The sequence below is a fragment of the Pseudomonas sp. 22189 genome (genome assembly GCF_052045635.1).
Lineage (GTDB): Bacteria > Pseudomonadota > Gammaproteobacteria > Pseudomonadales > Pseudomonadaceae > Aquipseudomonas > Aquipseudomonas parakoreensis.
Genome location: NZ_JBQEPG010000003.1, coordinates 1 through 55,283, shown reverse-complemented (window position 1 = coordinate 55,283; position 55,283 = coordinate 1). Strand labels below are relative to the sequence as shown.

Sequence of the window (55,283 nt, the reverse complement as noted above, 5' to 3'; positions counted from 1 at the left end):
CATGATGATCCCCTCGCGCTCCAGCCTTCGCACCCGCTCAGTGCACGGCGTGGTGGACAGGCCGACCTTCTCCCCGAGTTCGGTAAACGATATGCGCCCGTCTGCCTGCAGGATCCGCAAGATGTTGCGGTCGATCTTGTCCAGCTCACGTTTGGTCTGAGTGTTGGTACGCATAGGGGATGCGCCTCCGTGAAAAGGGTTTTTGCCGAGAATTGTCGCCAAATATAGGCGCTTATATAGTGAAATGCACTGGCCATTCTTTTTTACACTGCGCGCATCATTGCTCTAACAACAGACGTACGCGGCCCCGCCGCGATGAGGGATACAAAAATGCGCGTAATGGTCTTGGGTAGCGGCGTCATCGGTACCGCCAGTGCTTACTATCTGGCCCGTGCCGGGTTTGAAGTGGTGGTGGTCGACCGGCAGCCAGCCGTGGCCATGGAGACCAGTTTCGCCAATGCCGGCCAGGTGTCGCCGGGTTACGCTTCGCCGTGGGCCGCGCCGGGCGTGCCGCTCAAGGCCATCAAATGGCTGCTGCAGCGCCACGCGCCGCTGGCGATCAAGGCCACTGCCGACATCGACCAGTACCTGTGGATGGCGCAGATGCTGCGTAACTGCACCGCCAGCCGTTACGCGGTGAACAAGGAGCGCATGGTGCGTCTGTCCGAGTACAGCCGCGACTGCCTCGACGAACTGCGTGCCGAAACCGGCATCGCCTACGAAGGCCGTAGCCTGGGCACCACGCAACTGTTCCGCACCCAGGCGCAGCTGGATGGCGCCGCCAAAGACATCGCCGTGCTTAAAGAATCCGGCGTGCCGTTTGAAGTCCTCGACCGCGCCGGCATTGCCCGCGTCGAGCCGGCGCTGGCCAATGTCACCGATATCCTCGCCGGCGCCTTGCGTCTGCCGAACGACCAGACGGGCGACTGCCAGATGTTCACCACGCGTCTGGCGGAAATGGCCGTGAAACTCGGTGTGGAATTCCGCTTCGGTCAGGACATCCAGCGCCTCGACTACGCTGGCGACCGCATCAACGGCGTGTGGATCGACGGCAAGCTGGAAACCGCCGACCGCTACGTGCTGGCCCTCGGCAGCTACTCGCCGCAACTGCTCAAGCCGCTGGGCATCAAGGCCCCGGTGTATCCGCTCAAGGGCTACTCGCTGACCGTGCCGATCACCAACCCGGACATGGCCCCGACTTCGACCATTCTCGACGAGACCTACAAGGTCGCGATCACCCGTTTCGACAACCGCATCCGCGTCGGCGGCATGGCGGAAATCGCCGGTTTTGACCTGTCGCTCAACCCGCGTCGGCGCGAAACCCTGGAGATGATCGTCAACGACCTTTATCCTCAGGGCGGCAATCTGACCGAGGCGAGCTTCTGGACCGGTTTGCGTCCGACCACGCCGGACGGCACACCAATCGTGGGTGCCACACCGTTCAAGAACCTGTTCCTCAACACCGGTCACGGCACCCTGGGTTGGACCATGGCGTGCGGTTCCGGTCGTTTGCTCGCCGATCTGATGGCGAAGAAAAAGCCGCAGATCAGCGCCGAAGGCCTCGATATTTCCCGTTACGGCAACAAGCCTCAGGAGTCCGCAAAACATGGCAATCCAGCGCCAGCTCACCAATGAGCGCATGAGTCAGATCGTCACCCACAACGGCACCGTGTATCTGGCCGGTCAGGTCGGTGATGACTTCAACGCCGGGGTCGAACAGCAGACCCGCGACGTGCTCGCCAACATCGAGCGTTTGCTGGATCTGGCCGGGACTGACAAGCAGCATCTGCTGTCAGCGACGATCTACCTGAACGACATCGAGGCGCACTTTGCCGGGATGAACTCGGTATGGGATCAGTGGCTGCCCAAAGGCGCCGCCCCGGCCCGCGCCACTGTCGAAGCGAAGATGGCCAAGCCGAGCATCCTCGTCGAGATTTCCATCGTCGCCGCGTTGCCGTAACCGTTTCAAAGATCCCTCTCCCGGCGCTGTTGGCGGTTCACGCCGTCAGCCAGCGCCGGTTTTTATTCCCATGACCGCCTAGAAGTCTGCCGCCATGCGTCCTGCCCGTGCCCTGATCGACCTAGAAGCCCTGCGCCACAACTACCGAATTGCCCGCGAAGTCACCGGCGCCAAGGCGCTGGCGGTGATCAAGGCTGATGCCTACGGGCACGGCGCGGTGCGTTGCGCCCAGGCGCTGGAAGCCGAGGCCGACGGGTTCGCCGTCGCCTGCGTCGAAGAAGCGCTGGAGCTGCGCGCGGCGGGCATCAAGGCCCCGACGTTGTTGCTCGAGGGCATTTTCGAAGCCGATGAACTGGCGCTGATCGTCGAGCATGATTTCTGGTGCGTGGTGCATTCGTTGTGGCAGCTCGAAGCCATCGAGCAGGCGGCATTGAGCAAACCGATCACCGTGTGGTTGAAGCTCGATTCCGGGATGCACCGTGTGGGCCTGCATCCGAAGGATTACGCGGCGGCCTATCAACGCCTGCTGGCCAGCGGCAAAGTGGCGAAGATCGTGCTGATGAGTCACTTCGCCCGTGCCGATGAGTTGCACGAGCAGAGCAGCGCCGATCAAGTGGCGGTGTTCGAGGCGGCGCGTCAGGGCCTGGCGGCCGAAGTCAGCCTGCGCAATTCGCCGGCGGTGCTCGGTTGGCCGCAGATCCCCAGCGACTGGGTACGCCCGGGCATCATGCTCTATGGCGCAACGCCGTTCGAAGAAGCCAACGCCGTGGCCGAGCGCCTGCAACCGGTGATGACGCTCGAATCGAAAGTCATCTGCGTGCGTGAATTGCCCGCCGGCGAGCCGATCGGCTACGGCGCCAAATTCATTACTGACAAACCGATGCGCATCGGCGTGGTCGCCATGGGCTATGCCGACGGCTACCCGCGTCAGGCACCGACCGGCACGCCAGTGCTGGTGGCCGGTAAACGCAGCCGGATTCTCGGTCGCGTGTCGATGGACATGCTGTGCATCGACCTCACTGAGGTGCCGGAAGCCGACCTCGGTTCGACCGTCGAGCTGTGGGGCAAAAACATCCTCGCCAGCGAAGTGGCGCAGTGGGCGGACACCATTCCGTACCAGATCTTCTGCAACCTGCGTCGGGTGCCAAGGCTCTATTCCGAGGGTTGACGCCGCTGCGGGGGCCAAGTGTTGTAAATACTGAACGCTGTCGCCATGATAACGCTCAATATTCTTACAACATCAGGAGGCTCCCGCCTTGGACGTCGGTGAACGACTGCAATCGATCCGCAAGCTCAAAGGGCTTTCCCAGCGTGAACTCGCCAAACGCGCGGGCGTCACCAACAGCACCATTTCGATGATCGAAAAGAACAGCGTCAGCCCTTCGATCAGTTCGCTGAGGAAGGTACTGGGCGGGATTCCCATGTCCATGGTCGAGTTCTTTTCCGAAGAAATCCTGCAGGAAGTCCCGACCCAGATCGTCTACAAGGCCAACGAGCTGATCGACATCTCCGACGGCGCGGTGACCATGAAACTGGTCGGCCGCGCGCACCCGAGTCGGGCCATCGCATTCCTCAACGAAATCTACCCGCCCGGCGCCGATACCGGCGAAGAAATGCTCACCCATGAAGGCGAGGAAACCGGGATTCTGGTGGAAGGTCGTCTGGAACTGGTGGTGGGGCTGGAAACTTTTATTCTCGAAGCCGGCGACAGCTACTATTTTGAAAGTACCAAGCCGCATCGTTTCCGTAATCCGTTCGACGCGCCTGCGCGACTAATCAGCGCAGCCACGCCGGCGAATTTTTAAACACAGAGGCGCCAGGCCATGACGTCGAAGGCATCCGAAGAGTTTTTCCACTGCGCGGTATAACCCCTTCGACTATGGGGTTGTTTCAGTGTGGCGGGCTACCCGCTATACTTGCGCCCGCCTGCGAACCGTGGCCGCAGGCGTGAATAGCCACCATTGAGGGTGAACGCGTGAACCTAATTATGAAAATGCTGGCCGCACCAGCAACCGTACTGGCCCTCTGGGCTGTCAGCGCTCAAGCTGCGACGAATGACGACATTGCCAAGCGCCTCGAGCCAGTGGGCCAGGTGTGCGTTCAGGGGCAGGAATGCAAAGGAATGGAAGTCGCTGCCTCTGCGGGCGGCGGCGGTGGTGCGAAGACCCCGGATGAAGTGATTGCAAAACATTGCAACGCTTGCCACGGCACTGGCCTGTTGGGCGCACCGAAAATCGGTGACACCGCCGCCTGGAAAGACCGCGCCGATCATCAGGGCGGCCTCGACGGCATCCTGGCCAAGGCCATCACCGGCATCAACTCCATGCCGCCGAAAGGCACTTGCGCCGATTGCTCGGATGACGAGTTGAAAGGCGCGATCCAGAAGATGTCCGGCCTGAAATAAGCCGCGCTTCTGACGAAAAAGACCGTCTTCGGACGGTTTTTTTGTGCCTGCGATTCGCGACGTGGGCTGTCCTTTGCAGCAAAGTCGAGGCAAGCTCGGTCTACCTCTATTCACGGAACGGGCAGGAGGCTTCAGATGGTGCAGTTGTGTTCGATCGAACAGGCAGTGGACGAGGTGCTCGTACGCTTGCCGGCGCATATCCACATGGGCATGCCGCTGGGGCTGGGCAAGCCCAATCATTTCGTCAACGCGCTGTACCGGCGCATCAAGAGCCTGCCCGAACGGCGACTGACGATGTACACCGCGCTGTGCCTGGGGCGCCCGACACTGGGCGACGGTCTGCAGAAGCGCTTTATCGAACCCTTCGTTGAGCGCGTGTTCGGCGACTACCCCGAATTCGATTTCCTCGCCGATCTGCAGCGTGACAGCCTGCCCGCCAACATCCGTATCGAACAGTTCTTCATGCAGCCCGGCAGCCTGCTCAACAGCGCACCGGCCCAGCAGGATTACGTCAGCAGCAACTACAGCCACGCCGCCCGCGACATCAATGCCGCCGGCCTCAATCTGGTGGCGCAGTTACTTGCCAGCAGCAGCGAACATCCCGATCGGTTGAGCCTGAGTTGCAACCCGGACATCACCCTTGACCTGCTGCCGATGATCGCCAAGCGCCGCGATGCCGGGGAGACCATTTTGCTGGTGGGTCAGGTGCACACCGACCTGCCGTACATGCCCGGCGATGCCGAAGTCGATATCGACACCTTCGACCTGCTGATCGACGCAAAGGACAGCAGCACGCTGTTTTCCACGCCGAACATGCCGGTGGGCTTTCAGGATCATTTCATCGGTTTGCATGCCAGCACGCTGGTGCGCGACGGCGGTACGTTGCAGATCGGCATCGGCTCGATGGGCGATGCACTGACCGCCGCACTGCTGGCGCGGCAGGCAGATAACGCCGGTTACCAAGCGTTGCTCGATGACATCAATCTCAGCCAGTGGGCGCAGTTGATCGAGCGCGAGGGCGGTACCGCGCCATTCGCCAAGGGCCTGTATGGCTGCAGTGAAATGTTCGTCAACGGTCTGCTGGTACTGGCCGATGCCGGAATCATCCGGCGCAAGGTCTACCCCGACGTTCAGACGCAAGAGCAGGCCAACGCCGGCACCCTTGATGAGTCGGCGCAGACCGATGGCATCTCGGTGCACGGCGGCTTTTTCCTCGGCCCGCGCAGTTTCTATGAGCGCCTGCGCGAGTTACCGCAGAGCAAGCGCCTCGAGTTCAACATGACCCGCATCAGCTACATCAACGAGCTGTACGGTCAGGAAGAGCTCAAGCGCTTGCAGCGCCTCGATGCCCGGTTCATCAACACCGTGTTCACCATGACCCTGATGGGCGCGGGCGTGGCCGATCAACTGGAGGACGGGCGGGTGCTCAGCGGGGTTGGCGGGCAATACAACTTCGTCGCCCAAGGCCACGCGCTGCACGATGCACGCTCGATTCTGATCCTGCGCAGCTGGCGCGAGTCCGGCGGCGAGGTCAGTTCGAACATTGTCTGGGAGTACGGCCACTGCACGATTCCACGGCACCTGCGTGACATCGTGGTCACCGAGTACGGCATCGCCGACCTGCGCGGCAAGGCCGATGCGGTGGTGATCGAGTCGTTGCTCAATATCAGCGATTCGCGCTTCCAGCCGGGGTTGATCGAGCAGGCACAGAAGGTCGGCAAGCTGCCGAAGGACTTCCGCCTCGATCCGCGATTTGCCGACAACACCCCGCAACGCTTGCAGGCCATTGCCGCAAAGCATCCGAACCTGTTTCCGGAGTATCCGCTGGGTTGTGATTTCACCGCGATCGAGCGCGATCTGCTGCGAGCGCTGAACTGGCTGAAGAGCAAGTTCAAGCTGAGCGAGATTCTGGAATTGGGCAAGGCTGCGCTGGATGCGCCGGAGGCTTCGACGTTCCCCGAACACCTTGAACGTATGCAGCTGACCAACCCGGAAGGCTTGAAGGAAGACCTGTTCCAGCGCCTGCTGCTCACCGGGCTGAAGGCCACCGCGCAATAAAAAACGACAAAAAAACTGTGGGAGCGGGCTTGCCCGCGATGGCGGTGTATCAGTCAACGTGGATGTTGAAGGATAGGTCGCCATCGCTGGCAAGCCAGCTCCCACAGGAATTGCGGTGTACTTGCGTCTTTCAGCCGTTATTCGATGAAGGTCACGACGCCATCCTTCAGCGACTTCACGCGAGCCAGCGATTCAACGCGATAGCCCTGCGAGTCCAACTCGGCACGCCCACCCTGGAATGACTTCTCGATCACGATGCCCAGACCGGCAACCGTGGCGCCAGCCTGTTTGATGATCGAGATCAGCGCCTGCGAAGCCTTACCGTTGGCCAGGAAGTCGTCGATGATCAGCACGCGATCGCTGCTGGTCAGGTGACGCGGCGAGATGGCCACGGTGCTTTCGGTCTTCTTGGTGAACGAGTAAACGGTCGCCGACAGCAGGTTTTCGGTCAGGGTCAGGGACTGTTGCTTGCGGGCGAAGATCACCGGCACGCCGAGGTTCAGACCGGTCATGATCGCCGGGGCAATGCCCGAGGCTTCGATGGTGACGATCTTGGTGATGCCCGAATCCTTGAACAGCGTGGCGAATTCGTCGCCGATCAGCTTCATCAGGGCCGGGTCGATCTGGTGGTTCAGGAAGGCGTCGACCTTCAGGACCTGGTCGGAAAGCACGATGCCTTGTTCGCGGATTTTCTGGTGCAATGCTTCCATGAAGCTGTCCTCATTTGGCGCTTTGTGCGCCGAAGGTCTAGTAAAAAGTGGTCAATTCTAGCGCTTTAACATCGCGCGTATATCAGCCAGTGCGCTGTTGCCCCGCACGGCTTTGACTTCGGTCGGTGTGTCGTCGTTGCCTTCCCACGCCAGATCGTCCGGCGGCAGTTCATCGAGGAAGCGGCTGGGCGCGCAATCGATGATCTCGCCGTACTGTTTGCGTTTGGCAGCGAAGGTGAAGGCCAGGGTCTGACGCGCGCGGGTGATGCCCACGTAGGCCAGGCGGCGCTCCTCTTCGATGGTGTCGGCTTCGATGCTGGAGCGGTGCGGGAGGATTTCCTCTTCCATGCCCATGATGAACACGTAAGGGAATTCCAGGCCCTTGGACGCATGCAGGGTCATCATTTGCACGCCTTCGGCGCCGTCCTCTTCTTCCTGCTGACGTTCGAGCATGTCGCGCAGGACCAGTTTGCCGATGGCGTCTTCGATGGTCATCTCGCCGTCTTCGTCTTTTTCCAGAGTGTTCTTCAAGGCCTCGATCAGGAACCAGACGTTGCTCATCCGGTAGTCCGCAGCCTTGTCGCTGGAGCTGTTGGTGCGCAGCCAGTTCTCGTAGTCGATGTCCATGACCATGCTGCGCAGGGCCGAGATCGGGTCTTCGCCGGCGCACTGTTCACGGACCTTGTCCATGAAGCGCTTGAAGCGCGACAGGCGATCGGTGAAGCGGCTGTCCAGATGCTCGCCCAGACCGATTTCGTCGGTGGCGGCGTACATCGAGATCTTGCGTTCGGTGGCGTAGTTGCCGAGTTTTTCCAGCGTCGTGGAGCCGATTTCCCGGCGCGGCACGTTGATCACCCGCAGGAAGGCGTTGTCGTCATCCGGGTTCACGATCAGGCGGAAGTAGGCCATCAGGTCCTTCACTTCCTGACGCCCGAAGAAACTGTTGCCGCCGCTCAGGCGATACGGCACCTGGTGGTGCTGCAACTTCAGTTCGATCAGCTTGGCCTGGTAGTTGCCGCGATAGAGAATCGCGAAATCGCTGTACGGGCGGTCGGTACGCAAGTGCAGGCTGAGGATTTCCATGGCCACGCGCTCGGCTTCGGCGTCCTCGTTGCGGCAGCGGATCACGCGGATCTCGTCGCCGTGGCCCATCTCACTCCACAGCTGCTTTTCGAATTCGTGCGGGTTGTTCGAGATCAGCACGTTGGCGCAGCGCAGGATGCGGCTGGTGGAGCGGTAGTTCTGCTCCAGCATCACCACTTTCAGCGACGGATAGTCGTCCTTGAGCAGCATCAGGTTTTCCGGCCGCGCGCCGCGCCAGGCGTAGATCGACTGGTCGTCGTCGCCCACCACGGTGAACTGGTTGCGCTTGCCGATCAGCATCTTCACCAGCAGGTACTGGCTGGCGTTGGTGTCCTGGTATTCGTCGACCAGCAGGTAACGCACCTTGTTCTGCCACTTTTCGAGAATATCGGCGTGCTCTTCGAAGAGCTTTACCGGCAGCAGGATCAGGTCATCGAAGTCCACCGCGTTGAACGCCTTGAGCGTGCGCTGGTAGTGGGTGTAAACGATGGCAGCGGTCTGTTCCTTGGGATTGCGCGCGTTTTCCAGCGCCTGGGCCGGCAGGATCAGGTCGTTTTTCCAGGCGCCGATCATGTTCTTGATCTCGTCGACGCCGTCGTCGCCTGCGTATTCCTTCTGCATGATGTCGGTCATCAGGGCTTTGACGTCGGTCTCGTCGAAGATCGAGAAACCGGGTTTGTAGCCCAGCCGCGCATGCTCCTTGCGGATGATGTTCAGGCCCAGGTTGTGGAAGGTGCAGACCGTCAGGCCGCGACCTTCACCGGCGCGCAGCAGGGTGCCAACCCGCTCCTTCATCTCGCGCGCAGCCTTGTTGGTAAAGGTCATGGCGACGATGTACTGGGCGCGGATGCCGCAGTTCTGGATCAGGTGCGCGATCTTGCGCGTGATCACGCTGGTCTTGCCGGAGCCAGCGCCGGCGAGCACCAATAGAGGGCCGCCGACGTAGTTCACGGCTTCTTGCTGCCGGGGATTGAGTCGGGACATACGAAAATTCGGGAGTCGTTGACGAAATGGGCCGGTATTTTAACAGGCTCAGCGATTTGTGCTGCTCTCTCCGACTTGTGACGCACCACGCGATTCAAATTTGCCGGTTTTGTTACTTTCGCGGAGGATACACGGTGATTTTGCGGCTAATGTTCTCATTCGTGACACAAAATAACGTTCTGATAATCGTTGTCATTGAACATCGCAACGGCATAATGCCCCGCCCACATCATTGCAGAGTCTAGGGAGCTAGCTTGTCTACGCCTGTCGAACCCTTGCGTTTGCTGCTACTGGCCGAAGAGCCAGCGTGGACAGCGTTATTGCGCGAGTGTCTGGCTCCGATGGGGAGCGCGGCGGTGCTGATCTGCGCGCCGAGCTGGGAGTCGGTCAGCAGTCTGTTCGAAGACAATCGCCATGCGGTGTTATTGACCGTTCCCGCGTTGCAGCCGGCCCCGGGCCGTTGCAGCCTGCCGACGGTGTTGCTGCTGGAGCACGAACCCGCCACCGCGCCGGTGGGTGTCAGTGACTGGCTGGTGTTCGACGCGCTTGACGCCGGCATGCTGCGTCGTTGTTTGCGCCATGTGCGTGAGCGCGGCGTGCTGGAAAACACCCTGCAACGCCTCGCCGAACAGGATCCGCTGACCGGCATCGCCAACCGCCAGGGCTTCCAGACCCTGCTCGCGGCGCGCCTGGCGGAAAACGACGGTCGCGGTCTGGCCCTGGGGCATCTGGATCTCGACAACTTCCGTCACGCCAACGACGCCCTCGGCCATCAGGCCGGCGACCGGCTGATCCTGCAGGTCGTTGCGCGGCTGAAAAGTCAGCTCGAGGCCGGTGATCAACTGGCCCGCCTGGGCAGCGATGAGTTTGCCCTGCTGATCGACACCCGCCGTGCGCCACAACGCGCCGAGTGGATGGCCGAACGCATCACTGAAGCCTTGTCCGAACCGTATTGGGTCGATGGCGAAAGCCTGTTGATCGGCTCCAGCCTCGGCATCGCCCACGCCCGCGCACAAGGTGGCGCCGATCCGCTGATGTGGCACGCGCACATTGCCATGCAGCAGGCCAAGAGCACCCAGGGTTGCACCTTCCATATCTTCAACGAACGCATCAATCGCAACGCGCGGAGCATGGCCGACCTCGAAAGCGAACTGCGCCGGGCCTTGCGTCGTGATGAGCTGGAGTTGCACTACCAGCCACGCCTGAATCTGGCGGACGGGCAAATCGTCGGCCTTGAAGCGCTGGTGCGCTGGCGTCATGGCGAGCGTGGTCTGCTGCCGCCGAGCGAATTCGTGCCGCTCGCTGAACAAAGCGGTTTGATCGTGCCGCTGGGTTACTGGGTGATTTCCCGCGCCCTGCGTGACATGCAGGCGCTGCGCGAGCGCGGGCTGCCTGCGCTGCACATGGCAATCAACCTGTCGTTCCGCCAGTTTCAGGACAGTCAGTTGCTGCCGACGCTCAGTCGGCTGATTGCCGAGCGTGGGGTCGAGGCGCAGTGGCTGGAATTCGAACTCACCGAAACCGCCGTGATGCGCCGCAGCGATCTGGTCAAACAGACCATGGACGCCCTCGGCCGTCTCGGCGTGCGTTTCTCGCTGGATGACTTCGGCACCGGGTTCTCGTCGTTCGTGCACCTCAACAGCCTGCCGATCACCTTGCTGAAGATCGACAAGAGCTTCGTCGGCGGCATGGAACAGCGCGAAGAGAACCGCAAACTGGTGCACGCGATGATCAACCTCGCGCACAACCTGCATCTGGAAGTGGTGGCCGAAGGGGTTGAAACACCGGAACAGCTGGAGTTGTTGCGCGGCTTTGGCTGCGACCAGGTGCAGGGGTATCTGATCAGCCGGCCGTTGCCGTTGGCGGAGTTGGTTGAGTACCTGACGTTTGGCTCAAGCCAGCAGGTTTCTGTGGAGGCCGTTTAAAAGATCGCAGCCTGCGGCAGCTCCTACACAATTCCCTGTAGGAGCTGCCGAAGGCTGCGATCTTTTGATCCTAATCTGCGCGAACGGCCTCAAACCTCTGTGACACAGGCTCCAGCCGGATCATCCGCTTCATCTTCCATTCAAACGCCAGCGTCAGGCTCACCGCCGCACACGCCAGACCCAGCGCCAGACCCCACCAGACGCCCGTCGGCCCCCAATGCAGGTGGAACGCCATCCACCACGCCGCTGGCGCGCCGATCAGCCAATAACAGCCGAGGCCGACCAGAAACGTGGTTTTTGCGTCCTTGAGTCCACGGATACAGCCCATGGCAATCGTCTGCGTACCGTCAAATAGTTCAAACCATGCCGCCACCGCCAGCAAGCTCACTGCCAGGCGAATGACTTCGGCAAACGCCGGGTCGTGGTGATCGAGGAACAACCCGACCAGTTGATTCGGCAACAGCCAGAACACCATGGCGAAACCGAGCATTACCACTGCACCGAAGACGATCCCGACCCGGCCGGACAGGCGTGCATCGCTCAATTGCCCGGCGCCGTAGTGCTGGCCGACGCGCATGGTGATCGCGTAGGACATCCCCGCCGGCACCATGAACGCTACCGAAACGATCTGCAGGGCAATCTGGTGTGCGCCCAGTTGCGTGCTGCCCATGGTACCCATGCACAGCGCGGCGAAGGCGAACAAACCGACCTCCACGGCATAGGTGCCGCCAATCGGCAGGCCGAGTCGCCACAGTTCTTTCAGATACTGACGATTTGGCCGCGACAGGCCGGCGCGCAACGGGTAAGCGTCGTAGGCCGGGTGCCGGCGGATGTGCCAGGCCAGCGCGAGCGCCATGCAGTTGGCAACGATTGCCGTGACCAGGCCGATGCCGGTCAGCCCCAGTTTCGGCAGGCCGAACATCCCGGTGATCAATGCGTAATTGAGCAGGAAGTTGGCCACGGTGCCGCCGAGGCTGATGACCATCACCGGCGTCGCCCGCCCAATCGCACTGGTAAAGCCGCGCAGGGCCATGAAGCTCAGATAGCCGGGCAGGGCAAAGGGCAGAGCGATCAAAAATTGTCCAGCGGCGTTGACGTTGGTTTCGGTCTGGCCGAACAGCAGCAACACCGGTTTCAGATTCCACAACAGCAACCCGGCGCCGAGCGCCATCAGCCACGCCAGCCACAGCCCGGCCTGAGTCAGGCGGGCCGCACCGATGATGTCACCGGCGCCCTGACGGATCGCCACCAGGGTGCCGACCGCCGCGATCACGCCGATGCAGAAAATCGACACGAACGAATAACTTGCCGCGCCCAGTCCGCCACCGGCCAGCGCCTCGGGACTCAGGCGCGCCATCATCAGCGTGTCGGTCAGCACCATCAGCATGTGCGCCAACTGTGAAGCAATCAACGGCCCCGCCAGCCGCAGGATGGCCCAGAGTTCGGTACGCACAGGATGCTGCATGGTCATCACCACCCATCAATCAAAGGGAACAAGAGACCGTCGATTCTCGGCGCTTGGAAAGGTTTGCACAAAAGGATAAAAAGGATGGGTGGCATGATTAAAACTCATCATGAGTAAACCTCGCCGGGGTGGCCGGATGCCGCCAAAGGAGCTTTGTGTATGTCCCGTCGTCTTCCACCCTTGTATGCCCTGCGCGCATTCGAAGCGGCGGCGCGGCACAGCTCGTTCACCCGGGCGGCCGAGGAGTTGTCGATCACCCAGAGTGCCGTCAGCCGGCACATCAAGACGCTGGAAGAGCATTTCGCCTGCAAGCTGTTTCACCGCAGCGGACGCAACCTGCAACTGACGGAATCGGCGCGGATGTTGTTGCCCGGCATTCGCGAGGGCTTTGCAGCCCTTGAACGCGCCTGCAACACCTTGCGCGCCGAGGACGACATCCTGCGCATGAAAGCGCCATCGACCCTGACCATGCGCTGGCTGCTGGCGCGACTCAGTCGTTTCCGCCACCTGCAACCGGGCAACGAAGTGCAACTGACCAGTGCGTGGATGGACGTGGATTCGGTGGATTTCAACAATGAGCCATTCGATTGCGCGGTACTGCTCAGTGACGGGCACTTCCCGCCGGACTGGGAGGCCAGCCTGCTGTTTCCCGAAGAACTGATCCCGGTCGGCGCGCCAAACCTGCTGAACGATCAACCCTGGGACGTGGCGCGGCTGGCCTCCACCGAGTTGCTGCACCCGACCCCGGACCGGCGTGACTGGCGCAGTTGGCTGGAGCACATGGGGCTGTCCGATCAGGTCTCGCTCAAGGGCGGGCAGGTGTTCGATACCCTCGAACTGGGCATGATCGCTGCCGCCCGAGGCTATGGGGTGTCGATGGGGGATCTGCTGATGGTCGCCGAGGATGTGGCGCAGGGCCGCTTGAGCCTGCCGTGGCCGACTGCCGTCGCCAGTGGCCTGAATTACTACCTGGTGTGGCCGAAAACCCGTCCGGGAGGTGAACGTTTGCGCCGCCTCAGTGATTTTCTGCAAGGCGAAGTGCGCGCCATGTCGCTGCCGCAGGTCAAGCGCTTGAGCTGAAACGTTAGAGCCGCCACAATGCCGGCCTTGCGCCATAACCCCGCTATTTACTCAAGTATTCGGTTTGACCGCCGAAAATGAGCATGTGGGACCGTCGTGCCGGTCTCCACGATTCCACCCCCATTATTAGAATTTTCCGAGCAGGTGCTGCGATCAAGGAGGATCCGGTGGCTCGGCCAGGAGCTGTTCATGTCTCAACCTCGCGCTCGGATCGCTTCGCAGCTGGGCCTCGCGCTCGCTGTGATACTGGCGATCGTCATCAGCGGCAGTACGGTATTCGCCCTGCGTTCGCTGGATTCCGCCAATCTCGCCACCCGTGAGGAACACCTCGCCAGTGAGGCGCGGCTGCTGGCTGACCAGTTGAGCACCTTCCACGGCACGCTGCGCGAGAGCACGCAGCGCCTGAGCGGGTTGTTCGAGAAGCGCTTCAGCGCGGGCCTGAGCATTCATCCGGATGAACCGGTGAACGTCGCCGGCACCCAGACCCCGGGCCTGCACTTGGGCAGTGAAGTGCTGAACAACAACTTCAAGGAAGTCGACGAGTTCAAGCAGATGACCGCTGGTGTCGCCACGCTGTTCGTGCGCAGCGGCGAAGATTTCGTGCGCGTCAGCACCTCGCTGACCAAACAGGACGGCACGCGCGCCATCGGCACTTTGCTCGATCATGCGCACCCCGCCTATGCCAGGTTGATGGCGGGGCAGGGCTACGTCGGCCGTGCCTTGTTGTTCGATCGTTCCTACATGACCCAATACACCCCGGTGCGCGACGGCAGCGGCAAGGTGATTGCGGTGTTGTTCGTTGGTTTTGACTACACCGATGCGCAGAACGCCCAGTTTGCCAATCTCAAGCGTTTCCGCATCGGCCAGACTGGTTCGTTGGCGCTGCTGGATGAGCAGAATAAATGGCTGGTGGCGCCGGCCGGCGTGCAAGCGCTGGATCAGGCCGTTCCGGTGATCAAGGGGCTGGCGGCGAAACCGGGCAAGGGTGAGTTCTGGAGCGACACCTCTGAAGACTTTTACAGCATTGCTGTTCCGTTCGAGGGCGGGCCGTGGTCGGTGGTGGCGAGCATGCCGAAAACCGAGATCCGCGCGGTGACCTGGAGCGTCGGTACGCAACTGGCTATCGGCAGTCTGTTGGCGATGTTGTTGGCGGTCGGTTCGGTGGTCTGGCTGCTGCGCAGCAAACTGGCGCCATTGAGCGATCTGGTACGTCAGGCCGAAGCCTTGGGCGCCGGTGATCTGAGCGTGCGCCTGAACGTATCGAGCAATGACGAGATCGGCCAGCTGTCCCGCGCGTTCAACCAGATGAGCCAGGCGCTGTCGACCATGGTCGAGCACATCCGCCGCGCTTCGCAAGAGGTCAACAGCCGCGCCCAGGCGCTGTCCGGTTTGTCCGGTGGTGCGTATGAAGGCATGGAACAGCAGTCCGGCGAAATCACCAGCATGGCCGGCGCGGTGGAAGAGTTCAGCGCCACTTCGCTGAACATTGCCGACAACATGGGCGCGACTCAGCGTCTGGCGCAGGAAAATGCCCAGCAAACGCAGATCGGTCGCAGCTCGATGGAAGAAGCCTCGTCCTCGCTGGAGCAAATCGCTGGCGCGCTGAACACCACGGCGTCCGTGATCAACACGCTGGGTCAGCGCTCTCAGGAGATTGGCGGTATCGTCAGTGTGATCACTTCGATTGCCGAACAGACCAACCTGCTGGCGCTCAACGCGGCGATTGAAGCGGCGCGGGCCGGTGAACAGGGCCGTGGTTTTGCTGTGGTGGCCGATGAAGTGCGTAACCTGGCGTCGCGCACCCGTCAGGCGACCGATGAAATTTCCGGGATGATCCACAGCATCCAGCAGGAAACCGGCAACGCCATCAGCACCATGGAGCAGGGCAATGTGCTGATGCAGGAAGGCCTGTCGCGCAACGCCAATGTGGCGTCGGCGCTGGCGCGGATCGATGAACAGAGCCGTTCGGCAGGGCAGCAGTTTGCGGCGATTACCACGGCGACGCAGGAGCAGAGCAGCACGGCGACGTTGCTCAGCAGCAATCTGCAGAGTATTGCGCTGGCCAACAGCGAGCAGCGTGAGGTTGTGTCGAACCTGGCTGTTACGGCTAAAGAGCTGGAGAAACTGGCGGCGGACTTGCGTTCCGAGGTTGATCGCTTTCGTTGATACAGCCTTGATATAGCTTTCGCGAGCAAGCTCGTTCCCACAGTTTCCGGCGTGAATCACAGATTCTGTGAACACCCGAGATCCCTGTGGGAGCGAGCTTGCTCGCGAATGGATCCCCGCCAATTCTTGGGAAATCACACGATCGCAAGCTCCATTGCACTTGCTGAAACGTTTCCGCAGCGCTATAAAAATGGCACAACTCCAATAAAGGCTGCTGCCATGACCCTGCTCAAACTCGCCGTTGCCCTCGGCGCACTCTCTGCTGCTTCCCACGCCATGGCTTGGGATTACGTACTCCTCGATACCAACAAGCCCGCGCAAAACTGGACGATCACCAGTGAGCAGCTCGGCGTGAAAACCGGCAAACCTTTCTCCATAAGCCTGCGCACCCTGCACGCTGGGCGACAGGAAGGTGTCAGCATCGTCGATATCGATAACGGCACGATGAAACTCTCGGTGGTGCCAACCCGTGGCATGAATGTCCTGCAGGCCTCCGTCGGCAATGTACGCATGGGTTGGGATTCGCCGGTCAAGGACGTGGTCAACCCGGCCTTCATCGAACTCAATGGGCGCGGTGGTCTGGGCTGGCTGGAAGGCTTCAATGAACTGGTGACCCGCTGCGGTTACGAATGGGTCGGCCATCCCGGTATGGACAATGGCGAGTTGCTGACCCTGCACGGCCGCGCTGCCAATATCCCGGCCAGCAGCGTCACGCTGCACATCGATGAAAAACCACCCTATGCCATCAGCCTGCGCGGCGAACTCAAAGAGCAGGCGTTCAAGAAAGTCGACTTTTCGGTGATGACGGAGCTTGTCACTGAGCCCGGCAGCACCCGTTTTGCCCTTAACGATACGCTGACCAACAACGGCGATTATCCAAAGGAATACCAGGCGCTGTATCACAGTAACTTCAGTACACCGTTCCTTGAGCAGGGCGCGCGGTTTGCGGCGCCGGTGAAACAGGTCTCGCCGTTCAACGACAAGGCCAAAGCCGAGTTGGCGGACTGGCAGACTTATCGCGGTCCAACCAAGGACTACGACGAAACCGTCTATAACGTCGTGCCCTACGCCGACGCCAAAGGCGAAACCCTGACTGTTTTGCACAACAAGGCTGGCAGCCTCGGTGTCTCCGTTGGCTTCAATACACAACAGCTGCCAGTGTTTTCCCTGTGGAAAAATACCGACACCCAAGGGCAGGGCTATGTCACGGGCCTTGAGCCAGGCACCAGCTTTTCCTACAACCGCCGCTATCAGCGTCCGCTGAATCTGGTGCCGACCATTGCGCCAAAGGCCAGCCAACAGTTTCAGATCAGCTACAGCCTGCTGGCAGACAAAGGCGCTGTGGATAACGCGCTGAAGCGCGTGAGCGAAATCCAGGCCGGGCGTGAAACCGAAGTACGGCAGGCGCCGCTGGTGGATTTGACCGAGCATTAAGGCGTTGCCGGGCGGTATTGCAGCGCCTCGGCCAAGTGCTCACGCTTGATCGCATCCACTTGCTCAAGGTCCGCCAGTGTGCGAGCGACCTTGAGCAAGCGATGTGCCGAACGCAGTGAGAGTGTCAGCCGTTCACAGGCTGACTCGAGCCATTTCTCATCGGCTGTGGATAACTGGCAGTGCCGCTTGAGCGCCGGTAGATCAAGAAAGGCGTTGGCACAACGCTGGCGCTTTTGCTGGCGTTCTCGTGCCTCGGCCACCACGGCTGCCGCACTGGCACTGTCCTCGCCCGGTTTGACCAATGGATTCAACGCCGTTGCCTCCCGCGCCACCGTCAGGTGCAGATCGATCCGATCCAGCAACGGCCCCGAGAGCTTGTTACGGTAGCGCTGCACCATGTCTGGTGTGCACGAGCACTTGCCGCTCGGCTCGCCCAGATATCCACAGGGGCAGGGGTTCATCGCTGCTACCAGCTGGAAACGCGCGGGGAATCGCACGCGATCCTTGGCTCTGGCGATCACGATATATCCGGATTCCAGAGGTTCGCGCAGTACCTCCAACACCTTGCGATCAAATTCCGGAAGCTCGTCGAGAAACAGCACGCCGTGGTGAGCGAGGGTGATTTCGCCAGGTTGTGGTTTCGAGCTGCCACCGACCAGCGCCGGCCCCGATGCAGAATGGTGCGGTTGACGGAATGGACGCTGCGGCCAATGAGTCAGCGGCACACCGCTGGCGACCGATTGAATCGCCGCCACTTCCAGCGCTTCGGATTCGGACAGGGGCGGCAGCAGGCCTGGCAAGCGACTCGCCAACAATGTTTTGCCAGTGCCCGGCGGCCCGCTGAACAGCAGGTTGTGCGCGCCTGCCGCCGCAATCAGCAGCGCCCGTTTGGCGGCCATCTGTCCTTGCACTTCGTTGAGGTCGGGATAAGGTTTCGCCGCGTGGATCAGCCCGTCCGAGACATATGGCTCGACCGGCGTATGCCCGTTGAAATGCGCCACGGCTTCCAGCAGATGATCCACCGCAAACACTTTCAGGCCCGAAGCCAGACAGGCCTCCTCGGCATTCGCCCGCGGCACCACCAGGGCCCGCCCGGCCTTGCGCGCCGCCAGCGCCGCTGGCAACACCCCGCGCACCGGCCGCACCGCGCCGGACAGCGCCAGTTCACCGAGGCATTCCACCTCATCCAGCGTGAGACACGGCACCTGCACACTTGCCGACAGAATCCCCAAGGCAATCGCCAGATCAAACCGCCCGCCGTCCTTGGGCAAATCCGCCGGCGCCAGATTCAGGGTGATCCGCCGCGCCGGAAACTGCAGCCCGGAATTGATAATCGCGCTGCGCACCCGATCCTTGCTCTCCTTCACCGCCGCCTCGGGCAGGCCGACCATGGTCAGCGACGGCAGGCCGTTGGCCAGATGGACTTCGACGGTAACGGCAGGTGCATCCACGCCTATCTGGGCGCGACTGTGGACGATGGACAGGGACATGGTCGTTCCTTGAGCTGAATCGGGGGCCGCTTCCTGCGGGTTTTTGAAGGGTAGTCGGGGAGAGGGGAGCTGGCGGGCGCGAACTTTCACTGGATGTTGCGGGAGGAGGTCAACCAGTTTCGAGGCGAAAAAAAACCGCCTTGAGTAGACGGTTTTCAGTTTGCAGGCATCGGTGAGGCCAAGGCCTGCGTATCCTTTGCGGACACACTCACGTGCGCTCAGGTTATGCATGTTTGCTCATTGGCGCAAGTATCAGATGGACTTGAAAGGGGGGGCAACGGTCCTGTTACTGGCGCATCCTAACGACTTGATACAAGTTGTTTAAGTCGCTTTCTAAGGTCTGTCATAAAGTCCGCAATGACGATGCCCACTCATGAGGTATTCGCGAAGTGTGGCCGGGGGCGCAAAGACTTCATGTTCCTCGACACGGTGTGAGACCCGTGCCGGTGTTGTATTCGGGGAACCCACACCCGGTCGCCTTGGCGGACACACTCACGTGTAGTCCCGAAGGTGTTCGTACGCCGGAAAGTGCATCGGAGGTTTGGCCCCACGCAAGGAGGGCCAAAGTATGTCTAAGTTTCTTAAACATATGTGGCGCCTCGTCAGAATCGCGTTATGGGCTTTTCGCCTGTACGAGTTTCTGCGAGACCGTTGGAATAATTCGTTGTAGAGGATTGATCTGACGGAAACCGCTCCTGCCTCGGCGGGGGCGGTTTAATGTCTACTCGCAAACTTGAAGGCGTCTCGGCCCAGGGGCTGCAGTCTTACTCGGCCGGCGGCGTCAGCCTGGCTTCCAGTTCTGCGACTTTGGCTTCAAGGCTTTCAAGGCGGGCGCGAGTTCGAGCCAGTACGAGCATCTGGCTATCGAATTCTTCACGGCTCACCAGATCCAGTTTGCTGAAAGCACTTTGCAGCAGCATCTTGAGCTGGCTTTCGATTTCGGCTTTTGGCAGCGGGGTGTCGCCGCTGAACAGGCGGGAGGCAGTGCCGCTCAGGGCGTCGAGGAAGTCTTTGGGCGCGAGCATGGAATGTGTCCTGTAAACAGTGGCGCGCATTGTATCACGCAGTGTCTATAGTCATTGACGCAGGCACGGATGCACGCTTTTCGCGCAGGCGGACGGACGGCAGCGCACCGTTGTTGTGCGTAACCGTCGGGGCTTTTTTGCGCGGGCGCCTGTGGCAGCGGCCAAGGGCTTGAAATCAGAGGAATTTGGCGAGATGGCAAGCTTTCTGCTTAGTCGGTAGTGACCCATGCACTGATGCAGTCGCTGTGACGAATGCAGTGCGGCAGGCGGAGCGGGGAGTTTCGCCGGCAGCGGTTAGCTGGCGTCAGTCGGGCAGGCAAGGCCGACGATGCGTTACAAAGCCAGGCACTGCGCTTAGACTTGAGTCGGGTTTGTTTTCCTGGGGCAAGTCCACCAATTCGGGAGAGAGTTTCATGAAGCTAGTCACTGCCATCATCAAGCCGTTCAAGTTGGACGACGTGCGCGAGTCGCTGTCCGAAATCGGCGTGCAGGGCATTACCGTTACTGAAGTTAAAGGCTTCGGCCGGCAGAAGGGTCACACCGAGCTGTATCGCGGCGCGGAATATGTGGTCGATTTTCTGCCCAAGGTGAAAATCGACGTGGCCATCGACGACAAGGATCTGGATCGGGTTATCGAGGCGATAACCAAGGCGGCCAACACCGGCAAGATCGGTGACGGCAAGATCTTCGTGGTCAATCTGGAACAGGCGATCCGCATCCGTACCGGCGAAACCGATACCGACGCGATCTAAACGCCGCCACAAACCCAACGCCCCAGGAGAAAACAATATGACTCTGCGTAAATTCGCAGGGCTAGGCGCCCTGTTGTCCATCGTAATGCCCGGCCTGGCCATGGCGGCAGATCCGGTGGCGCCTCCAGTCCTCAATTCCGGCGATACCGCCTGGATGCTGACCTCCACAGCCCTCGTGCTGTTCATGACCATTCCCGGCCTCGCGCTGTTCTACGGCGGCATGGTTCGCTCCAAAAACATTCTTTCGGTGATGATGCAGTGCTTCGCCATTACCGGTCTGATCAGCGTCCTGTGGGTCATTTATGGCTACAGCATCGCGTTTGACACTACCGGTATGGAGCAAGGCGTCGTCAACTTCAATTCCTTCGTCGGCGGCATGGGCAAGGCCTTTCTGGCCGGTGTCACTCCGGCGAGCCTGACCGGCCCGGCGGCGCTGTTCCCTGAGGCGGTGTTTGTCACCTTCCAGATGACCTTCGCGATCATCACCCCGGCGCTGATCGTCGGTGCGTTCGCCGAGCGGATGAAATTCTCGGCGATGCTGATTTTCATGGGCGTGTGGTTCACCCTCGTCTATGCACCGATTGCACACATGGTCTGGTCCGGTAACGGCGGCCTGTTGTGGGACTGGGGCGTACTCGACTTCGCGGGCGGCACCGTGGTGCACATCAACGCGGGTATCGCCGGCCTGGTAGCGTGCCTGGTACTGGGCAAGCGCAAAGGTTTCCCGACCACCCCGATGGCGCCGCACAACCTCGGTTACACACTGATGGGTGCAGCGATGCTGTGGGTCGGCTGGTTCGGTTTCAACGCCGGTTCCGCCGCTGCTGCCAACGGTACTGCCGGTATGGCGATGCTGGTCACTCAGATTGCAACCGCAGCTGCCGCACTGGGCTGGATGTTTGCCGAGTGGATCACCCACGGCAAGCCAAGTGCACTGGGCATCGCCTCGGGTGTGGTTGCCGGTTTGGTTGCAATCACTCCGGCGGCTGGCACCGTGGGCCCGATGGGCGCACTGGTGATTGGTCTGGCGGCGGGTGTGGTGTGTTTCTTCTGCGCCACCACCCTGAAACGCAAGCTTGGTTATGACGACTCCCTGGACGCATTCGGCGTGCACGGTATCGGCGGTATCCTCGGTGCGATCCTGACCGGTGTATTCGCTGCACCGTCGCTGGGCGGCTTCGGCACCGTGACCGACATCGCGGCGCAAGTGTGGATTCAGTGCAAAGGCGTCGGCTTCACAGTGATCTACACCGCGATTGTCACCTTCATCATCCTCAAGGTGCTGGACGCCGTGATGGGGCTGCGGGTGACCGAGGAAGAAGAATCGGTTGGCCTGGACCTGGCACAACACAACGAACGCGGCTACAACCTGTAAGTACGCGCATCGAAAAAACTTGCCCGGCTTGCCGGGCATTTTTTTGTCCGGGATTTGTCATTGAGAGAGCAGCTGAAAGGATTTTTCGTACGGCTTTCGTCGTGTTTACGATGGGCATTTTTCTGCGGCCAATGGCTTACATCATTGCAGGAATATTAGGGCCTTTGTTTTTTCCCAGAGCGCGCTAGAATGCGCCCCGAACGTGCGGAGAACTGTATGTGGCAACAGACTCTGATAACCCTGCGGGCACGGCCCCGGGGCTTTCATCTGGTAACGGACGAGTTACTCGCCGGCCTGCCTGAACTCAAGGCGTGCCGGGTCGGTCTGTTGCATTTGTGGCTGCAGCATACCTCGGCGTCGTTGACCATCAACGAGAACGCCGATCCGGCGGTCCGTCGCGACTTCGAACGATTTTTCAATCGTCTGATCCCACAAGGAACAGACGGCTATGAGCATAACGACGAAGGCCTGGACGACCTCCCGGCGCACTTCAAGGCCAGCGTGCTTGGCTGCCAGATCAGTCTGCCGGTATCGGCTGGGCGTCTGGCTCTGGGAACCTGGCAAGGCGTTTATCTGGGCGAGCACCGTGATCATGGCGGTGCCCGTAAAGTCCTCGCCACCTTGCACGGTGACGGGGCGTAAACCGCTGGTCACCAGCGGTTACCGATTTTTTTCCGGCGACTTTCGACAGTCGCCAAAGCTGGTCTATAACTAATCTGCTTTTCGCAAGTCATGAGGTAGAACATGAGCGACGATGATCTGGAAAACGACGACCTCGAAGTAGGCGACGAAGACGAGGCCGAGGACGGTCTGGAAGCAGCAGCGGAAGACGTTGCTGAAGACGATGGCGGTGACGATACGCCGGCCCCGGCTGCCAAGGGCAAAGCCAAGGCTGCGGTGTCGGTAGACGAGTTGCCGAGCATCGAAGCCAAGAACAAGGAGCGCGACGCCCTGGCCAAGGCCATGGAAGAATTCCTTGCGCGCGGCGGCAAGGTGCAGGAAGTGGAGGCCAACGTGGTCGCCGATCCGCCCAAGAAGCCGGACAACAAGTACGGCAGCCGCCCTATCTGAGGCGTGCCACTTGCTTGCTGAAAAAGCCCGCCGTCGCTGCGGGCTTTTTCATGCCTCGAACAAATACTCCAGACGCGCCGCGATCCCTTGCAGGGGTGAGCCTTGTGGCGAGGGGATTTATCCCCGATGGGTCGCGAAGCGGCCCCTAATGCAGCACGCCCCACAGTCCTGACACACCGTGCAAGATGACTTCACGGCTGCTGCGCAACCGATCGGGGATAAATCCCCTCACCACAAAAAAGTGGTTGTGTGTCAGCAGGCGGTGGCATTCCAGCGGGCGAGCACTGCTGGCAGATCCGTGAGGTTACGGATTTCAGCATCCGGCTGACGCTCCGCTTCCCAGACCTTGCCCGCCGGGTTGAACCAGATCGCGCGCATGCCCGCCTGCTGCGCCCCGGCAATGTCGTCGCCCGGATGATCGCCAATGTGCACGGCCGCTTCCGCACTCACACCACCACGCTGCAACGCCTCGTGAAACAGCCGCGCATCCGGCTTGGCAATACCGATGTCTTCGGCGCACAACGCAAACTTGAAGTAATCGGCGAGCCCGAGGCGGCGCACGTCAGCGTTGCCATTAGTGACCACGCCGAGGGCGTAGTGGTTGGCGAGGATTTCCAGGGTGGGTTCGACCTCGGGAAATACCGTGATCTGGTGCCGTGCCTGCAGGAACACTTCAAAACTTTTGTCGGCCAGATCCGAAGCTTCGCCGTGGGCGTACCCGGCGTCTTCCAGTGCGTGGAACAGCACCCGCCGGCGCAGCGCGCTGATGCGGTGCTTGAGGCCCGGTTCGCGGGTCAGCACCCGTTCGCGAATCGCCCACAGATGCTCCACCGGCACCGCGCCCAGGTTCGGTGCGTGTTCGCTCAGCCATTCGCGCAATACCGCTTCGGCGCTGACGATCACCGGCGCGGTGTCCCACAAAGTGTCGTCGAGGTCGAAGGTGATCAACTGGATGTTCATGAATCGTCGCCTTTGCTGCGTTTGGCCCGTGGGTGGGCGCTGTCGTAGACCGCCGCCAGGTGCTGGAAGTCCAGGTGGGTGTAGATCTGCGTGGTCTTGATGTCCGAGTGGCCGAGCAGTTCCTGCACCGCGCGCAAATCCTGCGAGGACTCCAGCAAGTGGCTGGCGAAAGAGTGCCGCAGCATGTGCGGGTGCAGGTTCTGCCCCAGTTCGCGTTCGCCGGCCAGTTTCACTCGTACCTGAATCGCCCGTGGACCGAGGCGCCGGCCTTGCTGGCTGACGAACACGGCGTCGTCGGCCGGGTTGGTCATGGCCCGCAGCGGCAGCCACTGCTCCAGTGCTTCGCGAGCCTTTTTGCCGACCGGCAGCAGGCGGGTCTTGCTGCCCTTGCCGAGCACCTGAACCATGCCGTCGGCCAGATCCAGCTGATCGAGGTTGAGCCCGGTCAGCTCGGACAGGCGAAGGCCCGAGGAATAGAAGAGTTCGAGAATCGCCTGATCGCGCCGCGCCAGAAAATCATCCTCGACGGCACCTTCCAGCAGTTGCAAAGCACGGTCGGTGTCGAGTGTTTTCGGCAGGCGCCGTTCGCCTTTCGGCGGCGCCAGGCCGGTCGCCGGGTCGTGGTCGCACAGACCTTCGCGATTGAGGTAGTGATAGAGGCCGCGCACTGCCGAGAGCAGACGGGCAAGGCTGCGCGAGGATTGTCCCTGAGCATGCAGCCGGGCAATCAGGCTGCGCAGACGCTGAATATCCAGCGCCGCCCAGCTGCCGATGTTCTGCTTGAGGCACCAGCCGAGGACTTTATCGAGGTCGCGGCGGTAGGCCGACAGGGTGTGCGGCGACACCTGTCGCTCACTGCGCAGGTGTTCGCAGTAAGCGTCCAGTTGTCGTTCCATGCTCAGCGTACCGAGCGCAGTGAGCTGTTGACCCGTGGCAGCACGCGGCCCATGACTTCGGCGATGTAGCTGAGAAACAGCGTGCCGACCGAGCTTTTGTAGTGCTGCGGATCACGGCTGGCGATCGCCAGAATGCCGTGGATGCCTTGATGGCTGACGGCAACCACGGCGGTGGAGCCGATCTGCTTGCGCTGTTCTTCGCCGAACAGGAAGTCCAGCTCATGCTCACGCAGGCTGCCGCTGACGCTTTTGCCTTCGGTGAGCAGGCCGCCGATGGCGGTTTGCGCGTCGGCGTGGGTCACCCAGCGGCCAACCGGTGCCGGATTGTCGCCGAGCAGGATCAGGCTGACAAAGGGCACCTGGAAATCCTGACGCAGACTGTCTTCGACACTGATCACCACGTCTTCGAGGCTGGCGGCGTCCATCAGCGACAGGATCAGGCGGCGGGTCTTGTCGAACAGTCGGTCGTTGTCGCGTGCGACGTCCATCAAATGCGAGAGGCGATGACGCATCTCGATGTTGCGGTCGCGCAAAATGCTCATCTGCCGTTCGACCAGCGATACGGTGTCACCGCGCTGGTGGGGAATGCGCAGGGCGGGCAGCAGTTCTTCGTGCTCGACGAAGAAGTCCGGATGAGCCTCCAGGTATGCGGCAACCGCTGCCGCCTCCAGGCTCTCGGACGCTGATTCGTCGGACTGTCGGGCGGGTACCTGAGGCTTATCGGTCATGGCTTCTGCTCACTCAAAGACGCACTTGTCCTTCGTATACACGCACTGCCGGGCCGGTCATCAGCACCGGATGGCCGGGGCCTGCCCATTCAATGGACAGACGCCCGCCGGGCAGGTCGATCAACAGCGGCGAATCCATCCACCCCTGGCTGATAGCCGCGACAGCCGCGGCGCAAGCGCCGGTGCCGCAGGCTTGGGTCTCCCCGGCGCCGCGTTCCCAGACGCGCAATTGCGCGCGGTGGCGGTCGATGACCTGGATGAAACCGACGTTGACCCGCGCCGGAAAGCGCGGATGGTGTTCGATTTTCGGTCCCAGTTCATGCACCGGTGCGGTATTGATGTCCTGCACGCGCAGCACCGCATGGGGGTTACCCATCGACACGGCGGCCAGTTCGACCGTGGTGCCGTCGACTTCCAGCTGATAGCTGGACGCCTGCGCCGGTGCGTCGAACGGAATGTCCGCCGGGACCAGGCGTGGTGCGCCCATGTTCACGCCGATCTGGCCGTCGTTACGCACGTCCAGCTCGATGATGCCGCCCTTGGTCTCGACGCGAATCTGCCGTTTGGCGGTCAGGCGTTTGTCGAGCACGAAGCGCGCGAAGCAGCGCGCACCGTTGCCGCACTGTTCCACTTCCGAGCCATCGGAGTTGAAGATCCGGTAACGGAAATCCACGTCCGGGTTGCTCGGCGCTTCGACAATCAGCAACTGGTCGAAACCGATACCGGTGTGCCGGTCGCCCCATTGCTTGGCGTGCTTGGGCTGAATATGCGCGTGCTGGCTGACCAGGTCGAGAACCATGAAGTCATTGCCCAGGCCGTGCATTTTGGTAAAACGCAGCAGCATGGGTTACTCCGGCAGCAGGCTTTCGCCGGCAAACAGCTCAGCCACGGTTTCGCGGCGGCGCACTTCAAAAACCTGATCACCGTCTACCAGCACTTCAGCGGCACGGCCGCGGGTGTTGTAGTTGGAACTCATCACGAAGCCATAGGCACCGGCCGAATGCACGGCCAGCAGGTCACCTTCTTCCAGCGCCAGCTCACGATCCTTGGCGAGGAAATCGCCGGTTTCGCAGATCGGGCCAACCACGTCGTACTGGCGCGCGGCGCTGTCACGCGGCTTGACGGCGGTGACGTCCATCCAGGCCTGATACAGCGCCGGGCGGATCAGATCGTTCATCGCCGCGTCGACGATGGCGAAATCCTTGTGTTCGGTGTGCTTGAGGTATTCGACCTGGGTCAGCAGCACGCCGGCGTTGGCGACGATAAAGCGGCCCGGCTCGAACACCAGTGCCAGGTCACGACCGTTCAGACGCTCACGCACAGCCTTGATGTAATCGCCGGCCAGTGGCGGCTCTTCATCGCGATAACGCACGCCCAGGCCACCGCCGAGATCGATGTGGCGCAGATGAATGCCGCAATCGCCGAGGCGGTCGACCAGGTCCAGCAGACGGTCGAGAGCGTCGAGGAACGGCGGCAAGGTGGTCAGTTGCGAGCCGATGTGGCAATCGACACCGATCACTTCCAGGTTCGGCAGATGTGCGGCACGCACGTACACGTCTTCGGCGTCGGCAATGGCGATGCCGAACTTGTTCTCTTTGAGACCGGTGGAAATGTACGGATGGGTGCCGGCATCGACGTCCGGGTTGACGCGCAACGAGATCGGCGCGCGAACGCCCAGCTCGGCGGCCACCACTTGCAGGCGCTCCAGTTCGTCGGTGGATTCGACGTTGAAGCAGTGCACGCCGACTTCCAGCGCGCGACGCATGTCGTCACGGGTCTTGCCGACACCGGAGAAGACGATCTTGTCGGCGCTGCCGCCAGCGGCCAGCACACGCTCCAGTTCGCCACGGGAAACGATGTCGAAACCGGCGCCGAGACGGGCCAGGACATTCAGCACGCCGAGGTTGGAGTTAGCCTTTACGGCGTAGCAGACCAGGTGCGGCATGCCCGCCAAGGCATCGGCGTAGGCCAGATACTGGGCTTCGATGTGCGCACGCGAGTAGACATAGGTGGGCGTGCCGAAGCGGTCGGCGATGGCGGACAGCGCCACACCTTCCGCGAACAGCTCCCCGCCACGGTAGTTAAAAGCGTCCATGGCGATCCCTTATTGGTAAACGTCGTGCTTGTGTGCTTTGGACGGCTGCTTTTGCGAAGACTGGGCTTGCTCGGCCGGGTCCTGATCGTCATCCGGCAGGTACAGCGGGCCTTTTTGACCACAGGCCGAAACGAGGCAGGCAACCGCGACGAGCGCAGCAAGGGAAGAGATCAGGCGCTTCATGGCGAAATCCTTGAAAATGCGTTAATTGCGCCGGAGTATACCGGCCACCCGGCAGCTTGCCTATGCGAGGGGGTTCCCGTCCGGCGGGGCTCTCTGGATACACCTGGAGCCTTGTGGGAGCGAGCCTGCTCGCGAAGAGGCCGGCACATCCGATATGTTTGCTGGCTGACACACCGCTTTCGTCGGATCGCCGCCCGGAGCCGGCTCGCTCCCATAGGCGCCAGTGCTGGATGGGAAACGGTGCTTGGTCGTTAATCTTTGCAATCGGCCGGCAGCGCCCGTATCTTGCGGCGCTTGAGCCTGACCCGACATTTTTTGAGGTTGCCACAATGAGTTTGTCCGAAGCGCGTTTCCACGATCTGGTCGATGCCACCCAGCAGGCGTTGGAAGAGTTGCTGGAGGATCATGCCGACGATATCGAGATCACGGCCGGCATGATGACCATCAAGTTCGACAACGGCAGCCAGCTGATCATCAGCCGCCAGGAGCCGCTGCGTCAGCTGTGGCTGGCGGCGCGTTCCGGTGGTTTCCATTTCGACTACGACGAAGAGTCGGGCAAATGGAGCTGCGAGAAGTCTGAAGAACTGCTCGGTGAAGTCCTGGCTCGTTGCGTTCAGGACCAGACCGGCCTTGAGCTGGATTTCGAAGAGATCTGATCGTGACCGAGGTTGCCCCGCGCCCACCCAAGCCGCTCTACAGCAACGTCAGCCCAGCGGTGCCGTCACCGTGCACTGGCGTTTGCCGGCTGGATGAGCAGAAGGTTTGCCTTGGCTGCTTCCGCCATGTCGAGGATATTCGCGAATGGCGCTCGGCCGATGATGAGCGGCGGCGGGTGATCGTCAGCCAAGCCCGACAACGCCGAATTCAGGCCTGACTCGATCCTGTAGCGAGGGGATTTATCCCCGATGGGTTGCGCAGCGGCCCCAGCCTTTTGAGACTGCTGCGCAGTCTATCGGGGATAAATCCCCTCACCACAAAGTTTCCTCAGGGCTGAGTGGGGCTGTCGGGTGGGTGGCTTGTATATTTTTTGAGCTGTGATAGTGTCCGAACACGCCTCAACCCATCGAGGCCTGGTGAAAACCCCGTCTTTTTTGGCGGGGTTTTGCTTTTTTTGTGTGCAGAAGAAAGGAGTCTGCCCGAATCATGACCGCACCTTCCATCACCCTTACCCGTCTGGACGTACAACGTCTGGAGCGCCTGATCGACAACCTGAACGAGAAAGACCAGGCTGCGCCGGGCGTGATCGCGCTGCAAACCGAACTGGACCGCGCCGATACACTGGTCGGCCACGATGAAGTGCCCGCTGATGTCGTGACGATGAATTCCCGCGTGCACTGCCGCGAAGAAGGCAGCGGCAAGGATTATCACCTGACGCTGGTCTACCCCAAGGATGCCAACGCCGACGAAGGCAAGATCTCGATCCTCGCGCCGGTCGGCAGCGCGCTGCTGGGCCTGAAGGTCGGTCAGCACATCGACTGGCCCGCGCCGGGTGGCAAGACCCTGAAACTGACCTTGCTGGAAGTCGAGTCACAACCAGCCAACGGCGGTGATTTCCGCGAGTGACCCCGCCTCAGATCTGTTCGAGCGCCTCGTTCAGGGCGCGCTCCAGGTCGGCCTTGTAGCGCAAATACAGATTGCTTGAACTCTGCCCGTCACCAAGCAGGCCCGAGAGGTCCAGGTCGGTGATGTAGCAGCGATAGCGCTCGGTCTCGCGGCGCTGTTCGACGATCTCCCGGGCGACCACGCGAAACAGCTGGTCGCCATGTTCGAGCTCGCTGAATTCTCGTTGATTGCAATACAGGGTGACCTGCACTTCGCCCGGTGCGGCTTTGCCAATGATTGCCTGCACATCGTAGAACGGTTTGTTCACCGGGGTTTGCGGCGCCGGCCGTGCTTCGACCCGGCGCGCGCGCCCCGGGCCTGAAGGCAATAACTGGTAATACAAGGTTTCGAGGCTGATCGCCGGGTTGCCGTCCATCGGCAACAGTGCTTCTCGCCGGTACTGAATCGATTGCAGGAAGCGTTGCAGCGGCACCAGCAGGCTCTGTTCGTCGTGGTACGGCAGATGCTGTTGCCACAGCGCGTTGAACTCATCCAGCACGTACAACTCGGCCTGTTGTTCGGTAATCCGGTAGAACACCTGAATCGCCTCCGGCTGACCCATGGGCAGAATCAGCGCGAGGTCATGATCCTCCAGAGCCATCGGATCCAGGTGCAGCGGGCTGTAGCGCGGCTGTTCTTCGCCCAGATAATCCAGCAGCGCCGGCAAGGTGGCGAGCGCGACATGATTGACCTGGCCCGGCACCAGTTCCAGCACGTGATAGTGCTGTTGCACCTGAATCAGGTAGCGATGATTGAGTTCGCTGAGCAGCAGGGTCTGCGCGGTGTCGATGACTTCTTCGACGCGCCGGGCAATGAACTGTGCGCGGTTGTGGCAGAAGCAGCGCACTTTCAATGACGGCTGCTGCGGGCCGCGCGGCAGGTTGTTGAGGTAGTCGCGCAGGCAATCGAGCAATGCGTGGGGACCGTCGAAGCGGTTGACCAGCACTTCATTCCAGCTGTTGAGCGTGACTTGATCGAGGGTCAATACAAGGTTTTCGCGCACCCCGGCGTAACTCAACGAATCGGTGCGCTCGGTGGTCATCAGGATATTCAGGTCGCGATGATGCTTGAGCGGGTCGACACCGACGTTGACCAGTATCAGCACCTCGCTCGGCATCGCGGCGCGCAGCAGCGGCTCTTCTGCAACGGTTGGCAGGGGCAGGGCGATGCACTGCTGCAGGCTGCCGAGCAAGTTGAACAACTCGAACTCGCTCATGTCGCTGGTGCCGGGATGAAGGGCCAGGCGCGTGCTGCTGTCGATCACGCCGTTGCGATGGCACCAGGTCAGCAGCTCGAGCAACTCGCGGCTGCGCTTGATCGGCGCAAAGTGCTCCCATTCCAAAGCGTTCAGACTGCCGTTGTACAAGCCCCACTGGGTTTGCCCGGGTTCTTTCTTGTTCGGCGACTGCACCAGGGTCAGGGTGTCTTCGGCCAGGTCCGGGGCGATGCCGGGATTGATGAATTCGACCTTGTCGGCCTTGCGCTCGAACGCCGCGTACAGGCGGCGCCCGAGCACGTTGAGATCGCGCTTGTTGATCAGGCTGACGGTCTGTTCGCTGCGGGCGAACTGGGTCAGGAAGCGGTAGCTGTAATTCAGCTCATTGACCAGGGCGCGGCGTTCAGCGCTGACCTGGCGGACTTTCCACTGGCTGCGGCTGTCGAGCAAGGCCAGTTGGCGCTGATCCCAATGCCATTCGTGCGCCAGGCGTTCCAGCAGCGAGCGCTGCCAGCTCTGGGTGCGGCTGCTGCCAGTGAGCTTGCGGTTGACCTTGAGGTACAACGCGCGTCGTACCAGCTCCAGCCGCTCCGGCTCGTTGCGGGCGGTCAGGTACTCTTCGATGCGTCGGTACACGACCATGTACGGATCCAGCTCATCCAGATCCAGTTGATTGGCAAACACGGCCTGCTTGTAACGCAGACTCAGGCACTGCACTTTTGGGTGTTCGCTGGCGTAGACCTCGGTCAGCAACAACTTGAGTACCGATTTGTAGGGCGACTCAATGCCCTTGAACAGTTGCCACAGGCCGGCGCCGATGAACTCGCCCGGCGGAATCCTCGCCAAATGTCCGAGATCCAGCGTCTCGTCGGCGCGAATGAAGCGCTTGGACAGCAGGGTGTGGGTGTACAGGTCGTACGCACTTTCTTCGTAGACCGGCACCAGCCACCAGATCGGCGTGCGTCCGCCCAGCCAGATCGCGGTGCGATAAAACTCGTCCAGCAGCAGATAGTGCTGAGTGCTGCCGCAATTTTCGGAGCTGAGTTGGCTGTCGCGTTCGCCTGTGACGAAACGCACCGGGTCGATCAGGAAGAAGTGCGCCTCGGCGCCCTGGGTCGCGGCCCAGGCTTCGAGCAGCTGGCATTTTTTGCGTAGCTCGGCGATCTCGCTTTCGCCCAGATCCGGCGCATGGCAGACCCACACGTCCATGTCGCTCTGATCGGCCTGGGCCAGGGTGCCGAGGCTGCCCATCAGGAACAGCCCGTGAAGTGGCCGTGGCGGGTTGCTGCCGTGGCGTGGTTTGTAGGAGAACGAGCGAGTCAGGCGTTGTGCTTCGGCGAGGGCGGTAGCGTCCGGTTCATAGTTGGACAGCCCGGCTGGCGTGCTGCCGGAAACATAGCCTGGCAGCAGCGGATGATTGACGTGGAAGAACAGCGGCAGCAGGGTCAGCACGCCTTGCTGGCGGGTCGACAGACCTTCGAGTGCCCGGCCAAGGCGACCTTCATTGAGCTTGAGAAAACGCGCGCGCAGCTGGCTGAGTACCTTGCGGTCGATGCCTTCGTCCAGATCGGGGCGGATTTCATGGGTGCGCGTCATGTCAGCTCAAACCGGCTCGTGGGCTCGGACGAAGAGGGTCTCGGAATGGGAGGCAGTTTAGCCTTTGCACGGCGGGACTTTTAAGCTGAATTTGTTTTTTGACGCCAGATTTTTAGCGCAAGGGCGGGGCAGGCCCGCGGAAATCCCGTGGCAGGAGTTCCCGTGGGCAAAAGAAGGGGGAATCAGGCGGTTTCCTGCTCTCTCAGAATGGTCAGCACGGTTTGCACATTTTGCGCGGCATCGCGACCCAGGCTGGTCAGATACCCGCCATCGGGCTGGTCGGTGAGTTCTTTTTCGAAGAGGCGTTTGGCGGCGGCAATGTGTTTCGGGGCAGCGGTCTGATGAATTTTCAAACCTTCCTGGGAACTGTCCAGGTTGAAGAGTGCGAGGACTTCCAGTTCGGCAACCAACTCAGGGGTAAGCGACATAAGGACTCCAGACTTTCTAGGAATTGGACGACAGCGTCCCTAAGGTGAACCCGCTTTTGCGGCGTGTCCAGTGCTCCGATCAGGGATTTTGTCTTGAGGCGGATTCCAGTGTAGTCGGGGTCGGAGAGATGGCTGGATGGATGGGTGACAAATTGTGTGGGAGCGAGCAGGCTCGCTCCCACGAGGGGAAGTGTTTTGCTTACTGCTTTTCCGGCGGCAACTCGGGCAGCGCACGCAGTGCGGTTTCATACCACTCGGTATCGAACGCACGGTCTTCGTCGAGCATCGCGTCAATCTCATAGGCCAGCACGTGCGCCATCAGGTTGAGTATCTCTTCGCGCTCGACACCCACCAGGGTCAGCTTGTTGAAGGTCGCCTTGGCGGCTGGCGGGTTGTCGCTTTCGATCTGGTTCTCGATGGCTTCGATCAACGTCGCCTCGGTGAACTCTTCTTCGTCGTTGTCGATGTCTGTCGGCTCGCTCATGGCAGGCTCCTCAAGGAAAGGCGCCAGTTTACCCGCATTCAGCGGCGTGATGCTGCTGGCAGGATCGTGACGGGCGATCTATAAACAGTGCCTGCCCACCCCGCACGGCCTGGAGGCTATGTGATGTTCAAGCTCTATGGATTCGCTGTCAGCAACTACTACAACATGGTCAAACTGGCGCTGCTGGAAAAAGGCCTGGCGTTCGAAGAAGTCACCTTCTACCCGACGCAGACCCCGGAGTCGCTGGCGATCAGCCCGCGCGGCAAAGTACCGGTACTCGGTGTCGATGCCGGATTTATTAACGAAACCGCGATCATCCTCGAATACCTTGAGCAGACCCAGAAAGGTACGCCGTTGCTGCCGAGCGATCCATTCGAGCGAGCGCAGGTGTTGGCGATTGCCAAGGAAATCGAGCTGTACATCGAGCTGCCGGGGCGCGCCTGTTATGGCGAGGCGTTCTTCGGCGCGACGGTGCCGGACGCGATCAAGGAGAAAACCAAAGCCGAGCTGTTGCTGGGTTTTGCGGCACTGGGCCGACACGGCAAGTTCGCGCCGTACGTGGCGGGCGACAGCCTGAGCATTGCGGATCTGTACTTTCTGTACAGCGTGCCGCTGGCCTGTGCGGTCGGGCAGAAGCTGTTCGGGATCGATTGGCTGGCGGAGATGCCGAAAGCCAAGGCGCTGCTGGAGCAGCTTGAGCAGAATCCGCATGTGCAGAAGATTGCTGCCGACAAAGAGGCGGCGATGCCGACGTTTTTGGCGATGATCGCTGCCAAGAAGTGAGTATTGCGGCGTTTGTAAATAGGTAATCGCTGGCAAGCCAGCTCCCACAGGTCTTTGGGTCGAACACAAAATTGTGTTCCAAAAAAGAACCCTGTGGGAGCGGGCTTGCCCGCGATGCTTTTAGCGGCTTGCGATCAACGCCTGACCGCGAACCACCGCTGCCTTGACCTGCGCAGGCGCTGTCCCGCCGATATGGTCACGGGCATTCACCGAGCCTTCCAGCGTCAGTACGGCAAACACGTCCTGCTCGATCTGGTCGCTGAACTGGCGCAATTCTTCCAGGCTCATCTCGGCCAGATCCTTGCCGGTATCCACGCCGTATTTCACCGCGTGACCGACGATTTCGTGGCAATCACGGAACGGCAGGCCACGGCGTACCAGGTAGTCCGCCAGGTCGGTGGCGGTGGAGAAACCGCGCAGGGCCGCTTCACGCATGATCGCGTGTTTCGGCTTGATCGCCGGGATCATGTCGGCAAAGGCGCGCAGCGAATCGCGCAGGGTGTCGGCGGCGTCGAACAGCGGTTCCTTGTCTTCCTGATTGTCCTTGTTGTAGGCCAATGGCTGGCCTTTCATCAGGGTCAGCAGGCCCATCAGCGCGCCGAATACCCGGCCGGTCTTGCCGCGTACCAGCTCCGGCACGTCCGGGTTTTTCTTTTGCGGCATGATCGAACTGCCGGTGCAGAAGCGGTCCGGCAGATCGATGAACTGAAATTGCGCGCTGGTCCACAGCACCAGCTCTTCGGAGAAGCGCGACAGGTGCATCATCGCGATGCTCGCGGCGGAGCAGAATTCGATGGCGAAGTCGCGATCGGAAACGTTGTCCAGCGAGTTGCCGCCCACGGCGTCGAAGCCCAGCAGTTGCGCGGTGTATTCGCGGTCGATCGGGTAGGTGGTGCCGGCCAGCGCAGCGCTGCCCAGCGGCATGCGGTTGGTGCGCTTGCGGCAGTCGACCAGACGCTCGTAGTCGCGGCTGAGCATTTCGAACCAGGCCAGCATGTGGTGGCCGAAGGTCACCGGTTGTGCGGTCTGCAGGTGAGTGAAGCCGGGCATGATGCTCGCCGCTTCACGGTCGGCCTGCTCCAGCAGGCCTTTTTGCAGGCGAGTGATTTCGGCCAGGATCAGGTCGATTTCGTCACGCAGCCACAGGCGGATGTCGGTGGCGACCTGGTCGTTACGGCTGCGCCCGGTGTGCAGTTTCTTGCCGGTGATGCCGATGCGGTCAGTCAGGCGCGCTTCGATGTTCATGTGCACGTCTTCGAGGTCGACGCGCCAGTCGAACTGGCCGGCCTCGATTTCGCCCTGGATGGTCTGCAGGCCATCGATGATGCTGTCGCGCTCGGCATCCGTCAGCACGCCGACCTTGGCCAGCATGGTGGCGTGGGCGATCGAGCCCATGATGTCGTGGCGATACAGGCGCTGGTCGAAAGTGACGGAGGCGGTGAAGCGGGCGACGAAGGCGTCGACGGGTTCACTGAAGCGGCCGCCCCAGGACTGATTGGTCTTGTCAGTGCTCATGAATTCGCTCGTATCGGCTTGGAGAAAGAAGGCGTGAAACGCTGGCGCGGATAATAACAGGGTTGCCAATCCTGTCGCTGACACTGGTCGATACGTTTTTTTCTCATCCGCTCGTTCATAGTCGGCGCTGTCTGCAGGGGATTTGCGCAAGGATATTTTTCGATTGAGCAATATCGGCCCGGCAAGCGTCTACAGTTGGACATAAGGGTCGGCGCGACTGCAGATCGCGCTAAGGTCTGGACGCCGACTATAAGAAGAGGGGGTGGGTGGATTTGTCCTTTGGCATACCCCGTGAAAAACGCAGAAAACAGCGGGCTTTGAGCAGTACGACCCGGACACTGGCAAATATTGCTGGCCGACGTACGGCACTTTTTGGCGCTCGGGCTAGTCTTAGCGTGGATCGCGGTGACGGACGTCACTTCACCTGTCTACGCTATCCTTGTGCGAGACTCACGCAGGAATCCAGCGCAATATGAATGTCCTGATCGTTGATGACGAACCACTGGCTCGCGAGCGCCTCAGCCGAATGGTGAGCGAGCTCGAGGGTTATACAGTTCTGGAGCCCAGCGCCACGAATGGCGAAGAGGCGTTGGCGCTGATCGACAGCCACAAGCCGGATATCGTGCTGCTCGATATCCGCATGCCGGGCCTCGATGGCCTGCAAGTGGCTGCCCGTCTGTGCGAGCGTGAAACGCCGCCGGCCGTGGTGTTTTGCACCAGCCCCGATGAATTTGCCGTGGAAGCCCTGCAGGCCAGCGCCGTGGGCTATGTGGTGAAACCCGTGCGAACCGAACATCTGCATGACGCCCTGAAGCGGGCTGAACGTCCCAACCGGGCGCAACTTTCGGCCCTGACTCGGCCTGCCGCCGAAAGCGGCAACGGCCCGCGCAGTCATATCAGCGCCCGAACCCGAAAAGGCATCGAACTGATCCCGCTGGATCAGGTGGTCTATTTCATTGCTGATCACAAGTACGTGACCCTGCGCCATGAAAGTGGCGAGGTGTTGCTGGACGAGCCGCTCAAGGCCCTCGAAGACGAATTCGGCGAGCGTTTCGTGCGCATCCACCGTAACGCGCTGGTGGCCCGCGACCGTATCGAGCGTCTGCAACGCACGCCGCTTGGGCATTTCCAGCTGTTCCTCAAAGGCCTCAATGGTGATGCGCTGATCGTCAGCCGGCGGCATGTGGCCGGTGTGCGCAAGATGATGCAGGGCCTCTGACCCGGCCTTCGCGCGCGGTTGCACGTTCTTCTGCCGGGCATTGCAGGCCAGGGAGGCCACGCCGTTTCTGATTCAAGTCAAAGTGGATTTGGCTGAGCTGTTATTATCCGTCGTATCTATTCAGTACGGATTGATCCATGTCCTCTCGCGAAATCCGCATCGCCACCCGTAAAAGTGCGCTGGCCCTCTGGCAGGCCGAATACGTCAAAGCCCGTCTTGAGGAGGCCCATCCGGGTCTGCTGGTGACGCTGGTGCCCATGGTCAGTCGCGGCGACAAGCTGCTCGACTCACCGCTGTCGAAAATCGGCGGCAAGGGTCTGTTCGTCAAGGAACTGGAAACCGCGCTGCTGGAAAACGAAGCCGACATCGCCGTGCATTCGATGAAAGACGTGCCGATGGACTTCCCCGAAGGCCTGGGACTGTTCTGCATCTGCGAACGTGAAGATCCGCGTGATGCTTTCGTTTCCAATACCTATCAAAGCCTGGATGCGCTGCCTGCCGGCGCCATCGTCGGCACCTCCAGCCTGCGTCGTCAGGCGCAACTGTTGACCCGTCGCCCGGATCTGGAAATCCGCTTCCTGCGCGGCAACGTCAACACCCGTCTGGCCAAGCTCGATGCCGGCGAGTACGACGCGATCATTCTCGCGGCAGCCGGCCTGATTCGTCTCGGTTTCGAAGACCGCATCACCTCGGCGATCAGTATCGACGACAGTCTGCCGGCCGGTGGCCAGGGCGCGGTCGGCATCGAATGTCGTAGCGCCGATACGCAAATCCACGCCTTGCTCGCACCGCTGCACCATGCCGACACCGCTTCGCGCGTGACCGCTGAACGTGCTCTGAACAAACATCTGAATGGCGGCTGCCAAGTGCCGATCGCCTGCTACGCCGTGCTTGAAGGTGAGCAATTGTGGCTGCGTGGTCTGGTGGGCGAGCCGAGCGGCGGCAAGCTGCTCAGCGCCGAGGCCCGTGCGTCGCGCGCCGATGCCGAAGCACTGGGTGTGAAGGTCGCTGAAGACCTGCTCAGTCAGGGGGCCGACGACATTCTCAAAGCGGTGTATGGCGAGGCAGGTCACGAGTGACTGCCTGGCGCCTGCTGCTGACGCGTCCTGCGGATGACTGTGCGGTGCTGGCCGGGGTGTTGGCCGCAGAAGGTTTTTTCAGCAGTTGTCTGCCGCTTCTGGACATCGTGCCGCTGCCGGTTTCTGACAAGATACGTCGAGCACTGGCGCAACTGTCGGGCTGCAGCGCGATCATCGTGGTCAGCAAACCGGCGGCGCGGATTGCGCTTGATCTGCTGGACGCTCATGGGCCTGGGTCGTTGTCGATGCCGTGGTTCAGCGTCGGCGCGGCGACCGCGCAGATTCTTCGCGATCACGGTCTCGACGTACACTTTCCCGCCGACGGCGATGACAGCGAAGCCCTGCTGCAATTGCCGCGTCTGCGCGAAGCGGTCAGCGGGGCCGACGCGCAGGTGCTGATCCTGCGCGGGGAGGGCGGTCGCGAGCTGCTCGCCGAGCGCCTGCGTGCGCTAGGTGCTAGTGTCGAGTATCTGGAGTTATACAGGCGTGACCTGCCAGCCTATGCCCCGGATGAACTGCCCCGACGGATCGAAGCGGAACGCTTGAACGGGCTGGTGGTCAGCAGTGGACAGGGTTTCGAGCACCTGTGCCAACTGGCCGGCGCTGCCTGGCCGGCGATTGCGCAGTTGCCGTTGTTTGTGCCAAGCCCAAGGGTCGCCGAGCTGGCACGTGCCGCCGGGGCCCAAACAGTTGTGGATTGCCGTGGCGCGAGTGCTGCGGCTTTGCTGACGGCGTTACGGGAGCATCCCGTGCCCGTTCTCTAATGCAAAGGATGGATACGTGAGCGAAACAGCCTTGCCTAAAGATGATGTCCAGCCTGTGATCGATGCCCAGGTTGAAACGCCACCGCCGGCCCAAGCGCCGCGCCGAGGCAACGGCCTGGCCATTGTCGCCCTGTTGCTCGGCGCTGCCGGCGTGGCGATTGGTGGCTGGGGTGTCTGGCAGGTGCGTCACCTGCAGACCAACACTGCGCAGCAGTCTGGCCAGGTGCAAGCGTTGAACGATCAGGCGCAGAGCCTCAAACTCAACGAACAGCGCCTGACCGAGCGCCTCGCGCAACTGCCCGGTGCCGATGAACTCGCCGAGCGCCAGCGTCTGGTGACGCAACTGCAGGGTGATCAGCAGCGCCTCAACCAGCGTCTGGAAACCGTCCTCGGTGCCAGCCGCAAGGACTGGCGTCTGGCCGAGGCCGAGCATCTGCTGCGACTGGCCAGCCTGCGCCTTTCGGCCTTGCAGGACATCAGCAGCGCTCAGGCGCTGGTGCAGGGCGCTGACGAAATTCTCCGTGAGCAGAACGATCCGGGATCGTTCGCCGCCCGCGAGCAAGTGGCGAAAACCCTCGTCGCGCTGCGCAGCACCGAACAGCCGGATCGCACCGGCCTGTTCCTGCGCATTGGTGCCTTGCGTGACCAGGTCATCGAACTGACCGAACTGGCCCCGGAGTACAAGGATCGTGGCGAGTCACTGCTGGGCCTGACCGCTGACGGCGATGGCGCCAGCCGCTGGGCGCAGTGGTGGGATCAGGTGTCGCGCTACATCCGCATCGATTTCAATGCCGACAAGAACGTGAAGCCACTGCTGGCCGGGCAAAGCCTGAGCCAGGTGCGTCTGGCCCTGAGCCTGGCGCTGGAGCAGGCGCAATGGGCGGCGCTCAATGGCCAGGCGCCCGTCTACACCCAGGCGCTGACCGAAGCGCGGGACGTGCTCAAGGGCAATTTCAACCCGGACAATCCGCAGAGCAAAACCATGCTCGAACAGGTTGCCGAGCTGAGCCAGCAACCGGTCACCGTCAAGACGCCGGATCTGACCGGCACGTTGAGCGCGGTGCAGGCTTATCTGGAGCGGCGTAACGTCAACGCTGAAGAATCGGTCAAACCGTTCGCCAAACCTGCCGCCAACACCGCGCAGGAGACCACGCCATGAAACGCCTGTATGTGATCGTGTTTCTGGTGATCGCCGCGACGGCGGCGCTGGGCCTGGCGATTGCCGAGCACTCCGGGTACGTGCTGATCGCCTACAAGAGCTTCCGTTATGAATCCAGTCTGTGGGCGACGCTGGCACTGATTGCGGTGTTGTGGCTGCTGATCTGGGGCATCAAGGCCCTGGTCGAGCTGGTCATGGCCTCCAGTGGTGTGGTCAACCCGTGGTCGCGACGTAATCGCAGCCGGCGAGTGCAGGTGGCCATCGAACACGGTCAGCTGGATCTGGCCGAAGGTCGCTGGGCCAGCGCGCAACGTCACCTGTCTCGCGCCGCCGAGGCCGAGCGCCAGCCGCTGTTGTATTACCTCGGCGCGGCACGCGCGGCCAACGAGCAAGGCAAGTACAAGGAGTGCGATCAGTTGCTTGAGCGTGCGCTGGAGCGCCAGCCGCAGGCCGAACTGGCGATTGCCTTGAGTCATGCGCAATTGCAGACCGATCGCGGTGATACCGACGGCGCCCTGGTGACCCTGCAAGCGATGCACGAGCGGCATCCGCATAACGTGCAGACCTTGCGGCAGTTGCAGCGTCTGCATCAGCAGCGCGGCGACTGGTCGGCGGTGGTTCGCCTGTTGCCGGAACTGCGCAAGGACAAGGCTCTGCCGCCAGCCGAACTGGCTGAACTGGAACGGCGAGCCTGGGGTAACAACCTGTCGCTGGCGGCGCATCGTGACGAGGACGGCAAGGTTGGTCTGCAGTCACTCACCCGTGCCTGGGAGCAATTGACGTCCGCGCAGCGTCAGGAACCGGCGCTGGTGCTGGCATACGCCGAGCAACTGCGTCAGCTGGGCGCACAGGTTGAAGCGGAAGAAGTCCTGCGCAGCGCCCTCAAGCGCAAGTACGACAGCCATCTTGCTCGGCTGTATGGCCTGGTCCGCGGCAGTGATCCGGCGCGTCAGTTGCAGACCGCCGAAGGCTGGCTCAAAGAGCATCCGGCGGATCCGAGCCTGTTGCTGACCCTCGGTCGTCTCTGTCTGCAAACCAGCTTGTGGGGCAAGGCACGGGATTACCTGGAAAGCAGTCTGCGGCTGCAGCGCAATCCGGAAGCCTGTGCAGAGCTGGCGCGTCTGCTTGCGCAACTGGGTGACACCGAGCGCAGTAACCAGTTGTTCCAGGAAGGTCTCGGATTGCTGGACGAGCGCCTGCTGGCTGCGCCGTTGCCAGTGCCGGTTCACGCCTGATTTCGCGAGGGAGCATGCTCCCTCGTGAACGTTCAGTGAGCGAATAATTACCACCGGCGGGCGTCTTGGGCGAAGTCCTACAGGGGACTACGCCTATTCCTCTCGCGTCTGTCGGGTTTTCCCTACACTTCTGGTGAACTGTCGCCAGAGCTCCGCCTTGAAAGGCTGACAAGCTTTCCTCTACCGTAACTGCCTGTCTCTATTGCTACGGAAAAGCCATGTCGTTGGCCTGTTCACGCTCCTTGTTATTCACGGCTTTCACTGCAGGGGCTATGGCCCTGGGAGCTTCCTATTATCTCGAGTATGCGGTCGGGCTGACGCCCTGCAGCCTGTGCCTGGCGCAACGGTTCTTCATGGCGTTGCTGACGTTCTGTTGCGGGGTGGCGGCGGTCCATGGCCCACGGCGTGTCGGCCTGTCGCTGTACTGGGGCGCCGCGCTTGGCCTGAGCCTGGGCGGGACGACGGCGGCCTGGCGACAGGTGTTGCTGCAGAGTGACCCGCTGATGCAGATGACCCGCTGCGCGCCTGATTCCGAAGCGTTGTTCAGCAACCTGCCATGGTTGTGTGCCACGGTGCGGATGCTCAGAGGCGGTGGAGATTGCGCAGAAATTTCCTGGACACTGTTCGATTTGAGTATCCCCGAGTGGAGCCTGCTGTTCTTTGTGGCAATGTTCATCCTGTCTGTGTACCAATTGCTGCGGCTGGTCTGGAGCGCTCTGCAGCGCTCCCCCAGCGGCGAAGCGTCGCACCGCACGCTGGTCAGGGATTAAACACTTGTATGAACTTTATCTCCTGCGTACCTTGAAGCCACAGGCGTGCGGGCATAATCTGGCCCGCACGTGTCATTGGATTTATGTTGCTCGATGACGCTCTGCCCGGTTCGCCTCCAAGTGATAACAGCCAGAAGAGGGGCGCGGGTGTAGAGCAGCATGACCCACAAGGGAAGAGAGATCGCCATGCTCGAAAGTTGTCAGAATGCTCAGGAACGCTGGGGTGGAGTTCATCTGCTGATCGACCGCTGGTTGCAAGAGCGTGAAGATCTGATCGGTGCCTACGACAAGTTGGGCGACAAGCCACAGGCTCTGTCCGAGAACCGTAAACCCTTGCTGGAATTCTGCGGTGTGCTGGTCGATTACGTCTCGGCCGGGCACTTCGAAATCTACGAACAGCTGACCGGTGAAGCCAAGGCCTTCAACGACAAGCGCGGCCTCGAACTTGCCGAAACCCTTTACCCGCGTATCGACGTCATCACCGAAAAACTCCTCGCGTTCAACGACCTTTGCGATGCAGGCAAATGTGTCGCCGAGAAGTTCAAGGAACTGGGTGGCCTGCTGCACGAGCGCTTCGAGTTGGAAGACTGTCTGATTGAAGTGCTGCACACGGCACACAAGCAGGAAGATCCGGTTCAGGCCTGACAGGTTTCTCGCAGACATGAAAAAAACGCGGTGCGCCGAAAGCGCATCGCGTTTTTTTATGCCCGTGAATCGGCGTGAATCAGCTCGTTGCGCCGCGCAACTCGACTTCAAACACCAGTGGTGTAAATGGCGCGATCAGATCACCCGCACCATCGGCCCCGTAGGCCTGATCCGATGGAATCACCAATCGCCACTTGGCACCTACCGGCATGTTCTGCAGTGCGGTACGCCAGCCGGCAATCACACTGTCGAGGCTGAACCATTGCGGCTGAGTGTTCTGGTCGAACACCGTGCCATCCGGCAATCGACCGACGTACAGCACCTGCACTTTCCCATCCGGGCCGGCCTTGGCACCGCTGCCCGGGGTCAGCTCGGTCAACAGGATGCCGTCGGCCAGTTCCTTCACGCCTGGCTTGGCTTTTTCGGCGGTGAGAAAACGTTGTTCGTTTTCCATCGCGGCATCGCTTGAAGGCAGCGTGGAGTGTTCGGCGTTTTGCGATTCGTGATCGGCGAGGATCTGCTCGATCCGTGCTTCGCTCAGTGCCAATGGCTTGCCTTGATAGGCCTGCTGCAATCCGTCGACCAACGCCTGAATCTGCAATTGCGGGACCTCTTGGCGCAAGCGTTCACCGAGGCTGGCGCCGAGGCTGTAGGCCAGATCGTGAGCATCGTTCGCGGTGGTTTTTTCGTCGGCGTGGGCGGCGGAAAAAATCATCCAGAGGGATAAAACAAGGTAGCGCGACATGGGCACACTCCGTCCTGAGATGCGGGCGATTATGCCAGCGCGAACGTCTGCAACGGTGAACTGCTTTTGTCTTTGTGCAGAACATTTTCGCTTCGTTGCAACGCAACGGTTTCGTTACTGTCAAGATGACCTAGCGGCGGTAACTGCAGAGGTCTAGTATGAGCCGCACTCACGTCAGCCAGGAGGTAAACCATGTCGGCCACCAAGAAGCCTGTAAACACTCCGTTGCACTTACTCCAACAACTCTCGGGCAGCCTGCTCGAGCATTTGGAAAACGCTTGCTCCCAAGCCTTGGCTGATGCTGAAAAACTGCTCGCCAAACTGGAAAAGCAACGCGGCAAGGCGCAAGAAAAACTGCACAAATCCCGCACCAAATTGCAGGACGCAGCCGCTGCCGGTAAAGCCAAGGCGCAGAACAAGGCCAAGGCTGCCGTCAAAGAACTCGAAGACCTGCTCGATGCGCTGAAGGATCGTCAGTCCGACACTCGTGGCTACATTCTGCAACTCAAGCGCGACGCCCAGGAAAGCCTGAAACTGGCTCAGGGTGTCGGTCGTGTCCAAGAGGCCGCCGGCAAGGCGCTGACCTCTCGCGCAGCAAAACCTGCAGCAGTGCCTGCGAAGAAAGCGGCCGCGAAACCTGCGGCGGCAAAAGCGCCGGCGAAAACTGCTGCAGCCAAGCCAGCGGCAAAACCAGCGGCCAAGGCACCGGCTAAAACCGCCGCCAAACCTGCTGCCAAAACCGCAGTGAAAAAACCGGCTGCGGCGAGCGCTGCGAAACCGGCTGCTCGTACTGCCGCTGCCAAACCTGCAGCGACAAAACCGGCTGCCAAGCCAGCGGCAAAACCTGCTGCGCGCAAAGCCGCTCCGGTAAAAACCGCTGCTGCTAAACCAGCTGCCAAAGTCGCGGTAAAACCGGCTGCCAAACCTGCCGCGAAAACCGCTGCGGCAAAACCGGCAGCCAAGACTGCGGCCAAACCGGTCGCGGCAAAACCTGCTGCCAAGGTTGCTGCCAAACCAGCGGCCAAGCCTGCCGCTAAAACCGCTGCCAAACCTGCAGCAGCAAAACCTGCGACCGCTGCAGCCAAGCCTGTTGCCAAACCGGTAGCCGCCAAGCCGGCCGCTAAACCAGCCGCCAAACCTGCCGCCAAACCTGCCGCGAAAAAACCGGCCGCTGCCAAACCTGCTGCCGCCAAACCGGCGACAGCACCGGCTGCCAAGCCAACCGCTCCGGCGCCGGCCGCCGCGCCTGCTCCAGCCGCTTCCACCTCGACCACCACGACTGCGCCAATGCCAGCCGCTGCGTCGAGCGCCAGCAGCAACCCGACCAGCGCTTCCTAAGTGCCGGTTGCCGCGACGCGCAGCACNGCAGCGCGTCGCGGTTCGGGCTGGCGGCCGATCCCGTCAGACTCTCAAGCCACTCCCCCGACGCTGATGCGTCATCGCGCGGCCAATCCTGCGCAACCTGTTCCAGTTGCCACAGCAGATGCCGTTCGGCTTCCAGCTCCAGCGCCTTCATTTGTGCTCGCAGCCCCTTGAGTACCGGATCTTCCTCGGCCAGGGTTTTCCATTGAGTGCGCAACGCACGCAGTGGCTGCACCACCTCCGCATCCCAAGACCCCACCAGCGTTTTCAACTGCTCCAGGCGTTGTTCGTCGCAGGCCACGCCACGTTGTTCCAACCACAGACCGCACAGCAGCAGGCAGACATTGGCCCCCGCCCTTTGCAGTTGCAGGCAGGCAGGTTCCACGCCTGGTCGGGCGTAGGTGGCAAGGGAAAAGCTCCACAGGTCAGAGGACATCGTGCTACTCGCGCCAGTTGTGAGCGAAGCTGGTAGACTCCGCCGCCATTATGATCCGACTTCAGAACCTGACTTTACAGCGTGGCCCGCAACGTCTGCTAGAAGACGCCGAGCTGACCCTGCACGCCGGCCACAAAGCCGGCCTCATCGGTGCCAACGGCGCCGGCAAATCCAGCCTGTTCGCCTTGCTGCGCGGCGAGTTGCATCCGGACTCGGGCGATTGCCTGCTGCCGGCCGACTGGCGGATCGCGCACATGCGCCAGGAGGTCGACACGCTCGAACGCCTGGCGGTCGACTATGTGCTCGATGGCGACCTGCGTCTACGCGAAGTGCAACGTGACCTCGCCGCCGCCGAAGCGGCCCACGATGGCACGGCTCTGGCCCGTCTGCACGCCGAACTCGACAGCGCCGACGGCTATACCGCCGATGCGCGGGCGCGCAAGTTGCTCGCCGGTCTGGGTTTCACCAACGAGCAGATGGATCGTCAAGTAGGCGATTTCTCCGGTGGCTGGCGGATGCGTCTGAACCTGGCGCAGGCCTTGATGTGTCCGTCGGACTTGTTGTTGCTCGACGAACCGACCAACCACTTGGATCTCGACGCGATCATCTGGCTCGAAGAGTGGCTGAAAAGTTACCCGGGGACCTTGCTGCTGATTTCCCACGACCGCGACTTCCTCGATGAAGTGGTCGATCACGTGGCCCATGTCGATCAGCGCAAACTGACCCTGTACCGGGGCGGCTATACCGCGTTCGAGCGTGCCCGTGCCGAGCGTCTGGCCCAGCAGCAACAGGCCTACGAGAAGCAGCAGGCGCAACGTGCGCACATGGAAAGCTACATCGCCCGCTTCAAGGCCCAGGCCACCAAGGCCCGTCAGGCGCAGAGCCGGATCAAGGCCCTGGAACGCATGGAAGAGCTGTCGGCGGCCCACGTCGATTCGCCGTTCGACTTCGTCTTTCGTGAATCGACCAAGATCTCCAGCCCGCTGATCGACCTGTCCGATGCGCGTCTGGGTTACGGCGAAAAAACCATCCTGGAGAAGGTCAAGCTGCAATTGATCCCGGGGGCGCGGATCGGTCTGCTCGGGCCGAACGGTGCCGGCAAGTCGACCCTGATCAAGAACCTCGCCGGCGAGCTCGAACCGCTGGCCGGGCGTCTGACACGCGGCGAGAACACCGTGGTCGGCTACTTCGCCCAGCATCAACTCGACTCGCTGGATGCCAAGGCCAGCCCGTTGCTGCACCTGCAGCGTCTGGCGCCGACCGAACGCGAGCAGACCCTGCGCGACTTCCTTGGCGGTTTCGACTTCCGTGGCGCGCGTATCGACGAGCCGGTACTGAATTTCTCCGGTGGCGAAAAAGCGCGTCTGGCCCTGGCGTTGATCGCCTGGGAGCGGCCGAACCTGTTGCTGCTCGACGAACCGACCAACCACCTCGACCTGGAAATGCGCCTGGCGCTGACCATGGCGCTGCAGGAATTCAGCGGCGCGGTATTGGTGGTGTCTCACGATCGGCACTTGCTCAAGAGCACCACTGACAACTTCTACCTGGTCGCTGACGGCAAGGTCGAAGAGTTCGATGGCGACCTTGAAGATTACGCGCGCTGGCTGGTGGAATACCGCCAGCGCAACGCGCCGGTCAGCAACACGCCGGTTAACCCGGACAAAACCGACAAGAAGGCCCAGCGCCAGGCCGCCGCTGCATTGCGTCAGCAACTGGCGCCGCACAAGCGCGAAGCCGACAAGCTCGAAGCCGAGCTCGGCAAACTTCACGAAAAACTCGCCAAGGTGGATGCCAGCCTCGGCGACAGCGATATCTACGAGCCGGCGCGCAAGAACGAGTTGCGTGATCTGCTGGCCGAGCAGGCCAGGCTGAAAGTGCGCGAAGCCGAGCTGGAAGAAGCGTGGATGGAGGCGCTCGAGACGCTGGAAAGCATGCAGGCGGAGCTGGAGGCGCTGTCCTGATGGACGCGTTCAAGTGGCCATTGCCGGCGGTGTGGGTCGAGCCGATCTGGCTCGGCGTGCAGATTCTGCTGATCCTGCTGGCTGGCTATCTGGCCCAGCGCTTCGTTGCCAAAGGCCTGACCCGTCTGGGTGAGCGCTACCCGTTTCCGCCGCAGTTGCTGATGCCGCTGCGTGGCGGTCTGCGCTGGCTGATCATGGGCAGTGCGCTGATCTTTGTGCTGGAGCGCCTCGGGGTGTCGGCCACGGTGTTGTGGACGGCGCTGTCGGGTTTCGTCGCGGTGGCGGCGGTGGCGTTCTTCGCGATGTGGAGTGTGCTGTCGAACCTGCTCTGCGCGATCCTGATCTTCACCGTCGGCCCGTTCCGCCTCGGCGATGTGGTGGAGCTGGTCGACACCACTGACAAACCCGGGGTCAAAGGCCGGGTGGTGGCGATCAATCTGCTTTACACCACGTTGATCGAGGCAGAGGAACTGGGCACTGGCAGCGCCATGGTACAAGTGCCGAACAGCCTGTTCTTCCAGCGCTCGGTGCGGCGTTGGCGCGGCAGCGATGTGTTTCCGTCCAGGATTCGAGAAGTAGTTTTCCAGACAAGATCAAAAGATCGCATTTCAATGTAGGCGCTGCCGCAGGCTGCGATCTTTTGCTTTTAGGCCCAAACCGCATTAGCTTTGACGTCTGTCACGATTCAGAGTCGAGGTGTGCGATGGAGCTTCAAACATGGCTGGCATTTTTCGCCGCCTGCTGGGTGATCAGTCTGTCCCCGGGTGCTGGCGCCATTGCGTCGATGTCCAGCGGCCTGCAATACGGTTTCTGGCGCGGTTACTGGAACGCATTGGGCCTGCAAGTCGGCCTGGCGGTACAGATTGCGATTGTCGGTGCTGGGGTCGGCGCGATCCTCACTGCTTCGGCCACCGCGTTCTATGCGATCAAATGGTTCGGTGTGGCCTATCTGGTCTATCTGGCGGTCAAGCAATGGCGTGCGCTGCCCATGGACATGAGCGATGACGCGGCAGTCCGGCCGATCGGCAAACCGCTGGCGCTGGTGTTTCGCGGCTTCCTGGTCAACATCAGTAACCCCAAGGCGCTGGTGTTCATGCTGGCGGTGCTGCCGCAGTTCATCAATCCCCACGCACCGCTGCTGATGCAGTACCTGGTGATCGGTGTGACCATGATCTGCGTGGATCTGGTTGTCATGGCTGGCTACACGGGTTTGGCGTCCAAGGTGCTACGCCTGTTGCGCACGCCGAAGCAGCAGAAACGCATGAACCGCACGTTTGCCGGGCTGTTCATTGGCGCGGCGGCGTTTATGGCGACATTGCGTAAAGCGGCGGTCTAAAAGCCCCGGCCAGAAAAAAGGCGACCTATCGAGGTCGCCTTTTTCGTTTCTGACGATACATCTGGGTTACATCCAACTGTGGTGAGGGCGCTTTGTGGTGAGGGGATTTATCCCCGATGGGCTGCGTAGCAGCCCCTTCTTTCAAGATCAAGAGGGGCTCGCTTCGCGAGCCATCGGGGATGAATCCCCTCACTACAGAGTTGTTCACTCAGCTGGTCAGTGCAAAATCACCGGCGCGGTATCACGCGGCAGGTTGTTGCGCTGCTGCGCCTCACGCGGCTGCTCGTAACCGCCGCCACCGAGCTGCATGCTCAGTTGCCCGGCGACGTCCTCACCCAGGGCTTTCGACACGTCACGCACCACCCGCGGGCGGTTCAGCGAGATCTTGATGTCGCGGCCGTTCACCAGTTTGGTGTCCTGCGCTTCGCCCATCGCCGTGAAGGCCGAGGTGATCTCGTAGGTCTTGGTGTTGATCAGGCTGAAATCCGCCACCAGCGTCAGACCCAGCACCGCCGAATAGCTGTCGGTGTGCGCCAGCTCGTTCATGTCCTGGGTGAAGTCGATGTCGGATACGGTGCCGAACAGCACGTAGTCGGCGCCTTTGAAGCTGCCGGCCTTGATGCGCTTGATCACGTCGTAGACGTCACCCTTGGACGATGCGGTGTACGGCGTGCCCTGCACCAGCTGGAACATCCCGGTGCGCAGGATCTCGCCCTTGATGTCGCCGGTGAATTTACGCAGTTCACCCTGTTCGATGTAGCTGGTGGTCGCTTCCAGCTCGTTGTAGTTCGACGAACCACTGGAGCTGTAGTAACCCTCGCGGTAATTGCTCTGCGCCGAAACGATGTGGATGTACTGCTCCACACGTTCCTGATACGCCAGATCCGTTACCGCGACTTTCGGGGCCGCTTGCACGCTGAACGCGCAAGCCAGGGCCATCATGCCAATCCATGCGCGCATCAATTAACGCTCCGTGGTTTTGCGGATCTCTTTTTCGTCCATCCACTCGGCCAGACCGCTTTCGACGTCGATCAGTTGCAGGCTGAATTTGTAGAAGACGTCCTTGTAGTCGCTGCTGCGCTTGACGATCGAGCTGATCGAACCTTCCAGACGGTATTTGGCGGCGATCATGTTGCCGGTCTTGGCCACGGTACTCTTCTTGTACAGGCCGCTCTGGTTTTGCAGCTTGAGCTGATCGACCTGGCTCTGCATCGCGGTGTTGTCGCTGGCGAAGCGGGCGGTGCCGGATTTCATCAACTGAGTCTTGATGCTGGTGGTGATTTCGCGGGTATCGATGTACTCGCTGGTCTTGTTCTTCACGTCGTAGACCTGCACCACCGGGCGGCCCTGCAGAATGCCGGACTGGGCCAGCGAGCGGGTCATCGATTCGGCGATCATCTGCAGGTCGGTCGAACCGAATTCGTTGGTCACGGTTTCAACCGCTTTGGTGTCGCCGTAGCTGATGTTCTTGCTACCCAGGGTCGGCGAGGTGTTGGCGCAACCGGAGGCCAGCAGGGCGAGGACAGCGATCAGGGAAAAGCGTGCAAACATGGGAATGCTCTCTAATACAGGAATAGGTTGGCGGGCTTAAGGCGTCTTGAGTTCGAGACGGAAGTCCACGGCTTTCGGGGTCGGGGCGATGCCTTGGATGAAGCTGGTCTGAGCGCCGTACATCATCTGGCTTTTCCAGACTTCTTCCTCGGCGACCGGAAAGCCTTCCGCACCGAGCCAAGCGAAGCGGTAGTAGAACGTCTTGTTGCTGTTGAGGGTGTTGGTCAACTGCACATTGACGGTCATGAAGCCGTTCTCACGGGCGACGCGCATGGCGCCGACCGCGATGTGTTTCTGCGGGCCCATGGCCACGACCTTGCTCGCGGCGCTGCCCGGCTCCGGCGGTGGCGGGGTGGCGCAGCCGCTGGCCAGGACGGCGAGGGCGGCAACGGCGAAGAGTTTGAAGCGCATGCAAAGACTCCGTTCTTAAGGTTGTTTGAGGCTGGCGACGTTGGTCGCGCCGACGCTCGGGATGACATGGGCGGCGACGCCGCCGGCAAATACCTGATTGCCCACCGCTCGCAGGCTGATCACTTGATAACGCTGATCGACGGTGACCTTGACCAGCGAACCGCCGACGGCGCTCGGCAGGCTGACTTGATGCTCGCCTTTCTTCAAGCGCAGACGCACCACTTGGGTATTGTCCGGCAGGGTGCGCCACGTACGGGTATCGGCACCTTCCAGCACGGCTGAAGAGATACCCACGGCCAGACCGGCCAGCGGATTGGTTTCGTTGATCTTCTTCTGCGCCACGCCTTTGGTGATTGCGCGCACGGTGGTGCGCACAATGATCCCCGGCATGTCATCGCGCAGGGCGCGGCGGGACATGGCGGTGGTGCTGTTGAGGGCCGTCAGGTTGACTTGCTGGCCATCGACACCGATCTGCGCGAAGGGTGCGGTGGAGGTGTCAGGCTTGATGATCGGGAACGACAGTGGAGTGATCACCACATTGTTGGAGATCGGCAATGGCAGCGGCACGCGGATCGAATCGCGCGAAGGTGCCAGACCGCTTTGCACCACGATCAGGATGTCGCTGTCGTCGGACTTGCTCGGCTTGTCGAGGTTGACCAGCGCCTGTTCCAGCAGTGGGGTGTTCGGGCGCAGTTCGGCCGCCTTGCGGTAGCCCGGTGCAGCCAGGTCTTTCTCGCCCAGGGCTTCGTAGACGAAACCGGCCAGGTAATGGCTGAACGCACTCTGATAGCTGTTTTTCAGGCTGACCACTTCCGGCGCGTCGAGGCTGGCGACCGGGTAGCCTTGCAGATCCTTGTACTGAGTCTTGATCCCTTCCTTTTCGGCCTCTTCCTCACTCTTGAGGTATTCCTTGTCGCGCAGGTCGGCGATCACCGCTTCACGTTCGTGGGTTTTCTTGATCGCGGTGCGGGCGCCATCAAAATCGTTGACGGCCAGCAGGTTGAGGGCCATCTGCGTGGTCAGCATGACTTTCTCGTAGTCGTAACCTTCGTAGCGACGGACCTTGTCGTTGACGATGAAGCTGCCGAACTGGGCCAGGTATTTGCCGGAGTCGAGCTTGACCGAATCCTCCCACTGACCGACCACCTGGTCGGCGCTGGTCCAGGCGTTCTGGCTGCCGGACAGGTCACCCTTGGCGCGCAGCAACTCACCTTTCTCGAAGTAATAGAGCAGATCTTTGTCGGGGCCGGTGTTGTTCTTTTCCAGCAGGGTCAGCGCGGCGTCGACGTTGCCGGTGGCCAGTTGCTGGTTGGTCTGGGCCAGTTCCGAATCGTAGTTGCGAAACGCCGAACAGCCGGACAGCAGAGTGACAGCGCTGAGCGCGATCAAGGTGGGAGTGCGCAATGCCATGGGGGTACTTCTTCCCTGAGCTAGTAACTGCATCAGCCGCCGGTGCTGGTCGGGCTGGTGTGACCCATCGACAGTGGCGCTGGCCTCCTGCCAATTCCTCATAACCAGAGGAGCTTTTATGCCGCGTCGCTATAGCGAGGGCGCGGCATTATAAGCGGGCGATGCTGGCCATGTAATAGCTTTTTAATCGCACTTGTTAGTTTGGTGCCATTACTTATTTCAGGCTGGATACTCGATTTTCCAGTGAGGTGCGGGACTGAAAAGCGCTGCCATTGGCGTAAATCTGTCCACCGAGCACGCGCAGGCCGATCATCTGCCGGTGCTGGTCGATACGGATCTTCAGCGGCGCCGTGGTATTCGACAGGCTGATCAGATGCTCGCCCTTTTTCAGGCGCAGGCGCACAACCTGCGTCAGGTCAGGCAGGGTGCGCCAGGTGCGGGTGTCAGCGTGTTCGAAATTGTCCCAGTGAGTCACGTAGGACGCCTTGCTCGGGTTGCGTCGATTGTCCGTGCCTTGAACATCTGCGGCGAGGAATGCCCGATAGGTCGTGCGCTGGATAATCCCGGGCATGTCGTCACGCAGCGTGCGCAAGGACATTTCGGTGATGCTGTTGACCGCGATCAGTTTCTTCTGGCGACCATCGATACTCACCTGACTGACCGGCGGGGTTGAGGTGTCCGGCACCATCACCGGAAACGAAATGTTGGCGACGATGACTTGCCCGTCTGCCAGCTTCACCGGGTACGGCACGCGTACTGAACTGCGGGCAGGTGCCAGCCCGCTTTGCACAATGATCAGCACGTCACTTTCATCGGCCTTGAGTCCGGGGCTGCCGAGGTCGCGCAGTGCCTGTTGAAAAAAGGCTACGTCCGGGCGCAGTTCAATGGCCTGACGATATCCGGGTGCGGCAAGATCCTTTTCACCCAGCGCTTCATAAGTGAAGCCCGCGAGATAGTGACTGAATGCACTTTGGTAACCGTTTTTCAGGGCAATCACCGCAGGCGATTCGAGCATTACCACCGGGTAGCCCTGCAGATCCCTGTAATGCACACGTGCGCCCTGGGCCTTGGCTGCTTCCTCGATTTTTTCGTATTCCAGCTCCCGTTGCCGAGCGATCAGCGCTTCGCGCTCGTGGGTTTTCTTGATGTCGGCGCGAGCGCCATCGAAGTCATTTAGCGCCAACTGATTGAGGGCCATTTGCGTGGTCAGCATGACCTTTTCATAGTCGTAGCCATCGTAGCGGCGCAGCTTGTCGTTGATGATGCTGCCCCAGTGATCGCCCATTGCTGCAAGCAACTTGTCACCAGTGGTCTGGATTGTGTCCTGGCGTTCGATAATCATCTGTTCGGCGCTGCGCCAGGTGGTCTGGCTTTGCGCAAAATCGCCGCCGGCACTCAGTACGGCGCCTTTTTCGAAGTAGTAGAGCAGGTCTTTTTCCGGGTCCGGATTGTTCGCTTCGATCACCGACAGGGCACCTTCAATGTTGCCGTTTTTGAGCGGCGCGGTGGTCTGTTGCAGCTCCAGATCGTAATTGCGATACGCACCGCAACCGTTCAACTGCACAACGGTGGCGATCAACAGGGGTAGCAGCAAGCTATGGCGCATGAAGAGGGTTCGTCCTTGAACAGCAAATGCAATGAGGTGGCGCAGTATAGAGTGCGGTAGTGGCCAAGTGATGCGTCCGTTTTCGAAGGTTCATGGCACCCGTCCCAGGTGGCGTACGTCGACAACGCTTGAGTGAAAAGCGTTCGAAGTGAACAATATGTAACTTCGCATTTCCATTTGAGACTCATTCATGACTGCCGCGTCCCGATTTCTGGCCTGGCTGGTGTTCCCGTTGTGCGCCCTGAGCAGCTTCAACCTGCTGGCCGACACGGTGGAAGGCGCCCCGCAAGCGCTGCACCTGCTCGATTACATCAGCGCCGACTACCCGCCGACGGTCGAAGCGGGCAAGGTCGTCGACGACGGCGAATACCGCGAGCAGCTGGAATTCACCCAAGTGCTGCAAGGACTGATCGGCGGTCTGCCGGCCAAACCGGAGAAGGCTGCGCTGGAGCAGGGCGTCGAAGCTCTGCATGCGGCTATCAAGGCAAAGCAGGATGGTGCCGACGTCGCCCGTCAGGCCCGGCAACTGGGGGCGAAACTGGCGGTGGCGTATGAGGTCAGCCAGGCGCCGATCATCACGCCGGATCCGACCCGTGGCGCGCCGCTGTATGCGCAAAACTGCTCGGTTTGTCACGGTGCCAACGGAGCCGGTGACGGTCCGGCGGGCCTCGGCATGGCGCCGCCACCGGCCAACCTGCGCGATGCCGCGCGGATGGATCATCTGAGCCTGTACGCGATCTACAGCACCCTCGGCCAAGGTGTCGAAGGCACCGACATGCCGGCGTTCGCCGATCAACTGGACGACCGTCAGCGCTGGGACCTGGCGACCTACATCGCCGGCTTCAGTGCCGACCCGGCCGCCGCCAAGTCCGACAAGACTTTCAATATCGCTGATCTGGCACGCCAGACGCCGGCCGAAGTACAGGCCGCCGAAGGTGCGCCAGTCGCCGCGACCTTCCGTGCCCAGCGCGCCCAGCCACCGCAGGTCAAACGCGGCCCGGCGCAATTGCTCGACTACACCGCCGCGACGCTGGACAAAAGCCTGGCGGCTTACCGCGCCGGTGATCGTGATCAGGCCTATGACCTGTCGGTGGCGGCGTATCTGGAAGGTTTCGAACTGGTCGAAAGTTCGCTGGATAACGTCGACGCCAACGTACGCAAGGACACCGAAAAATCGCTGATGGCCTACCGTCAGTCGTTGCAGGATGGTCTGCCGGTGGCGCAGGCCGAAGAGCGCCTGGACGCGGCCAAGGGCAAGCTCAAAGCGTCTGCCGAACTGCTTGGCAGCGATGGCCTGAGCTGGTCGCTGAGCTACATCTCCGGTCTGCTGATTCTGCTGCGCGAAGGCCTCGAAGCGATTCTGGTGCTGGCGGCGATCCTCGCGTTCCTGCGCAATACCGGCCAGCAATCGGCGGTGCGCAGCGTCAACCTCGGCTGGGGCCTGGCGCTGCTCGCCGGTCTGGGTACCTGGGCGCTGGCGGCGTATGTGATCGACGTCAGCGGCTCGCAGCGTGAATTGCTCGAAGGCGCGACGGCCCTGTTCGCCAGCGTCATGGTGCTGTGGCTCGGCGTGTGGATGCACGACCGGCGCCACGCGGCAGCCTGGCAGGACTACATCAAACAGAGCCTGGTGGGCGGCGGCGGGCGTTTCGGCTTCGCGATCCTCGCGTTTTTCTCGGTGTATCGCGAGTTGTTCGAAGTGATCCTGTTCTACGAAACCCTGTGGCTGCAGGCCGGTCCCGCCGGGCATGATGCGGTGCTGGCCGGTGGTGCGACGGCGCTGGTGCTGCTGATCGGTCTGGCCTGGGTGATCCTGCGTGGCTCGGCGAAACTGCCGCTGGCGCTGTTCTTCAGCATCAACGCCGGTCTGCTCTGCGCGTTGTCGGTGGTGTTCGCCGGGCATGGCGTGAAGGCGTTGCAGGAAGCCGGGATCATCGGTACGCGGCCGGTGGCGTTCTTCGATTTCGACTGGCTGGGGATTCATGCCGACGCTTATTCGCTATTGGCGCAGGCCGTGGCGATTCTGGCGATTGTAGTGTTGTATGGGCGCAGCCGGATGGCCGAGAAGAAGCGGGTTTCTGCTGCCTGATCGGGTTATCGTTTGAAAGATCGCAGCCTGCGGCAGC

Annotated in this window: 52 protein-coding genes and 2 pseudogenes (1 of these 54 running past the window's edge); 31 read left to right on the top strand and 23 right to left on the bottom strand. The window is 61.3% G+C overall.

The window, feature by feature from the left end:
• Positions 1 to 174, bottom strand: the 5' end (the start) of a protein-coding gene (locus ACTJKS_RS03590; RefSeq protein WP_003177284.1) for an Lrp/AsnC ligand binding domain-containing protein. Its footprint begins 315 nt before the window's first position; only the first 174 of its 489 coding nucleotides appear in the window; it begins with the start codon at positions 172 to 174; its stop codon lies off the left edge, out of view.
• Between the two features lie 156 nt (positions 175 to 330).
• On the opposite strand from ACTJKS_RS03590, the gene dadA reads away from it, so the two are divergent.
• The 6 genes from dadA (at position 331) to ACTJKS_RS03560 (ending at position 6,422) form a co-directional block, all read left to right on the top strand.
• Positions 331 to 1,635: a D-amino acid dehydrogenase gene (gene dadA / locus ACTJKS_RS03585; protein ID WP_041071961.1), complete on the top strand. Its 1,305-nt coding sequence runs from the start codon at positions 331 to 333 to the stop codon at positions 1,633 to 1,635.
• A complete protein-coding gene (locus ACTJKS_RS03580) occupies positions 1,607 to 1,960 on the top strand; it encodes a RidA family protein (RefSeq protein ID WP_041071962.1) in 354 nt (117 codons plus the stop codon). Before dadA ends, ACTJKS_RS03580 begins: the two co-directional genes overlap by 29 nt.
• Positions 1,961 to 2,054: 94 nt before the next feature.
• Positions 2,055 to 3,128: an alanine racemase gene (gene alr, locus ACTJKS_RS03575; RefSeq protein WP_108184191.1), complete on the top strand. Its 1,074-nt coding sequence runs from the start codon at positions 2,055 to 2,057 to the stop codon at positions 3,126 to 3,128.
• Positions 3,129 to 3,216: 88 nt separating this feature from the next.
• A complete protein-coding gene (locus ACTJKS_RS03570) occupies positions 3,217 to 3,765 on the top strand; it encodes a cupin domain-containing protein (protein WP_007920393.1) in 549 nt (182 codons plus the stop codon).
• A 182-nt stretch (positions 3,766 to 3,947) separates the two neighbouring features.
• Entirely contained in the window at positions 3,948 to 4,364 is a 417-nt protein-coding gene (locus ACTJKS_RS03565) for a c-type cytochrome (RefSeq protein WP_041071964.1), read from the top strand.
• Between the two features lie 135 nt (positions 4,365 to 4,499).
• Entirely contained in the window at positions 4,500 to 6,422 is a 1,923-nt protein-coding gene (locus ACTJKS_RS03560) for an acetyl-CoA hydrolase/transferase C-terminal domain-containing protein (RefSeq protein WP_262948668.1), read from the top strand.
• Positions 6,423 to 6,559: 137 nt separating this feature from the next.
• Here ACTJKS_RS03560 and ACTJKS_RS03555 read toward each other — a convergent pair whose 3' ends face one another.
• Both ACTJKS_RS03555 and rep read right to left on the bottom strand, forming a co-directional pair.
• Positions 6,560 to 7,132: a xanthine phosphoribosyltransferase gene (locus ACTJKS_RS03555; protein WP_003229440.1), complete on the bottom strand. Its 573-nt coding sequence runs from the start codon at positions 7,130 to 7,132 to the stop codon at positions 6,560 to 6,562.
• Between the two features lie 57 nt (positions 7,133 to 7,189).
• The gene (gene rep, locus ACTJKS_RS03550) at positions 7,190 to 9,199 is read right to left on the bottom strand and encodes a DNA helicase Rep (RefSeq protein ID WP_262948665.1); all 2,010 of its coding nucleotides are present in this window, start codon (positions 9,197 to 9,199) and stop codon (positions 7,190 to 7,192) included.
• 254 nt (positions 9,200 to 9,453) lie between these two features.
• Here rep and ACTJKS_RS03545 point away from each other — a divergent pair, with 254 nt between their 5' ends.
• Positions 9,454 to 11,124 (top strand): putative bifunctional diguanylate cyclase/phosphodiesterase, encoded by a 1,671-nt coding sequence (locus ACTJKS_RS03545; RefSeq protein ID WP_262948663.1) that lies wholly within the window; start codon positions 9,454 to 9,456, stop codon positions 11,122 to 11,124.
• Between the two features lie 70 nt (positions 11,125 to 11,194).
• Here ACTJKS_RS03545 and ACTJKS_RS03540 read toward each other — a convergent pair whose 3' ends face one another.
• Complete coding sequence (locus tag ACTJKS_RS03540; protein ID WP_262948661.1) at positions 11,195 to 12,589, bottom strand: NorM family multidrug efflux MATE transporter; 1,395 nt, start codon at positions 12,587 to 12,589, stop codon at positions 11,195 to 11,197.
• 159 nt (positions 12,590 to 12,748) lie between these two features.
• On the opposite strand from ACTJKS_RS03540, the gene ACTJKS_RS03535 reads away from it, so the two are divergent.
• From ACTJKS_RS03535 to ACTJKS_RS03525, 3 genes are all read left to right on the top strand, one after another.
• Complete coding sequence (locus ACTJKS_RS03535) at positions 12,749 to 13,669, top strand: LysR substrate-binding domain-containing protein (protein ID WP_041071969.1); 921 nt, start codon at positions 12,749 to 12,751, stop codon at positions 13,667 to 13,669.
• A 189-nt stretch (positions 13,670 to 13,858) separates the two neighbouring features.
• A complete protein-coding gene (locus ACTJKS_RS03530) occupies positions 13,859 to 15,835 on the top strand; it encodes a methyl-accepting chemotaxis protein (protein WP_108184186.1) in 1,977 nt (658 codons plus the stop codon).
• Positions 15,836 to 16,054: 219 nt separating this feature from the next.
• Complete coding sequence (locus ACTJKS_RS03525) at positions 16,055 to 17,269, top strand: aldose 1-epimerase family protein (RefSeq protein WP_262948658.1); 1,215 nt, start codon at positions 16,055 to 16,057, stop codon at positions 17,267 to 17,269.
• Here the strand turns inward: ACTJKS_RS03525 and ACTJKS_RS03520 are convergent.
• Positions 17,266 to 18,759, bottom strand: a complete 1,494-nt coding sequence (locus tag ACTJKS_RS03520) for a YifB family Mg chelatase-like AAA ATPase (protein ID WP_041071975.1) — start codon at positions 18,757 to 18,759, stop codon at positions 17,266 to 17,268. The genes ACTJKS_RS03525 and ACTJKS_RS03520 overlap by 4 nt on opposite strands.
• Before the next feature lie 764 nt (positions 18,760 to 19,523).
• Complete coding sequence (locus ACTJKS_RS03515; protein WP_108184181.1) at positions 19,524 to 19,784, bottom strand: accessory factor UbiK family protein; 261 nt, start codon at positions 19,782 to 19,784, stop codon at positions 19,524 to 19,526.
• A gap of 413 nt (positions 19,785 to 20,197) precedes the next feature.
• Between ACTJKS_RS03515 and glnK the strand changes: the two genes are divergently transcribed.
• The 4 genes from glnK (at position 20,198) to sutA (ending at position 22,982) form a co-directional block, all read left to right on the top strand.
• Positions 20,198 to 20,536, top strand: coding sequence for a P-II family nitrogen regulator (gene glnK / locus ACTJKS_RS03510; RefSeq protein WP_002555808.1), 339 nt, complete (start codon positions 20,198 to 20,200; stop codon positions 20,534 to 20,536).
• Positions 20,537 to 20,573: 37 nt separating this feature from the next.
• Positions 20,574 to 21,911, top strand: a complete 1,338-nt coding sequence (locus ACTJKS_RS03505) for an ammonium transporter (protein WP_041071980.1) — start codon at positions 20,574 to 20,576, stop codon at positions 21,909 to 21,911.
• A gap of 216 nt (positions 21,912 to 22,127) precedes the next feature.
• Positions 22,128 to 22,553: a secondary thiamine-phosphate synthase enzyme YjbQ gene (locus tag ACTJKS_RS03500; RefSeq protein ID WP_086792400.1), complete on the top strand. Its 426-nt coding sequence runs from the start codon at positions 22,128 to 22,130 to the stop codon at positions 22,551 to 22,553.
• A gap of 102 nt (positions 22,554 to 22,655) precedes the next feature.
• A complete protein-coding gene (sutA, locus tag ACTJKS_RS03495) occupies positions 22,656 to 22,982 on the top strand; it encodes a transcriptional regulator SutA (protein ID WP_007951900.1) in 327 nt (108 codons plus the stop codon).
• Between the two features lie 252 nt (positions 22,983 to 23,234).
• On the opposite strand, the gene ACTJKS_RS03490 is transcribed toward sutA, so the two are convergent.
• The 6 genes from ACTJKS_RS03490 to lptM are packed head-to-tail and all read right to left on the bottom strand — an operon-like array spanning position 23,235 to position 27,844.
• A complete protein-coding gene (locus tag ACTJKS_RS03490; protein WP_108184180.1) occupies positions 23,235 to 23,942 on the bottom strand; it encodes an HAD family hydrolase in 708 nt (235 codons plus the stop codon).
• The gene (gene xerC / locus ACTJKS_RS03485) at positions 23,939 to 24,838 is read right to left on the bottom strand and encodes a tyrosine recombinase XerC (protein WP_003229409.1); all 900 of its coding nucleotides are present in this window, start codon (positions 24,836 to 24,838) and stop codon (positions 23,939 to 23,941) included. Before xerC ends, ACTJKS_RS03490 begins: the two co-directional genes overlap by 4 nt.
• 2 nt (positions 24,839 to 24,840) lie before the next feature.
• Positions 24,841 to 25,566: a DUF484 family protein gene (locus tag ACTJKS_RS03480; RefSeq protein WP_108184179.1), complete on the bottom strand. Its 726-nt coding sequence runs from the start codon at positions 25,564 to 25,566 to the stop codon at positions 24,841 to 24,843.
• Between the two features lie 13 nt (positions 25,567 to 25,579).
• A complete protein-coding gene (gene dapF, locus ACTJKS_RS03475; protein ID WP_041071988.1) occupies positions 25,580 to 26,410 on the bottom strand; it encodes a diaminopimelate epimerase in 831 nt (276 codons plus the stop codon).
• A gap of 3 nt (positions 26,411 to 26,413) precedes the next feature.
• Positions 26,414 to 27,661 carry a diaminopimelate decarboxylase gene (lysA, locus tag ACTJKS_RS03470; protein ID WP_086792394.1) on the bottom strand — a complete coding sequence of 416 codons (1,248 nt, stop codon included), beginning with the start codon at positions 27,659 to 27,661 and terminating at the stop codon, positions 26,414 to 26,416.
• A gap of 9 nt (positions 27,662 to 27,670) precedes the next feature.
• Positions 27,671 to 27,844: an LPS translocon maturation chaperone LptM gene (gene lptM, locus ACTJKS_RS03465; protein ID WP_007911098.1), complete on the bottom strand. Its 174-nt coding sequence runs from the start codon at positions 27,842 to 27,844 to the stop codon at positions 27,671 to 27,673.
• Positions 27,845 to 28,173: 329 nt separating this feature from the next.
• Here lptM and cyaY point away from each other — a divergent pair, with 329 nt between their 5' ends.
• The 3 genes from cyaY (at position 28,174) to rnk (ending at position 29,407) form a co-directional block, all read left to right on the top strand.
• The gene (gene cyaY / locus ACTJKS_RS03460) at positions 28,174 to 28,500 is read left to right on the top strand and encodes an iron donor protein CyaY (RefSeq protein WP_041071991.1); all 327 of its coding nucleotides are present in this window, start codon (positions 28,174 to 28,176) and stop codon (positions 28,498 to 28,500) included.
• 2 nt (positions 28,501 to 28,502) lie between these two features.
• Positions 28,503 to 28,718 (top strand): DUF1289 domain-containing protein, encoded by a 216-nt coding sequence (locus ACTJKS_RS03455; RefSeq protein WP_108184178.1) that lies wholly within the window; start codon positions 28,503 to 28,505, stop codon positions 28,716 to 28,718.
• Between the two features lie 269 nt (positions 28,719 to 28,987).
• The gene (gene rnk / locus ACTJKS_RS03450) at positions 28,988 to 29,407 is read left to right on the top strand and encodes a nucleoside diphosphate kinase regulator (protein WP_041071993.1); all 420 of its coding nucleotides are present in this window, start codon (positions 28,988 to 28,990) and stop codon (positions 29,405 to 29,407) included.
• Positions 29,408 to 29,414: 7 nt separating this feature from the next.
• Here rnk and ACTJKS_RS03445 read toward each other — a convergent pair whose 3' ends face one another.
• From ACTJKS_RS03445 to ACTJKS_RS03435, 3 genes are all read right to left on the bottom strand, one after another.
• Positions 29,415 to 32,258 carry a class I adenylate cyclase gene (locus tag ACTJKS_RS03445; RefSeq protein ID WP_108184177.1) on the bottom strand — a complete coding sequence of 948 codons (2,844 nt, stop codon included), beginning with the start codon at positions 32,256 to 32,258 and terminating at the stop codon, positions 29,415 to 29,417.
• 182 nt (positions 32,259 to 32,440) lie between these two features.
• Positions 32,441 to 32,686, bottom strand: coding sequence for a TIGR02647 family protein (locus ACTJKS_RS03440; RefSeq protein ID WP_003229392.1), 246 nt, complete (start codon positions 32,684 to 32,686; stop codon positions 32,441 to 32,443).
• A 199-nt stretch (positions 32,687 to 32,885) separates the two neighbouring features.
• Positions 32,886 to 33,170 carry a hypothetical protein gene (locus ACTJKS_RS03435; RefSeq protein ID WP_007964529.1) on the bottom strand — a complete coding sequence of 95 codons (285 nt, stop codon included), beginning with the start codon at positions 33,168 to 33,170 and terminating at the stop codon, positions 32,886 to 32,888.
• A 123-nt stretch (positions 33,171 to 33,293) separates the two neighbouring features.
• On the opposite strand from ACTJKS_RS03435, the gene ACTJKS_RS03430 reads away from it, so the two are divergent.
• Positions 33,294 to 33,953, top strand: coding sequence for a glutathione S-transferase family protein (locus ACTJKS_RS03430; protein ID WP_108184176.1), 660 nt, complete (start codon positions 33,294 to 33,296; stop codon positions 33,951 to 33,953).
• A 120-nt stretch (positions 33,954 to 34,073) separates the two neighbouring features.
• Here the strand turns inward: ACTJKS_RS03430 and argH are convergent, their stop codons facing one another.
• Positions 34,074 to 35,468: an argininosuccinate lyase gene (gene argH, locus ACTJKS_RS03425; RefSeq protein ID WP_041072002.1), complete on the bottom strand. Its 1,395-nt coding sequence runs from the start codon at positions 35,466 to 35,468 to the stop codon at positions 34,074 to 34,076.
• Positions 35,469 to 35,803: 335 nt separating this feature from the next.
• Here argH and ACTJKS_RS03420 point away from each other — a divergent pair.
• The 8 genes and pseudogenes from ACTJKS_RS03420 to ACTJKS_RS03385 all read left to right on the top strand — a co-directional run.
• Positions 35,804 to 35,944, top strand: a pseudogene (locus tag ACTJKS_RS03420) (sensor histidine kinase); the annotation flags it as partial.
• Positions 35,941 to 36,687, top strand: coding sequence for a LytR/AlgR family response regulator transcription factor (locus ACTJKS_RS03415; RefSeq protein ID WP_041072003.1), 747 nt, complete (start codon positions 35,941 to 35,943; stop codon positions 36,685 to 36,687). The pseudogene ACTJKS_RS03420 and the gene ACTJKS_RS03415, both read left to right, overlap by 4 nt.
• Positions 36,688 to 36,824: 137 nt before the next feature.
• Positions 36,825 to 37,766 carry a hydroxymethylbilane synthase gene (gene hemC, locus ACTJKS_RS03410; RefSeq protein WP_108184175.1) on the top strand — a complete coding sequence of 314 codons (942 nt, stop codon included), beginning with the start codon at positions 36,825 to 36,827 and terminating at the stop codon, positions 37,764 to 37,766.
• Positions 37,763 to 38,530: a uroporphyrinogen-III synthase gene (locus tag ACTJKS_RS03405; RefSeq protein WP_108184174.1), complete on the top strand. Its 768-nt coding sequence runs from the start codon at positions 37,763 to 37,765 to the stop codon at positions 38,528 to 38,530. The genes hemC and ACTJKS_RS03405 overlap by 4 nt, the downstream gene beginning before the upstream one ends.
• A 16-nt stretch (positions 38,531 to 38,546) precedes the next feature.
• Positions 38,547 to 39,689 (top strand): uroporphyrinogen-III C-methyltransferase, encoded by a 1,143-nt coding sequence (locus ACTJKS_RS03400; protein WP_041072009.1) that lies wholly within the window; start codon positions 38,547 to 38,549, stop codon positions 39,687 to 39,689.
• Positions 39,686 to 40,924, top strand: coding sequence for a heme biosynthesis protein HemY (locus ACTJKS_RS03395; RefSeq protein WP_108184172.1), 1,239 nt, complete (start codon positions 39,686 to 39,688; stop codon positions 40,922 to 40,924). The genes ACTJKS_RS03400 and ACTJKS_RS03395 overlap by 4 nt, the downstream gene beginning before the upstream one ends.
• Before the next feature lie 218 nt (positions 40,925 to 41,142).
• On the top strand, positions 41,143 to 41,694 hold the full coding sequence (locus ACTJKS_RS03390) for a disulfide bond formation protein B (RefSeq protein ID WP_108184171.1): 552 nt from the start codon (positions 41,143 to 41,145) through the stop codon (positions 41,692 to 41,694).
• Between the two features lie 186 nt (positions 41,695 to 41,880).
• Complete coding sequence (locus tag ACTJKS_RS03385; protein ID WP_041072012.1) at positions 41,881 to 42,339, top strand: Rsd/AlgQ family anti-sigma factor; 459 nt, start codon at positions 41,881 to 41,883, stop codon at positions 42,337 to 42,339.
• 79 nt (positions 42,340 to 42,418) lie between these two features.
• Here ACTJKS_RS03385 and ACTJKS_RS03380 read toward each other — a convergent pair whose 3' ends face one another.
• Positions 42,419 to 43,084: an FKBP-type peptidyl-prolyl cis-trans isomerase gene (locus ACTJKS_RS03380; protein ID WP_108184170.1), complete on the bottom strand. Its 666-nt coding sequence runs from the start codon at positions 43,082 to 43,084 to the stop codon at positions 42,419 to 42,421.
• Positions 43,085 to 43,276: 192 nt separating this feature from the next.
• Between ACTJKS_RS03380 and ACTJKS_RS03375 the strand changes: the two genes are divergently transcribed.
• Positions 43,277 to 44,422 carry an AlgP family protein gene (locus tag ACTJKS_RS03375; protein ID WP_108184169.1) on the top strand — a complete coding sequence of 382 codons (1,146 nt, stop codon included), beginning with the start codon at positions 43,277 to 43,279 and terminating at the stop codon, positions 44,420 to 44,422.
• Here ACTJKS_RS03375 and ACTJKS_RS03370 read toward each other — a convergent pair.
• Positions 44,419 to 44,882 (bottom strand): annotated as a pseudogene (locus ACTJKS_RS03370) (TIGR02444 family protein). The gene ACTJKS_RS03375 and the pseudogene ACTJKS_RS03370 overlap by 4 nt on opposite strands.
• A gap of 50 nt (positions 44,883 to 44,932) precedes the next feature.
• Here ACTJKS_RS03370 and ACTJKS_RS03365 point away from each other — a divergent pair.
• The 3 genes from ACTJKS_RS03365 (at position 44,933) to rhtB (ending at position 48,179) form a co-directional block, all read left to right on the top strand.
• The gene (locus ACTJKS_RS03365) at positions 44,933 to 46,843 is read left to right on the top strand and encodes an ATP-binding cassette domain-containing protein (RefSeq protein WP_108184167.1); all 1,911 of its coding nucleotides are present in this window, start codon (positions 44,933 to 44,935) and stop codon (positions 46,841 to 46,843) included.
• Positions 46,843 to 47,460 (top strand): mechanosensitive ion channel family protein, encoded by a 618-nt coding sequence (locus tag ACTJKS_RS03360; protein ID WP_262948648.1) that lies wholly within the window; start codon positions 46,843 to 46,845, stop codon positions 47,458 to 47,460. Before ACTJKS_RS03365 ends, ACTJKS_RS03360 begins: the two co-directional genes overlap by 1 nt.
• An 86-nt stretch (positions 47,461 to 47,546) precedes the next feature.
• Positions 47,547 to 48,179, top strand: a complete 633-nt coding sequence (gene rhtB, locus ACTJKS_RS03355; RefSeq protein WP_041072021.1) for a homoserine/homoserine lactone efflux protein — start codon at positions 47,547 to 47,549, stop codon at positions 48,177 to 48,179.
• Positions 48,180 to 48,395: 216 nt separating this feature from the next.
• Here rhtB and ACTJKS_RS03350 read toward each other — a convergent pair whose 3' ends face one another.
• From ACTJKS_RS03350 to ACTJKS_RS03330, 5 genes are all read right to left on the bottom strand, one after another.
• Positions 48,396 to 49,139, bottom strand: coding sequence for a penicillin-binding protein activator LpoB (locus tag ACTJKS_RS03350; protein WP_108184166.1), 744 nt, complete (start codon positions 49,137 to 49,139; stop codon positions 48,396 to 48,398).
• A gap of 3 nt (positions 49,140 to 49,142) precedes the next feature.
• Positions 49,143 to 49,730 (bottom strand): penicillin-binding protein activator LpoB, encoded by a 588-nt coding sequence (gene lpoB, locus ACTJKS_RS03345; RefSeq protein ID WP_003229365.1) that lies wholly within the window; start codon positions 49,728 to 49,730, stop codon positions 49,143 to 49,145.
• A 36-nt stretch (positions 49,731 to 49,766) separates the two neighbouring features.
• Positions 49,767 to 50,141, bottom strand: a complete 375-nt coding sequence (locus ACTJKS_RS03340) for a YcfL family protein (protein ID WP_041072023.1) — start codon at positions 50,139 to 50,141, stop codon at positions 49,767 to 49,769.
• Positions 50,142 to 50,156: 15 nt separating this feature from the next.
• Positions 50,157 to 51,551 carry a COG3014 family protein gene (locus ACTJKS_RS03335; protein ID WP_041072025.1) on the bottom strand — a complete coding sequence of 465 codons (1,395 nt, stop codon included), beginning with the start codon at positions 51,549 to 51,551 and terminating at the stop codon, positions 50,157 to 50,159.
• Positions 51,552 to 51,765: 214 nt separating this feature from the next.
• A complete protein-coding gene (locus tag ACTJKS_RS03330; RefSeq protein WP_041072026.1) occupies positions 51,766 to 53,157 on the bottom strand; it encodes a COG3014 family protein in 1,392 nt (463 codons plus the stop codon).
• 190 nt (positions 53,158 to 53,347) lie between these two features.
• Between ACTJKS_RS03330 and ACTJKS_RS03325 the strand changes: the two genes are divergently transcribed.
• Entirely contained in the window at positions 53,348 to 55,246 is a 1,899-nt protein-coding gene (locus ACTJKS_RS03325; protein ID WP_108184165.1) for an FTR1 family protein, read from the top strand.
• The last annotated feature ends 37 nt before the right edge of the window (positions 55,247 to 55,283 follow it).

Coding starts and splice junctions, on each gene's coding strand:
- dadA (WP_041071961.1), top strand. CDS start 331: ATGCGCGTAATGGTCTTGGGTAGCGGCGTCATCGGTACCGCCAGTGCT.
- ACTJKS_RS03580 (WP_041071962.1), top strand. CDS start 1,607: ATGGCAATCCAGCGCCAGCTCACCAATGAGCGCATGAGTCAGATCGTC.
- alr (WP_108184191.1), top strand. CDS start 2,055: ATGCGTCCTGCCCGTGCCCTGATCGACCTAGAAGCCCTGCGCCACAAC.
- ACTJKS_RS03565 (WP_041071964.1), top strand. CDS start 3,948: ATGAAAATGCTGGCCGCACCAGCAACCGTACTGGCCCTCTGGGCTGTC.
- ACTJKS_RS03560 (WP_262948668.1), top strand. CDS start 4,500: ATGGTGCAGTTGTGTTCGATCGAACAGGCAGTGGACGAGGTGCTCGTA.
- ACTJKS_RS03555 (WP_003229440.1), bottom strand. CDS start 7,132: ATGGAAGCATTGCACCAGAAAATCCGCGAACAAGGCATCGTGCTTTCC.
- rep (WP_262948665.1), bottom strand. CDS start 9,199: ATGTCCCGACTCAATCCCCGGCAGCAAGAAGCCGTGAACTACGTCGGC.
- ACTJKS_RS03540 (WP_262948661.1), bottom strand. CDS start 12,589: ATGCAGCATCCTGTGCGTACCGAACTCTGGGCCATCCTGCGGCTGGCG.
- ACTJKS_RS03535 (WP_041071969.1), top strand. CDS start 12,749: ATGTCCCGTCGTCTTCCACCCTTGTATGCCCTGCGCGCATTCGAAGCG.
- ACTJKS_RS03530 (WP_108184186.1), top strand. CDS start 13,859: ATGTCTCAACCTCGCGCTCGGATCGCTTCGCAGCTGGGCCTCGCGCTC.
- ACTJKS_RS03525 (WP_262948658.1), top strand. CDS start 16,055: ATGACCCTGCTCAAACTCGCCGTTGCCCTCGGCGCACTCTCTGCTGCT.
- ACTJKS_RS03520 (WP_041071975.1), bottom strand. CDS start 18,759: ATGTCCCTGTCCATCGTCCACAGTCGCGCCCAGATAGGCGTGGATGCA.
- ACTJKS_RS03515 (WP_108184181.1), bottom strand. CDS start 19,784: ATGCTCGCGCCCAAAGACTTCCTCGACGCCCTGAGCGGCACTGCCTCC.
- glnK (WP_002555808.1), top strand. CDS start 20,198: ATGAAGCTAGTCACTGCCATCATCAAGCCGTTCAAGTTGGACGACGTG.
- ACTJKS_RS03505 (WP_041071980.1), top strand. CDS start 20,574: ATGACTCTGCGTAAATTCGCAGGGCTAGGCGCCCTGTTGTCCATCGTA.
- ACTJKS_RS03500 (WP_086792400.1), top strand. CDS start 22,128: ATGTGGCAACAGACTCTGATAACCCTGCGGGCACGGCCCCGGGGCTTT.
- sutA (WP_007951900.1), top strand. CDS start 22,656: ATGAGCGACGATGATCTGGAAAACGACGACCTCGAAGTAGGCGACGAA.
- ACTJKS_RS03490 (WP_108184180.1), bottom strand. CDS start 23,942: ATGAACATCCAGTTGATCACCTTCGACCTCGACGACACTTTGTGGGAC.
- xerC (WP_003229409.1), bottom strand. CDS start 24,838: ATGGAACGACAACTGGACGCTTACTGCGAACACCTGCGCAGTGAGCGA.
- ACTJKS_RS03480 (WP_108184179.1), bottom strand. CDS start 25,566: ATGACCGATAAGCCTCAGGTACCCGCCCGACAGTCCGACGAATCAGCG.
- dapF (WP_041071988.1), bottom strand. CDS start 26,410: ATGCTGCTGCGTTTTACCAAAATGCACGGCCTGGGCAATGACTTCATG.
- lysA (WP_086792394.1), bottom strand. CDS start 27,661: ATGGACGCTTTTAACTACCGTGGCGGGGAGCTGTTCGCGGAAGGTGTG.
- lptM (WP_007911098.1), bottom strand. CDS start 27,844: ATGAAGCGCCTGATCTCTTCCCTTGCTGCGCTCGTCGCGGTTGCCTGC.
- cyaY (WP_041071991.1), top strand. CDS start 28,174: ATGAGTTTGTCCGAAGCGCGTTTCCACGATCTGGTCGATGCCACCCAG.
- rnk (WP_041071993.1), top strand. CDS start 28,988: ATGACCGCACCTTCCATCACCCTTACCCGTCTGGACGTACAACGTCTG.
- ACTJKS_RS03445 (WP_108184177.1), bottom strand. CDS start 32,258: ATGACGCGCACCCATGAAATCCGCCCCGATCTGGACGAAGGCATCGAC.
- ACTJKS_RS03440 (WP_003229392.1), bottom strand. CDS start 32,686: ATGTCGCTTACCCCTGAGTTGGTTGCCGAACTGGAAGTCCTCGCACTC.
- ACTJKS_RS03435 (WP_007964529.1), bottom strand. CDS start 33,170: ATGAGCGAGCCGACAGACATCGACAACGACGAAGAAGAGTTCACCGAG.
- ACTJKS_RS03430 (WP_108184176.1), top strand. CDS start 33,294: ATGTTCAAGCTCTATGGATTCGCTGTCAGCAACTACTACAACATGGTC.
- argH (WP_041072002.1), bottom strand. CDS start 35,468: ATGAGCACTGACAAGACCAATCAGTCCTGGGGCGGCCGCTTCAGTGAA.
- ACTJKS_RS03415 (WP_041072003.1), top strand. CDS start 35,941: ATGAATGTCCTGATCGTTGATGACGAACCACTGGCTCGCGAGCGCCTC.
- hemC (WP_108184175.1), top strand. CDS start 36,825: ATGTCCTCTCGCGAAATCCGCATCGCCACCCGTAAAAGTGCGCTGGCC.
- ACTJKS_RS03395 (WP_108184172.1), top strand. CDS start 39,686: ATGAAACGCCTGTATGTGATCGTGTTTCTGGTGATCGCCGCGACGGCG.
- ACTJKS_RS03390 (WP_108184171.1), top strand. CDS start 41,143: ATGTCGTTGGCCTGTTCACGCTCCTTGTTATTCACGGCTTTCACTGCA.
- ACTJKS_RS03385 (WP_041072012.1), top strand. CDS start 41,881: ATGCTCGAAAGTTGTCAGAATGCTCAGGAACGCTGGGGTGGAGTTCAT.
- ACTJKS_RS03380 (WP_108184170.1), bottom strand. CDS start 43,084: ATGTCGCGCTACCTTGTTTTATCCCTCTGGATGATTTTTTCCGCCGCC.
- ACTJKS_RS03375 (WP_108184169.1), top strand. CDS start 43,277: ATGTCGGCCACCAAGAAGCCTGTAAACACTCCGTTGCACTTACTCCAA.
- ACTJKS_RS03365 (WP_108184167.1), top strand. CDS start 44,933: ATGATCCGACTTCAGAACCTGACTTTACAGCGTGGCCCGCAACGTCTG.
- ACTJKS_RS03360 (WP_262948648.1), top strand. CDS start 46,843: ATGGACGCGTTCAAGTGGCCATTGCCGGCGGTGTGGGTCGAGCCGATC.
- rhtB (WP_041072021.1), top strand. CDS start 47,547: ATGGAGCTTCAAACATGGCTGGCATTTTTCGCCGCCTGCTGGGTGATC.
- ACTJKS_RS03350 (WP_108184166.1), bottom strand. CDS start 49,139: ATGCGCGCATGGATTGGCATGATGGCCCTGGCTTGCGCGTTCAGCGTG.
- lpoB (WP_003229365.1), bottom strand. CDS start 49,730: ATGTTTGCACGCTTTTCCCTGATCGCTGTCCTCGCCCTGCTGGCCTCC.
- ACTJKS_RS03340 (WP_041072023.1), bottom strand. CDS start 50,141: ATGCGCTTCAAACTCTTCGCCGTTGCCGCCCTCGCCGTCCTGGCCAGC.
- ACTJKS_RS03335 (WP_041072025.1), bottom strand. CDS start 51,551: ATGGCATTGCGCACTCCCACCTTGATCGCGCTCAGCGCTGTCACTCTG.
- ACTJKS_RS03330 (WP_041072026.1), bottom strand. CDS start 53,157: ATGCGCCATAGCTTGCTGCTACCCCTGTTGATCGCCACCGTTGTGCAG.
- ACTJKS_RS03325 (WP_108184165.1), top strand. CDS start 53,348: ATGACTGCCGCGTCCCGATTTCTGGCCTGGCTGGTGTTCCCGTTGTGC.